At 72.5% G+C, this 54,607-nt stretch carries 55 protein-coding genes and 1 riboswitch (2 of these 56 only partly in view); of the genes, 20 read left to right on the forward strand and 35 right to left on the reverse strand.

The window, feature by feature from the left end; translation table 11 throughout:
* A protein-coding gene (locus tag ACIRU3_RS27920; RefSeq protein WP_404061542.1) for a hypothetical protein crosses the window boundary here: on the reverse strand, positions 1-493 show its 5' portion. The gene continues 185 nt to the left of window position 1, outside the view; only the first 493 of its 678 coding nucleotides appear in the window; the start codon lies at positions 491-493; its stop codon lies beyond the left edge, outside the window.
* 233 nt (positions 494-726) lie between these two features.
* Here ACIRU3_RS27920 and ACIRU3_RS27925 point away from each other — a divergent pair, with 233 nt between their 5' ends.
* A complete protein-coding gene (locus ACIRU3_RS27925; protein WP_404061544.1) occupies positions 727-1,569 on the forward strand; it encodes an SDR family oxidoreductase in 843 nt (280 codons plus the stop codon).
* 13 nt (positions 1,570-1,582) lie between these two features.
* Here ACIRU3_RS27925 and ACIRU3_RS27930 read toward each other — a convergent pair whose 3' ends face one another.
* Both ACIRU3_RS27930 and ACIRU3_RS27935 read right to left on the reverse strand, forming a co-directional pair.
* Positions 1,583-3,274, reverse strand: a complete 1,692-nt coding sequence (locus tag ACIRU3_RS27930; RefSeq protein WP_404061546.1) for a DUF885 domain-containing protein — start codon at positions 3,272-3,274, stop codon at positions 1,583-1,585.
* A gap of 33 nt (positions 3,275-3,307) precedes the next feature.
* Positions 3,308-3,811, reverse strand: coding sequence for an Lrp/AsnC family transcriptional regulator (locus ACIRU3_RS27935; protein WP_404061548.1), 504 nt, complete (start codon positions 3,809-3,811; stop codon positions 3,308-3,310).
* A gap of 60 nt (positions 3,812-3,871) precedes the next feature.
* Between ACIRU3_RS27935 and ACIRU3_RS27940 the strand changes: the two genes are divergently transcribed.
* Positions 3,872-5,089, forward strand: coding sequence for a trans-sulfuration enzyme family protein (locus tag ACIRU3_RS27940; RefSeq protein ID WP_404061551.1), 1,218 nt, complete (start codon positions 3,872-3,874; stop codon positions 5,087-5,089).
* Positions 5,090-5,150: 61 nt separating this feature from the next.
* Here ACIRU3_RS27940 and ACIRU3_RS27945 read toward each other — a convergent pair whose 3' ends face one another.
* From ACIRU3_RS27945 to ACIRU3_RS27965, 5 genes are all read right to left on the reverse strand, one after another.
* The gene (locus ACIRU3_RS27945; RefSeq protein ID WP_404061553.1) at positions 5,151-6,596 is read right to left on the reverse strand and encodes a GNAT family N-acetyltransferase; all 1,446 of its coding nucleotides are present in this window, start codon (positions 6,594-6,596) and stop codon (positions 5,151-5,153) included.
* Between the two features lie 123 nt (positions 6,597-6,719).
* Positions 6,720-9,383 carry a DUF6493 family protein gene (locus ACIRU3_RS27950; RefSeq protein ID WP_404061555.1) on the reverse strand — a complete coding sequence of 888 codons (2,664 nt, stop codon included), beginning with the start codon at positions 9,381-9,383 and terminating at the stop codon, positions 6,720-6,722.
* A complete protein-coding gene (locus tag ACIRU3_RS27955; RefSeq protein ID WP_404061558.1) occupies positions 9,380-10,795 on the reverse strand; it encodes an SWIM zinc finger family protein in 1,416 nt (471 codons plus the stop codon). Before ACIRU3_RS27955 ends, ACIRU3_RS27950 begins: the two co-directional genes overlap by 4 nt.
* Positions 10,796-10,956: 161 nt before the next feature.
* The gene (locus ACIRU3_RS27960) at positions 10,957-12,543 is read right to left on the reverse strand and encodes an alkaline phosphatase D family protein (protein WP_404061561.1); all 1,587 of its coding nucleotides are present in this window, start codon (positions 12,541-12,543) and stop codon (positions 10,957-10,959) included.
* 108 nt (positions 12,544-12,651) lie between these two features.
* The gene (locus ACIRU3_RS27965) at positions 12,652-14,082 is read right to left on the reverse strand and encodes a PLP-dependent aminotransferase family protein (RefSeq protein WP_404061564.1); all 1,431 of its coding nucleotides are present in this window, start codon (positions 14,080-14,082) and stop codon (positions 12,652-12,654) included.
* A gap of 158 nt (positions 14,083-14,240) precedes the next feature.
* Here ACIRU3_RS27965 and ACIRU3_RS27970 point away from each other — a divergent pair, with 158 nt between their 5' ends.
* Positions 14,241-15,281 (forward strand): EamA family transporter, encoded by a 1,041-nt coding sequence (locus ACIRU3_RS27970; RefSeq protein WP_404061791.1) that lies wholly within the window; start codon positions 14,241-14,243, stop codon positions 15,279-15,281.
* Between the two features lie 74 nt (positions 15,282-15,355).
* On the opposite strand, the gene ACIRU3_RS27975 is transcribed toward ACIRU3_RS27970, so the two are convergent.
* Both ACIRU3_RS27975 and ACIRU3_RS27980 read right to left on the reverse strand, forming a co-directional pair.
* A complete protein-coding gene (locus ACIRU3_RS27975) occupies positions 15,356-16,186 on the reverse strand; it encodes an alpha/beta fold hydrolase (protein ID WP_404061567.1) in 831 nt (276 codons plus the stop codon).
* Between the two features lie 106 nt (positions 16,187-16,292).
* A complete protein-coding gene (locus ACIRU3_RS27980; RefSeq protein WP_404061570.1) occupies positions 16,293-16,946 on the reverse strand; it encodes an NADPH-dependent F420 reductase in 654 nt (217 codons plus the stop codon).
* Positions 16,947-17,067: 121 nt separating this feature from the next.
* Between ACIRU3_RS27980 and ACIRU3_RS27985 the strand changes: the two genes are divergently transcribed.
* Together ACIRU3_RS27985 and ACIRU3_RS27990 are read left to right on the forward strand one after the other, a co-directional pair.
* Positions 17,068-17,952 (forward strand): RNA polymerase sigma-70 factor, encoded by an 885-nt coding sequence (locus ACIRU3_RS27985; RefSeq protein WP_404061573.1) that lies wholly within the window; start codon positions 17,068-17,070, stop codon positions 17,950-17,952.
* Positions 17,953-18,188: 236 nt separating this feature from the next.
* Complete coding sequence (locus ACIRU3_RS27990) at positions 18,189-18,950, forward strand: GntR family transcriptional regulator (RefSeq protein WP_404061576.1); 762 nt, start codon at positions 18,189-18,191, stop codon at positions 18,948-18,950.
* 102 nt (positions 18,951-19,052) lie between these two features.
* Here ACIRU3_RS27990 and ACIRU3_RS27995 read toward each other — a convergent pair whose 3' ends face one another.
* The 3 genes from ACIRU3_RS27995 to ACIRU3_RS28005 all read right to left on the reverse strand — a co-directional run bounded on the left by ACIRU3_RS27995 (position 19,053) and on the right by ACIRU3_RS28005 (position 22,341).
* Positions 19,053-20,210, reverse strand: coding sequence for an ROK family transcriptional regulator (locus ACIRU3_RS27995; RefSeq protein WP_404061578.1), 1,158 nt, complete (start codon positions 20,208-20,210; stop codon positions 19,053-19,055).
* Between the two features lie 100 nt (positions 20,211-20,310).
* Complete coding sequence (locus ACIRU3_RS28000) at positions 20,311-20,964, reverse strand: response regulator (protein WP_404061580.1); 654 nt, start codon at positions 20,962-20,964, stop codon at positions 20,311-20,313.
* A 222-nt stretch (positions 20,965-21,186) separates the two neighbouring features.
* A complete protein-coding gene (locus ACIRU3_RS28005; protein WP_404061583.1) occupies positions 21,187-22,341 on the reverse strand; it encodes a sensor histidine kinase in 1,155 nt (384 codons plus the stop codon).
* 107 nt (positions 22,342-22,448) lie between these two features.
* Here ACIRU3_RS28005 and ACIRU3_RS28010 point away from each other — a divergent pair, with 107 nt between their 5' ends.
* Together ACIRU3_RS28010 and ACIRU3_RS28015 are read left to right on the forward strand one after the other, a co-directional pair.
* Complete coding sequence (locus ACIRU3_RS28010) at positions 22,449-23,369, forward strand: ATP-binding cassette domain-containing protein (RefSeq protein WP_404061585.1); 921 nt, start codon at positions 22,449-22,451, stop codon at positions 23,367-23,369.
* Positions 23,370-23,371: 2 nt separating this feature from the next.
* Positions 23,372-24,082, forward strand: a complete 711-nt coding sequence (locus ACIRU3_RS28015) for an ABC transporter permease subunit (protein ID WP_404061587.1) — start codon at positions 23,372-23,374, stop codon at positions 24,080-24,082.
* Positions 24,083-24,275: 193 nt separating this feature from the next.
* Here ACIRU3_RS28015 and mug read toward each other — a convergent pair whose 3' ends face one another.
* The 10 genes from mug to ACIRU3_RS28065 all read right to left on the reverse strand — a co-directional run bounded on the left by mug (position 24,276) and on the right by ACIRU3_RS28065 (position 34,908).
* Entirely contained in the window at positions 24,276-24,821 is a 546-nt protein-coding gene (gene mug / locus ACIRU3_RS28020; RefSeq protein ID WP_404061794.1) for a G/U mismatch-specific DNA glycosylase, read from the reverse strand.
* Positions 24,818-26,260, reverse strand: a complete 1,443-nt coding sequence (gene purB / locus ACIRU3_RS28025; RefSeq protein WP_404061590.1) for an adenylosuccinate lyase — start codon at positions 26,258-26,260, stop codon at positions 24,818-24,820. The genes mug and purB overlap by 4 nt, the downstream gene beginning before the upstream one ends.
* Before the next feature lie 59 nt (positions 26,261-26,319).
* Positions 26,320-26,676, reverse strand: coding sequence for a DUF4326 domain-containing protein (locus ACIRU3_RS28030; protein WP_404061593.1), 357 nt, complete (start codon positions 26,674-26,676; stop codon positions 26,320-26,322).
* A 10-nt stretch (positions 26,677-26,686) separates the two neighbouring features.
* Positions 26,687-27,484, reverse strand: a complete 798-nt coding sequence (locus ACIRU3_RS28035) for an SGNH/GDSL hydrolase family protein (protein WP_404061596.1) — start codon at positions 27,482-27,484, stop codon at positions 26,687-26,689.
* A gap of 66 nt (positions 27,485-27,550) precedes the next feature.
* Complete coding sequence (locus ACIRU3_RS28040; RefSeq protein ID WP_404061597.1) at positions 27,551-28,564, reverse strand: hemolysin family protein; 1,014 nt, start codon at positions 28,562-28,564, stop codon at positions 27,551-27,553.
* Complete coding sequence (locus ACIRU3_RS28045) at positions 28,561-29,916, reverse strand: hemolysin family protein (RefSeq protein WP_404061600.1); 1,356 nt, start codon at positions 29,914-29,916, stop codon at positions 28,561-28,563. Before ACIRU3_RS28045 ends, ACIRU3_RS28040 begins: the two co-directional genes overlap by 4 nt.
* Before the next feature lie 174 nt (positions 29,917-30,090).
* Positions 30,091-30,516 carry a GNAT family N-acetyltransferase gene (locus tag ACIRU3_RS28050; RefSeq protein ID WP_404061603.1) on the reverse strand — a complete coding sequence of 142 codons (426 nt, stop codon included), beginning with the start codon at positions 30,514-30,516 and terminating at the stop codon, positions 30,091-30,093.
* A gap of 44 nt (positions 30,517-30,560) precedes the next feature.
* Positions 30,561-31,457 carry an LLM class F420-dependent oxidoreductase gene (locus tag ACIRU3_RS28055; protein WP_404061605.1) on the reverse strand — a complete coding sequence of 299 codons (897 nt, stop codon included), beginning with the start codon at positions 31,455-31,457 and terminating at the stop codon, positions 30,561-30,563.
* 66 nt (positions 31,458-31,523) lie between these two features.
* Positions 31,524-34,091 (reverse strand): ABC transporter permease, encoded by a 2,568-nt coding sequence (locus ACIRU3_RS28060; protein WP_404061608.1) that lies wholly within the window; start codon positions 34,089-34,091, stop codon positions 31,524-31,526.
* Between the two features lie 4 nt (positions 34,092-34,095).
* The gene (locus tag ACIRU3_RS28065) at positions 34,096-34,908 is read right to left on the reverse strand and encodes an ABC transporter ATP-binding protein (protein ID WP_404061610.1); all 813 of its coding nucleotides are present in this window, start codon (positions 34,906-34,908) and stop codon (positions 34,096-34,098) included.
* A gap of 193 nt (positions 34,909-35,101) precedes the next feature.
* On the opposite strand from ACIRU3_RS28065, the gene ACIRU3_RS28070 reads away from it, so the two are divergent.
* Positions 35,102-35,344, forward strand: coding sequence for a toxin-antitoxin system HicB family antitoxin (locus ACIRU3_RS28070; RefSeq protein WP_404061612.1), 243 nt, complete (start codon positions 35,102-35,104; stop codon positions 35,342-35,344).
* A 4-nt stretch (positions 35,345-35,348) separates the two neighbouring features.
* Positions 35,349-35,723: a fic family toxin-antitoxin system, toxin component gene (locus tag ACIRU3_RS28075; protein ID WP_404061614.1), complete on the forward strand. Its 375-nt coding sequence runs from the start codon at positions 35,349-35,351 to the stop codon at positions 35,721-35,723.
* Here ACIRU3_RS28075 and ACIRU3_RS28080 read toward each other — a convergent pair whose 3' ends face one another.
* The 4 genes from ACIRU3_RS28080 to bioB all read right to left on the reverse strand — a co-directional run bounded on the left by ACIRU3_RS28080 (position 35,724) and on the right by bioB (position 39,956).
* Entirely contained in the window at positions 35,724-36,416 is a 693-nt protein-coding gene (locus tag ACIRU3_RS28080; RefSeq protein WP_404061616.1) for a class I SAM-dependent methyltransferase, read from the reverse strand.
* Positions 36,417-36,711: 295 nt separating this feature from the next.
* Entirely contained in the window at positions 36,712-37,428 is a 717-nt protein-coding gene (bioD, locus tag ACIRU3_RS28085; protein ID WP_404061618.1) for a dethiobiotin synthase, read from the reverse strand.
* Position 37,429: 1 nt separating this feature from the next.
* The gene (locus tag ACIRU3_RS28090) at positions 37,430-38,719 is read right to left on the reverse strand and encodes an adenosylmethionine--8-amino-7-oxononanoate transaminase (RefSeq protein WP_404061621.1); all 1,290 of its coding nucleotides are present in this window, start codon (positions 38,717-38,719) and stop codon (positions 37,430-37,432) included.
* Positions 38,712-39,956, reverse strand: coding sequence for a biotin synthase BioB (bioB, locus tag ACIRU3_RS28095; RefSeq protein ID WP_404061624.1), 1,245 nt, complete (start codon positions 39,954-39,956; stop codon positions 38,712-38,714). The genes ACIRU3_RS28090 and bioB overlap by 8 nt, the downstream gene beginning before the upstream one ends.
* 147 nt (positions 39,957-40,103) lie before the next feature.
* On the opposite strand from bioB, the gene ACIRU3_RS28100 reads away from it, so the two are divergent.
* Complete coding sequence (locus tag ACIRU3_RS28100; protein WP_404061626.1) at positions 40,104-41,231, forward strand: 8-amino-7-oxononanoate synthase; 1,128 nt, start codon at positions 40,104-40,106, stop codon at positions 41,229-41,231.
* Between the two features lie 81 nt (positions 41,232-41,312).
* On the opposite strand, the gene ACIRU3_RS28105 is transcribed toward ACIRU3_RS28100, so the two are convergent.
* Together ACIRU3_RS28105 and ACIRU3_RS28110 are read right to left on the reverse strand one after the other, a co-directional pair.
* Positions 41,313-41,537 carry a DUF397 domain-containing protein gene (locus ACIRU3_RS28105; RefSeq protein WP_404061629.1) on the reverse strand — a complete coding sequence of 75 codons (225 nt, stop codon included), beginning with the start codon at positions 41,535-41,537 and terminating at the stop codon, positions 41,313-41,315.
* A gap of 9 nt (positions 41,538-41,546) precedes the next feature.
* Positions 41,547-42,407: a helix-turn-helix domain-containing protein gene (locus ACIRU3_RS28110; RefSeq protein WP_404061632.1), complete on the reverse strand. Its 861-nt coding sequence runs from the start codon at positions 42,405-42,407 to the stop codon at positions 41,547-41,549.
* 212 nt (positions 42,408-42,619) lie between these two features.
* On the opposite strand from ACIRU3_RS28110, the gene ACIRU3_RS28115 reads away from it, so the two are divergent.
* Positions 42,620-43,075 (forward strand): ATP-binding protein, encoded by a 456-nt coding sequence (locus tag ACIRU3_RS28115; RefSeq protein ID WP_404061635.1) that lies wholly within the window; start codon positions 42,620-42,622, stop codon positions 43,073-43,075.
* On the opposite strand, the gene ACIRU3_RS28120 is transcribed toward ACIRU3_RS28115, so the two are convergent.
* Together ACIRU3_RS28120 and ACIRU3_RS28125 are read right to left on the reverse strand one after the other, a co-directional pair.
* Positions 43,072-43,440: a hypothetical protein gene (locus ACIRU3_RS28120; RefSeq protein ID WP_404061638.1), complete on the reverse strand. Its 369-nt coding sequence runs from the start codon at positions 43,438-43,440 to the stop codon at positions 43,072-43,074. The genes ACIRU3_RS28115 and ACIRU3_RS28120 overlap by 4 nt on opposite strands.
* A gap of 22 nt (positions 43,441-43,462) precedes the next feature.
* On the reverse strand, positions 43,463-44,401 hold the full coding sequence (locus tag ACIRU3_RS28125; RefSeq protein WP_404061640.1) for a LysR family transcriptional regulator: 939 nt from the start codon (positions 44,399-44,401) through the stop codon (positions 43,463-43,465).
* A gap of 83 nt (positions 44,402-44,484) precedes the next feature.
* On the opposite strand from ACIRU3_RS28125, the gene ACIRU3_RS28130 reads away from it, so the two are divergent.
* Entirely contained in the window at positions 44,485-45,102 is a 618-nt protein-coding gene (locus ACIRU3_RS28130; protein WP_404061643.1) for a LysE family translocator, read from the forward strand.
* 7 nt (positions 45,103-45,109) lie between these two features.
* Here ACIRU3_RS28130 and ACIRU3_RS28135 read toward each other — a convergent pair whose 3' ends face one another.
* The 3 genes from ACIRU3_RS28135 to ACIRU3_RS28145 form a co-directional block, all read right to left on the reverse strand.
* A complete protein-coding gene (locus ACIRU3_RS28135) occupies positions 45,110-45,583 on the reverse strand; it encodes a C40 family peptidase (protein WP_404061645.1) in 474 nt (157 codons plus the stop codon).
* 2 nt (positions 45,584-45,585) lie between these two features.
* A riboswitch (cyclic di-AMP (ydaO/yuaA leader) is annotated at positions 45,586-45,716 on the reverse strand.
* A gap of 433 nt (positions 45,717-46,149) precedes the next feature.
* Positions 46,150-46,458: a hypothetical protein gene (locus ACIRU3_RS28140; protein ID WP_404061648.1), complete on the reverse strand. Its 309-nt coding sequence runs from the start codon at positions 46,456-46,458 to the stop codon at positions 46,150-46,152.
* A 7-nt stretch (positions 46,459-46,465) separates the two neighbouring features.
* Positions 46,466-47,101, reverse strand: a complete 636-nt coding sequence (locus ACIRU3_RS28145; protein ID WP_404061650.1) for an ATP-dependent Clp protease proteolytic subunit — start codon at positions 47,099-47,101, stop codon at positions 46,466-46,468.
* An 84-nt stretch (positions 47,102-47,185) separates the two neighbouring features.
* Between ACIRU3_RS28145 and ACIRU3_RS28150 the strand changes: the two genes are divergently transcribed.
* The 8 genes from ACIRU3_RS28150 (at position 47,186) to ACIRU3_RS28185 (ending at position 53,883) form a co-directional block, all read left to right on the forward strand.
* Positions 47,186-47,464 carry a type II toxin-antitoxin system Phd/YefM family antitoxin gene (locus ACIRU3_RS28150; RefSeq protein ID WP_404061653.1) on the forward strand — a complete coding sequence of 93 codons (279 nt, stop codon included), beginning with the start codon at positions 47,186-47,188 and terminating at the stop codon, positions 47,462-47,464.
* 222 nt (positions 47,465-47,686) lie between these two features.
* On the forward strand, positions 47,687-47,989 hold the full coding sequence (locus ACIRU3_RS28155) for an urease subunit gamma (protein ID WP_404061656.1): 303 nt from the start codon (positions 47,687-47,689) through the stop codon (positions 47,987-47,989).
* Between the two features lie 11 nt (positions 47,990-48,000).
* On the forward strand, positions 48,001-48,312 hold the full coding sequence (locus ACIRU3_RS28160; RefSeq protein ID WP_404061659.1) for an urease subunit beta: 312 nt from the start codon (positions 48,001-48,003) through the stop codon (positions 48,310-48,312).
* Complete coding sequence (locus tag ACIRU3_RS28165; RefSeq protein ID WP_404061662.1) at positions 48,305-50,026, forward strand: urease subunit alpha; 1,722 nt, start codon at positions 48,305-48,307, stop codon at positions 50,024-50,026. The genes ACIRU3_RS28160 and ACIRU3_RS28165 overlap by 8 nt, the downstream gene beginning before the upstream one ends.
* Entirely contained in the window at positions 50,026-50,700 is a 675-nt protein-coding gene (locus tag ACIRU3_RS28170; RefSeq protein ID WP_404061664.1) for an urease accessory protein UreF, read from the forward strand. The genes ACIRU3_RS28165 and ACIRU3_RS28170 overlap by 1 nt, the downstream gene beginning before the upstream one ends.
* 15 nt (positions 50,701-50,715) lie before the next feature.
* Positions 50,716-51,393, forward strand: a complete 678-nt coding sequence (ureG, locus tag ACIRU3_RS28175) for an urease accessory protein UreG (protein WP_404061667.1) — start codon at positions 50,716-50,718, stop codon at positions 51,391-51,393.
* A complete protein-coding gene (locus tag ACIRU3_RS28180; RefSeq protein WP_404061670.1) occupies positions 51,390-52,172 on the forward strand; it encodes an urease accessory protein UreD in 783 nt (260 codons plus the stop codon). The genes ureG and ACIRU3_RS28180 overlap by 4 nt, the downstream gene beginning before the upstream one ends.
* 115 nt (positions 52,173-52,287) lie before the next feature.
* Complete coding sequence (locus tag ACIRU3_RS28185) at positions 52,288-53,883, forward strand: alpha/beta hydrolase (protein WP_404061672.1); 1,596 nt, start codon at positions 52,288-52,290, stop codon at positions 53,881-53,883.
* Between the two features lie 51 nt (positions 53,884-53,934).
* Here ACIRU3_RS28185 and ACIRU3_RS28190 read toward each other — a convergent pair whose 3' ends face one another.
* A protein-coding gene (locus ACIRU3_RS28190) for an NAD-dependent epimerase/dehydratase family protein (RefSeq protein ID WP_404061675.1) crosses the window boundary here: on the reverse strand, positions 53,935-54,607 show its 3' portion. The gene runs 353 nt beyond the window's last position; 673 of the gene's 1,026 nt are visible here — the last part of the coding sequence; its start codon lies beyond the right edge, outside the window — the gene reads right to left on this strand; it ends in the stop codon at positions 53,935-53,937.

A 54,607-nucleotide genomic window follows, 5' to 3' on the forward strand; every position in this document is an offset into this window, starting at 1 on the left:
GCCCGATCACCGACATGGAGCAGACGAAGACGGCGGCCATCCGCATCGCGTATCCCGTCATCAGCTGGTACGCGAAATAGCGGCCGAAGTCCCAGGTGGACACCGCGGGGCTGGAAGCGGAGGTGTGCCCGAGCGCCAGCACGGCCGCGGCCGCCGCGGCCGCGCCGAACATGGTGGCGGTGAAGACCAGTCCGCTGCCGAGCAGGACGGTCGCGAGGAACTTGTCCTCGACCGCCCCGACGTGGGCCCGTACGGCACCGATGAACCACAGGAAGAAGATGCCGGCGAACGGCACGAGCGCCAGGGCCGTCCGCACCGCTTTGTCCCGCCAGGAGCCCGTCAGCTCCTGGGTGGTGACCGCGTCGGCCCCTTCCGGGATGCCCAGCCGGATCAGCACGATCGCCGCCGCGAGCAGCAGCGCGAAGACGACCCCGGCCAGCCCGGCGGCCCGTGGGGTCTCCATCGCCTCCTGCCCCGGTCCCTTGCCCTGCATACCCGGCCCGCCTCCTCCGACTCGCCCTTCGGCACCAGCAAGCCGCGTTTCCTGCCGCCGGCGCCACCGGAAGGCGGCCGTACGGCCGAGCTGCCGCATGCGGAAGCGCGCCGCCACTGCGCCTCGCGCGGCGCCCATCGGCCGGCGGTTGTCGGACGGGGCGCGGGGAGAGGCGTCCCCGCGCGGCAAAAGTGCTCGCGCGTCGCCCGGCGCCCTCCGTAGCATCGTCGTCCATGACCGCACCCGCACCCCGCGTCCCCGGCGAACTGCGCCGCGATCCCCTCCCCCTTCGCGGCCGTACCGCGCTCGTCACCGGGGCGAGCAGGCGTGCCGGTATCGGGTGTGCGGTGGCACAGCGGCTGGCCGCGTACGGCGCGAGTGTGTATCTGCATCACCATGTGCCGCACGACGCCGCGATGCCCTGGGGTGCCGACAGCCCCGAGGCCGTCGCCCGCTCCGTGCGCGACGTGCTCGTTGACCCCGGGGCGCGGGTCGCCTCGGGACCCGGTGATCTGGCCGACCCGGCGGGACCGTCCCGGCTGGTCGAGGCCGTCGTGCGGGAGTTCGGCCGGCTCGACATCCTCGTCGCCAACCACGCCCTCAGCGGATCCGACGGCACCCTGGACGAGATCGACGCCACGATGCTGGACGCCCACTGGGCGGTGGACACCCGCTCGGTGCTGCTGCTCGTCCAGGCGTACGCCCGCTCGCGCGCCCGGCTGCCGAAAAACACCACGGGCGGACGCGTGGTGATGATGACCTCCGGACAGGACATCGCCGGCGGGATGTCCGACGAGATCGCCTATGCCCTGCAGAAGGGCGCCCTCGCCTCGATCACCCGCTCCCTGGCCACCGGCCTGGCCGAGCGGGGCATCACCGTGAACACCGTCAACCCCGGTCCGGTGGACACCGGTTACGCCACCGGCGAGGACCACGCCGCCGTGGCCGCCCGGTTCCCCACCGGACGCTGGGGCCGGCCCGACGACCCGGCCCGGCTCATCGCGTGGCTGGCCACGGACGAGGCGGGCTGGGTCACCGGTGAGGTCGTCAACTCCGAGGGCGGCTTCCGGCGTTGAGACGCCGGGACGGTCAGAGCCGGGACAGCTCGTCCACCAGGTCGTCCAGGCCCAGCGAACCCTGCGACAGGGCCGCCATGTGCCAGGCCTTCAGATCGAAGGCGTCGCCGTGCCGCTCGCGGGCGTTCGCACGGCCCAGCAGCCACGCCCGCTCGCCGAGCTTGTAGCCGATCGCCTGGCCCGGAATGGTCAGGTACCGGGTCAGCTCGCTCTCCACGAAGTCGGCCGGGCGGCTGCTGTGCGCGCCGAAGAACTCCTGGGCCAGCTCCGGCGTCCAGCGCTCACCCGGGTGGAAGGGCGAGTCCGCCGGGATGTCCAGCTCCAGGTGCATGCCGATGTCGACGATCACGCGGGCCGCGCGCATCATCTGCGCGTCCAGGTAGCCGAGGCGGTGCTCCGCGTCCGTGAGATAGCCCAGCTCGTCCATCAGGCGCTCCGCGTACAGCGCCCAGCCCTCGGCATTGGCGCTGACCCCGCCGACCGTGGCCTGGTAGCGGGAGAGGTCCTTGGCGACGTGCGCCCACTGCGCGAGCTGGAGGTGATGCCCGGGCACGCCCTCGTGATACCAGGTCGACACCAGGTCGTAGACCGGGAACCGGGTCTGCCCCATGGTCGGCAGCCAGGTCCGGCCGGGACGCGAGAAGTCCTCCGACGGGGGCGTGTAGTACGGGGCCGCGGCACCGCCGGGCGGGGCGATGCGCGACTCCACCTTCCGTACCCGCTCGGCGAGTTCGAAGTGTGTGCCGTCCAGGTTCTCGATGGCCTGGTCCATCAGGCCCTGCAGCCACTCCCGGACCTCGTCGACGCCCTCGATGTGCCGGCCGTGCTCGTCCAGGTGCGCGAGCGCCGCCCAGGGCGTCTGCGCACCGGGCAGGATCTTCTCCGCCTCCTGCTTCATCTCGCCGAGGATGCGGTGGAACTCGGACCAGCCGTACGCGTACGCCTCGTCCAGGTCCAGGTCGGTGCCGTTGAAGTAGCGGGACCAGCGGGCGTAGCGCTCGCGGCCCACCGTGTTCGGGGTGCCCTCGATGGTCGGCGCGTACACGTCCCGCATCCAGTCGCGCAGCTCCACCACGGCGGCCGTCGCCGCGCGGGCCGCCTCGTCCAGCTCCGTGCGCAGCGCGTCCGGCCCGGCCGAGGCGAAGTCCTCGTACCAGCCGCGGCCCTTGCCGTCGGTGTCCGACCACTCGGTGAGCTGCTCGACGAAGGTCGCGGTCGGCCGCGGCGCCGCGTACAGCTTGCGCTCCAGGCCGAGGGCCAGGGACTCCCGGTAGCCCGCGAGTGCGGCCGGTACGGCACGCAGCCGCTCGGCGATCGCCGCCCAGTCCTCCTCCGTCTGCGACGGCGTCACCGTGAAGACGTCGCGCACCGAGTGGCCGGGCGTGCTCATGTTGCCGACCGCGCGCAGTTGCTCGTCGGCCTCGTGCACGGCCAGCTCGGCCGTCAGGCGCTCCCTCAGCAGCCGTCCGCAGCGGCGCTCGACGTCACTGCCCGCACCGGGCTGCCGCTCGGCTTCGTCGAGCTTGGCGAGGGTGGTCCGGGCCAGCTCGGCGAGGGCCTCCTGGCCCTGCGGCGAGTAGTCGGGCAGCCTGCTCGAACTCTCCTTCACACCGAGATAGGTACCGGTGACGGGGTCGAGGGCGATGAGGTCGTCCACGTATGCGTCGGCGACCTGGCGGGGCAGCAGGCTCTGGATCTCAGACATGCCGCCCATCCTCGTACGGGGAGTCTGCCTGCGTCACCCGGGTATCCCCGATTCAGCTCTGGGCGTGGACCGGGGCAGCAGGGGCCCGCAGTCCCACTGCTGGAAGATCAACCGGGTCTCGACCCGGGCCACTTCGCGGTGCGCCGTGAACTCGTCCAGCACCAGCCGCTGAAGATCGGCCATGTCCGCCACGGCCACATGCACCAGGTAGTCGTCGGGCCCGGTCAGATGGAAGACGGTCCGTGACTCCGGCAGCGCGCGGATCCGCTCCACGAACGGCCCGACCAGCTCCCGCCGATGCGGTCTGACCTGCACCGACAGCAAGGCTTCCAGGCCGCGTCCGAGCTTGGCGGGATCCAGCCGCAGCTGATGGCCGAGGATCACGCCCGAGCGGCGCAGCCGGGTCACCCGGTCCAGACAGGTCGATGGCGCCACGCCCACCTGGGCGGCGAGATCGCGATAGGTGGTCCGGGCGTCGTTCTGCAGCAGCCGCAGCAGATGAAGATCCACCGGATCCAGTACGACGGATTCAGCCATTGGCCGAACGTAGCACGGTGTTCGATTCCCATGTCCCGTCCGGTGTTCAACCTTCCCGACATGGACACAGCGAGCACAGGTGCCTACGACGCCGTACGCACCGCTTCGAGAGCACTGGCCACCGAGGCCGTGCACGCCGGCCGCGACGACCTCGCCCGCCAGGGGCTGCACGCCCCGCCCATCGACCTGTCCACCACCTATCCCTCCTACGACAGCCGCGCCGAGGCCGCCCGCATCGACGCCTTCGCCACCGACGGCGCCGACCCGGTCGGCCCCCCGATCTACGGCCGCCTGGGCAATCCGACCGTCGCCCGCTTCGAAACCGCCCTGGCCAGGCTGGAGGGCACCGAGTCGGCCGTCGCGTTCGCGAGCGGCATGGCCGCGCTCAGCGCGGTCCTCCTCGCCCGTTCCGCCATGGGCCTGCGCCACGTGGTCGCGGTACGCCCTCTGTACGGCTGCAGCGACCATCTGCTGACCGCCGGGCTCCTCGGTACGGAGGTGACCTGGACCGAACCGGCCGGCATCACCGACGCACTGCGTCCCGACACCGGGCTGGTGATGGTCGAGTCCCCGGCCAACCCCACGCTGGCCGAACTCGACCTGCGGGCCATCGCCCACGCCTGCGGCTCGGTCCCGCTGCTCGCCGACAACACCTTCGCCACACCCGTCCTGCAGCGCCCCGTCGAACAGGGCGCGCGGCTGGTGCTGCACAGCGCCACCAAGTACCTCGGCGGTCACGGCGATGTGCTGGCCGGCGTGGTGGCCTGCGACGAGGAGTTCGCCGGACAACTTCGGCAGATACGGTTCGCCACGGGCGGTGTCCTGCACCCGCTGGCCGGCTACCTGCTGCTCAGGGGCCTGTCCACACTGCCGGTGCGGGTCCGTGCGGCCTCCGCGAACGCCGCCGAGCTGGCCCGCCGGCTCGCCGCCGACCCGCGGGTGGTCCGCGTCCGCTATCCGCGCCTCGGCGGCGCGATGGTCGCCTTCGAGGTGCACGGCGACCCGCACGAGGTGATCTCCCGGGTCCGGCTGATCACCCCGGCGGTGAGCCTGGGCAGCGTGGACACCCTCATCCAGCACCCCGCCTCCATCAGCCACCGCATCGTCGACGCCGACGACCGGCGCGGCGCCGGGGTGAGCGACCGGCTGCTGCGGATGTCGGTGGGGCTGGAGGACGTCGACGACCTGTGGGCGGACCTGGACGAGGCCCTGGGGGAGCGGACCCCGAAGCCGGTACGGCTGCACGATGCCGTGGCGCTTCGGCAGACCGCAGGCTGACCCGTACCCGCACGACGGCGGTCCGGCGGTGGGGGCCGGGCCGCCGTCGTGCGGCGACCTTTCAGTCGCGGCGGGCCGCCCCGCCGAGCCGCTCCTCGCTGCCGTCGTGCGGCGTCCGGGCGGCGACGGTGGCGGCATCCAGGCGGGCCGTGATGACCAGGGTGCCCTCCTCGATCTGGTAGTCCAGGGGCAGTCCCAGACCGCGCATCGCCGTGACCATGCCGGTGTTGGAGGCCTGCGTCACGGCGTACACGCTCTCGCACCCCGCCTCCACCGCCATCGTCACCAGGCGGCCGAGCAGTTCGGCGCCGATGCCGCGCCGCTGCCAGTCGTCCTCGATCAGGAGCGCCACCTCGGTCTCGTCGCCGTCCCACAGCAGATGCCCGAGGCCGACGATGCGGCCGGAGCCGGTCTGCGCGGCCAGCGTCCGGCCGAAGCGGGGACTGAGCAGGTGGTTCAGATAGCGGTCCGCATCGCCGACGGGCCCGTGGTACCGCAGGCTGAGGGTGCGCTGGGAGCACCGCTCGTGCATCGCCCTGGCCGCCGCGAGATCGCCGGTGTCCACCCGGCGCACGGTGATGTCGTTGCCCTCGGGCAGGGTCAGTACGTCCTGGCCGCGCGGGATCCGCGGACCGAGCCGGCTGTCCAGCTCCACCAGCGCCCTGGCCCGCGCGAACTCGGTCGGCGTGAACGGCAGATACGGCCGCTCCACGGTGAGCACACCTCCCTCCGGCGCCCGCAGCCGCATGACGGTGTCCTCAAGGACCCCCTCGACCGGCACCGGCTCCGGGCCACGGCCTCCGCCGACCGGCCTGGCCGGCAGCGAGCGGATCGTGCACCGGCCCAGCAACTGGCGCAGCGCCAGCGGCAGTTCTGCCGTGTCCAGCGCGGTGCGCGCCGCGAGACCGAGGACCCGGGTGGGGGCGTCCACCAGATCGTGGGCATCGGCCCGCTCGATCCAGGTGGACGCGCCGCCGGCCAGCGAGACGGCCCGGATGATCTCGTTCGCCGTCAGCGCCTCGGGCGCCCGCAGCAGGAACTCGTCGACCGTGCCGTCCGCCAGCGGGTGCGCCTGCAGGCTCAGGATGTCGACGCGCCGCCCGGCCAGCGCCGTGCACAGTGCGGCCAGCGAACCGGGCTCGTCCCGCACGGTCGTCCGCATACGCCACAGGGCACGCGCCTCGGCCACGTCCCGCGACGCGCCCGATTCCGCCGAGGGCCCGGCCGACCGCAGCTCCGCGGCCGGCCGGGCACCGGTATCCTCGAGCGGCGGTGCGTGTCCGTGGCGCCGAGCCCACCAGGTGTGGAAGCCTGCCGTCGCGGCCAGCACGATCGCCGAGATCACCAGCAGCGCCGGACCGTCCGGCCCGTGACCGATCAGGTTCGCCACTCCGTCCGCCACCGCAACGGCGGTGAACAGGGCGGCGAGCTCGACGAGATCCCGCCGCCAGTGGTGCACGGGCCGTCCGTGCTTCGTCCGGGTCACCTGAGACATGTCTGGAGTCATGCAGCCACTGTGAAGGAACGGTGTTGCGTGATCACGAACGGTTTGTGACCGATGGGTAAAGCATGCTTCAGCCCCTTTTGTTTGATTTTCTACCGTTGAGGTGTGTGATTCGTCCGGTCGGACTCAGGCGGCCGCCGGCTCGGCCAGGGCGTCCCGCAGCCGCCGCGCCTGGGTGACCATGCGGGAGGAGCCGCCGCGGGCGGCGGTCTCCGCCAGATACGGCACTTCCCCGTGCGCCCCGGACCGCTCGGCGCACTCCGCCGCCACTGCCAGCAGGTCACCGAGGCCCCGGGCCGCCACGGCCGCCGCCTCCGGGCGAGCGGTGGCGAGGCCGGCCAGGGGAACGGGCAGGGCGTGCCGGAGCATCTCGCCTGTCGTCGCACTGGCTCCCGTGGCCGCCGCCGTTCGCGCGGACTCGGCCAGCCGCTGCGGCTTCACCGCACCGCGCCCCACCAGCTCGCCCAGATCGGCGCCCAGCCGGGCCGTATCGAGCTGTCCCCGGGCGGCGAGCACCAGCAGGGCGTCCACGGCGGCGAGCCGGTCCTCCTGGTGCCGCGCACCGAGCCCGTACGCCAGACACAGATGCACCGCCTCACCCGCCGTACCGTCCGCCTCGGCGAGCAGCGGCAGCACGGCGGCACCCCGCTCGTCCTCCACGGCCGTGTCCGCCAGGTCGTGCAGCATCCGCGCCGCGACCAGCTCCCGCCGCTCCGGGAGCACGGCGAGCCAGTGCCGGTGTATCGCCTGGTTCCAGTGGCTGCAGTGCCGGCGGTCGGTGAACACGGACAGCGGCCGGCCGAGCCGGTGGAAGTCCTGCGGGAAACCGTCCTGCAACTCGGGGAGTTCGGCCAGCTCCAGGAGGATCCGTACGCCCTTGGTGCGCCGCCTGGCCGTGGGGAGGGTGTTCTCGGCGCCCAGCCAGCGCGCCAGCCGTGCCCCCTCAGGAGTGCCGAGCGCTCTGGCCCGCCGTGCCGCCTCCTCGGCCGCCGCACGCTCGTCCCTGCGCACCCGCAGCAGGGCCTGGGCGAAGTCGGACGCGCAGACCCGGGCGTCCAGCCGCCGGTACTCGGTGAGGCGGGCCACCAGCTCCTCGGGTTCCAGCAGGCCCGTGCTCCAGCTGGGCGTGGCGAGCAGCAGCGGCAGCGGTTCCGTGCGCAGACGGTAGGCGATTTCGCGGAGCCGGGCGTCGAAGATCCGGGCGAGGCCGCTGTGCGCGCACTCGTGTTCCTGCGGCCCGCGCCGTACCGCCGCGAGGAGCGTCTCCGTGCGCACTTTGCCGTGCAGGGTCGCGATGAGCAGATCCAGGCCTTCCTGGGGCTGGAGGAGGCCGTGGCGGGTGTTGCCGAACAGGGCGTCCGGGCCCGGCCACTGCGAGTTCTCCACCGATGCCCACCAGCGGCTCGCGGTCACCGGTACCAGCGCCTCACGCAGTGCGTCCGCATCCTGGTAGGTGTGCCGCACCAGTCCGTCCAAGGCGCGCTCGAACGCGGCCACATCACCGTCGGAGGCCAGTAGTGCGCCCACCTCTTCGGCCAGCTCCTCCGCCGTCCGCGGCGCGGGCGCCTGCCGGACCGGCTCCGGGGCGGGCGGCAGCACCTCCTCGTACACCTCGTCGGAGCCGGCCGCCGCGGCTCCCAGTGCGGCGGCTGCCTGCGTGCGCAACGCCGGGATCAACTGGTGTGCCGCATACGCTAGTTCGTCCCGGAGGTCGGCGGAGTCGAGCTTGTGCGCATGTCGTTCGACCAGCCTGAGCGCCCGCTCCTGCACCTGGGTGTCCTCGTGCCCGAACGCTTGGGACACGACCGGCAGCAGCTCCGCCGCCGTGCCGGCGTCGCGGGACAGCACCTTGCCGAGCAGCACGAGCTGGGCCCGCACCAGCTTCTTCTCGCCGCGGAACAGCAGCACTTCTGAAGCCTCGGCCAGCTGCCGGGAGGTGAGGTCACCCTCCAGTGCCAGGCCGGTGAGCACCGCCTGTGCCCGGGAGGCGACGGGAGAGACCGCGTCCCGCGCGAGCGCCGTCCAGTCCGGGATCCGCGCGCGCTCCTCCCCGCGCGTCGGCGCCAGTTCCGTCAGCAGTGGCAGGAAGACCCGGTGGTCGGTGGGTCCGCCGCCGCGCAGCAGCCGGGCGACACAGGCGTCCACCAGGAACGTACGGTCCAGGAAGCCTTCTCGGGCCAGTGCCGCCAGGGCGCTCGTCCACGAGCCCGGCCCCTCGCCGAGCAGCCATCGCACCTCGGCGAGATCCGTCAGGGCGAAGAGCCCGCCGACCAGCCGGGCGAGGTGGGGCTCGCGGCGCAGCAGGTCGCACACAGTGTCCCGGCGCCGGCCGCCGGTGCTGATGTGCCGGACCCAGCCGATCACATAGGCGTCCGTCACCGGGACCTCGCACCCCGAGCGGCTCACCAGCCCCGCCATCAGGTCGTACGGCACGCGCGCGGACACCGGTCGCTGTGCCAGCCGGTGCGCCACATCGGCCAGCCAGCCCGTGTCCCGGGCCTCCAGCGCGCGCAGCAGGGAGTCGGCGGGGGCCCGGCTCCAGCGCAGGTCGCTCGCCGCCAGCCAGGCGCTGGCCGCGGCCGCTCCCGTGTGGCACGCGGCGCCCGCCAGGTGCAGCGCCGGGAGGATCCGCTCCGACCGGCTCTGCCACGGCGGGACGGCCCGCAGCTCCGTGCGCAGCTCCTTCAACTCGCCCAGGGACGCACGCCGTTCCGCCGTCGTCATCCCCGTCACCAGCCGCAGCGTCTCCGCCGTGCTTCCGGCCCGTACCGCCTTCATCAGCGCACTCATCGCGCACCCCCGTCGATTTCCGCCATGTCCTGCCCCACCGCGGCTCCCCGCCGCACCATCCGCACCGCCAGCGCGTGCTTGCACGGCCCCCGTCCGCCCCGGTACTTCGCCCACCACAGACAGCTGCAGGTGAGCACCCCTGCCTCGTCCCGCACCCGATGCAGGTGTCCGTCCTCGGCGGTCACCGTGGCCAGGGCTCCGTCCAGGGACACCGCGCCCGCCGCCAGCAGCGCTCCGGCCGCCCGCAGCCGGGGGTTGTGCTTCTCCACACGCCCGGCGTCGTAGGGCAGCTCCCGGTGGAAGTAGGCCGCCTCCGCCGTGTCGTAGCCGACGCGGCCCGAGGTGCCGAGGCGGACCAGAGCGGCACGCACCCGCTCGGGAGCGAGACCGGAGGCGGCCGCGAGGTCGGCCACGTCGATGCGGGGTTCCCACGCCAGCAGCACGGCGATCAGCTCGGCGTCCCCGGCGGCCTCCTCGGTGGCCAGCGCGTCCAGCACGCCGCCCTCGCCGGAGAAGCCGCGCGAGGCGTCCGGCGACAGGGTGAGTGTGAGCCGCATACCGGGCAGGACGACCTCCCAGGCAGCGGCTGTGGCGGCCGTCGTGGCCGCGCCGCCGACTGCGGGGCCGTACACCCGCAGGGCCTTCGCATGCCGCAGCACCCGCTGCAGTGCGGCCAGCCGCTCCGGACCGGGCAGGCAGACCGAGCCCGGCACCGCTCGGGTCGTCGGCCGCAGCCCCCGGCCCACCGGTACCACCCAGCGCGGTCCGTCCAAGGCCCGTCGTGCCCCGCCCGCCCTCGGCAGCCCGCGCAGGAACCGCAGTGCCTCGTCCGCCGGCAGCTCCGCCCGCAGGTCGAACCCGGCGGCGATCACCTGGGCCTCGGCGAAGCCGCGCAGCCACCGGTCGGGCAGCGGGACCTTCTTCTCCACCACCGGACCGTCCAGCGTCGTGACCGCCAGCTCGTCCGGGCCGACCCGCAGATGGAGCGGATCGTCCGTGCCGATCCGGGACAGGGCCTCGCGCAGCGGGTTGTTGATGTCGACGTTCGTCGTTCCGTGCCCCACCTCGCCGCCGTCGAGACCCGGGGTGAGGACGTCCAGCCGTGCGTACACCCCGCCGCAACCGGAGAAGGATTCAAGGCGCAGCCGGTCGCCGTTGCCCGTCACCACCGGGTCCAGCGAGGCCCGCAGCTGCGGCTGGTAGTAGCGCGCGGCCGCCACGTCGGCCACCGCCAGCAGTGCCGCGGCGGCGACCTGGGGCGAGGTCAGAAAGCCCGCGAAGAACCGCGGATGGTCCTCGACACCCGTGGGTGTCGCCCCCCGGGACGTTTCCAGCCCGAGGCGCCGCCCGTCCGCCGCGGACTCGAGCGCGGAGGGTCGCCGATAGGCCACGGCCTGCAGTGATCGCGTCATGGGAAAAACCGTAGAGGCGCCCACTGACAATCGGTCTGACCTGCGAAAACACCCGCCCGACAGGGAAGTTGGCGGGTGCGGTGTGCCGTGCCGCGCTCCGGGGGATGACGCCGGTGCGCGGCACGGCTTCGAGGGTAGGGGACCCGGCGGCCCGCGGTGTCCTACTGGCCGACGCGGCCCGGCTGCAGCGTCTGCGTGAACAGCACGCTGCCGTCCTGCTCACGCAGCCGTACCGTCAGTTCGCCGCTGTCGCCGTCGATGTCGACCTCGCCGAAGAACTGGTAGCCGCCGGCGGGGGAGACGTTCGAGGCGGTCGGCGCCTTCACGAACACCCGCTCCGGACCGAACGTGTTGTCCAGCGCGCTGGCCGGGAACGCACCGGCGTTGAGCGGTCCGGAGACGAACTCCCAGAACGGCTCGAAGTCGGTGAAGGCGGCCCGCGACGGCTGGTAGTGCTGGGCCGAGGTGTGGTGCACGTCCGCCGTCAGCCACAGCGTGCCGGTGATCCGCCGGTGTTTGATGAAGCGCAGCAGCTCGGCGATCTGCAGCTCCCGGCCCAGCGGGGCGCCCGGGTCGCCCTGTGCCACCGCCTCGATGTTCGGCTTGTTCTCCATCGGGTCGGGCACCACCAGGCCGAGCGGCATGTCGGCGGCGATCACCTTCCACACCGCATGCGACCGGGACAGCTCCCGCTTGAGCCACTCCAGCTGCTCACGCCCGAGGATGCCCTGGGGGTCCACGGTCTGGTCGTCGGCCGAGTTGGCGTTGCGGTAGGTCCGCATGTCCAGCACGAACACGTCCAGCAGCGGGCCCTGGCGCAGGACGCGGTGGACGCGGCCCTCCTTCGGGCCCGGCCGCAGGGTGGAGATCGGGAAGTACTCGCTGAACGCACGGCGGGCGCGCGCCGCCAGCACGTCGATGCTCTTCTCCGTGTACCGGGTGTCGGTGGCGGCGATCACCTCGCCCGGGTACCAGTTGTTGCGGACCTCGTGGTCGTCCCACTGGATGACGGACGGCACCTGGGCGTTGAACCGCCTGAGGTTCTCGTCGAGCAGGTTGTAGCGGAAGTTGCCCCGGTACTCGGCGAGGGTCTCGGCGACCTTCGCCTTCTCCTCGGTGGTGATGTTCCGCCAGGTGCTGCCGTCGGGCAGGGCCTGGGTGGCGGTGATCGGGCCGTCGGCGTAGATGTTGTCGCCGCTGCACAGGAAGAAGTCCGGGTCCAGCTTCCCCATCGCGTCGTAGATCCGGTAGCCGCCGAGGTCGGGGTTGATGCCCCAGCCCTGGCCCGCCAGGTCGCCCGACCACAGGAAGCGCACGCCGTCGCGGCGGTGCCGGGAGACGGTACGGAAGGTGCCGGTCACGGGCTCGCCGGTGCGGCGCGGGTCGTCCGGGTCCGCGAGCCGCACGCGGTAGTGGATCTGCTCGCCGGAGGGCAGGCCGTGCAGCCGGGTGGTGCCCGTGAAGTCCGTGTCGGCACCCAGCAGCGGGCCGCGCCATCTGCGCGGGTTGCGGAACGACTCGGTGGCCGAGGTCTCCACGATCATCCGGGCCGGCCGGTCCGAACGCACCCACACCAGGCCCGAATCGGTGGTCACATCGCCCGTCTGCACACCCCAGCCTGCCTGGGGGCGCCCGGAGCGGGCGAACGCGGGCGCCGCGCCGAGGCCCACGGGCAGGGTCAGGGCCGCCGACGCGGCGAGGGAACCGCGCAGCACGCTGCGGCGGCCGGGGAGCGGACGGTGGGACATGGCTGCGCCTCCAGTGACGGGTTCGGGCCGGTGTGCAGAGCCACACCTACTGGTGTGCTGCGGCGCGCACGCAAACCACAAGTGAACAGCCGGCCGTCGGGCCGCCGGTCAGCCGGCGAGCGCTTCGGCCATCAGGCCCACGCCCGCCCGGATCCGGGACGGCGGCAGATGCGCGTACCCGAGCACCAGCCGCACGCCGCCCGCACCGGTACGCGCGTGCGTGCAGGCACTGAGCGGGCGTACGGCGATCCCGGCGTCGGTGACCCGTTTCAGGAAGTCGTCCTCCGGGCCGTACCGTTCGGGGAGTTCCGCGATGGCGTGCAGGCCCGCCGCGATCCCGGACACCCGCGCTTCGGGAAAGTGTTCGGCCAGCGCGGCAATCAGGGCGTCCCGGCGCTCCCGGTAGGCGCGCTGGCAGCGGCGCAGCTGCCGGTCGTAGTCACCGCGCTCCAGAAAGCGTGCGAACAGCGCCTGGTCGAGCGAGGGATGGCCGAGGTCCATGGTCCGCTTACGTTCCACGACCTCGTTGGCCAGAGCGGCGGGTACCAGCAGCCAGCCCAGCCGGAGCCCGGGGGCCAGGGACTTGCTCACCGAGCCCATGTAGGCGACGTGTTCGGGATCGAGGCCCTGGAGGGCTCCCACGGGTGCCCGGTCGTAACGGAAGTCCCCGTCGTAGTCGTCCTCCAGCACCAGGCCGTCCACCGACCGTGCCCAGTCCAGCAGTTCGGCGCGGCGCCCTGCCGAGTACGCGATTCCGGTGGGGTACTGGTGGGCGGGCGTCGTCACCACGGCCCGCACCCCGGATGCGCGCAGCGGTTCGAGGGCCAGGCCGTCCTCGTCCAGCGGCAGCGGTACGGTGCCCAGCCCTGCCGCTGTGTACAGGCCGTCGTGCTGCGGGCTGCCCGGGTCCTCGACCCCGATCGTGCGCATCCCGCGCGCGTGGAGCACGGATCCGACCAGGGTGCTCGCCTGGGCGACACCGGAGACGACCACGATCCGCTCCGGGTCGGCCACCACACCCCGGCGGCGGGCGAGCAGGCCGGCGAGCGCGGTGCGCAGCCGGGGCAGCCCGCGCGGGTCCGGGTAGCCGAGGTCGTGGTGCGGCAGTTCGGCCAACTCGGCGCGGTGTGCGGCGGACCAGGCGGCCCGTGGGAACAGGGACAGGTCCGGTGTTCCCGGGACGAAATCGGCCCGGGTGCCGGGGGAACGAGGAGCCAGGTCGCGCGCGCGGGGCCGGGCCGCTCGTACCGCCTCGCTCACCCAGGTCCCCGCGCCCCGGCCGCTGCGCAGATATCCCTCGGCCGTCAGCTGCTCGTACGCCTCCGTGACCAGGCCCCGCGACACGCCGAGGTCGGTGGCGAGGTCCCGGCTGGACGGCAGGCGCGTGCCGGGCGCGAGCCGGCCCGAGCGGATCGCTTCGCGCAGCGCCGCCTGCAGAGCACGGCCACGCGCGCGTGCCGGTGCCGAGGCCGCGGGCAACAGCAACTCCCATGCGGCGGAGCCCGTGAGACTGCCGTCATTGGTCCCCGAAGAGGTCATGGAAGTGGACCTTAAACCGGACCGCTCCGCTTCCTAGCGTCACCGTCATGAAAGCCACCACCGTCCGCAACATGAAAGCCACCGCCGTCCGCAACATGGGAGCCGCCACCGTCCGCAAGAAGACCACCGCCGACCGCACGCACACCGCCTCCACCCGCATGACGGCCACCACGACCCGCGGCGCCCTCCTCGCCGCCCTCGCCTGTGTGCTCGTCGGCGGGTCCTTCACCGCGAACAGCGTCCTCGGCCACTATCCGTACGCGGGCGGCCAGTTCCTGCGCTACGCCCTCGCGTGTCTGCTGCTCGCCCCGCTCGCGGGACGGGACGGAGCGGTGCGGCTGCGCGCGCTCGGGGCCCGCCAGTGGACGCGTCTGGCCCTGCTGGCGGCCGTCGGCATGGTCGGCTTCAATCTGGCCGTCATCGCCGCCGAACGCAGCGCCGAACCCGCGGTTCCCGGCGTCTTCGTCGGCTGTGCACCGGTCGTGGTGGCCGTCCTCGTCCCGCTCCTCGACGGGCGCCGCCCGCAGCGTGCGGTGCTCCACGGCGCGCTGCTCGTCGCCGCCGGGGCGTTCACCGTGCAGGGCTGGGGCCGCACGGACGGGCCAGGGATCGCCTTCTCGGCGTGTGCGCTGGGTGGCGAGGTGGGGTTCGCGGTCCTCGCCGTGCCGGTGCTGCGGCCGCTCGGGCCACGGCTGCTGTCCGCGACGGTGTGCGCCGTGGCCGCCGTCGAGGCCGCGATCACCGGTGCGCTCCTGGACGGCGGAGCGTGGCTGCGCCGTCCCGACGCCACGGAGGCCGCCGCGCTGCTGTGGCAGGCGGCGGTGGTCACCGTCGTCGGCTTCGTGTGCTGGTACATGGGGATGCAGCGCCTCGGTGCGGAGCGGGCCACGCTCTTCTCCGGGCTCATTCCGGTGGCCGCCGTCTGCACCGCCCCGCTGGCCGGCACCGGCTCCTACGGGCTCGCGCAGGCCGTGGGCAGCGCCCTGGTGGGCGTCGGGGTCGCCCTCGGCTCCGGTGCGCTGGGGCCTGTGGTCGCGCTCCCGTCGGCGGCGCGACGCCGGCCAGGCGCCTCCTCGGCCTCACAGACGCCCCCACTGCCCAAGGTGCTGTGCGAGGGCTCCCCAGGCTCCGCACCGGGCCCCGATTCAGGTGCCTTCGCACGAGGGTCAGGGCCCGGCACGCCGAGAGCACGCACCTGAGGCCGCACGGCCCCGTCCAGGCGCACGGCAGGAGCGCGACGACAGGAGCCCCCGGGAGTCCCGGCGCGTGCCGTTCAGCGGCTGCCGTCGAGGATCACCCGCGAGACCAGGGCCGGGTCGTCGTTCATCGGGCAGTGCCCGCAGCCGGGCAGCCGCACCAGCCGGGCGTGGGGGATGATCGTCTTGGCGCGGACGCCCTGGCGGCGCACGAGGAGCCGGTCCCGGGTGCCCCAGGCCACGGTGACCGGCAGGCCCGGCAGGTCGTCGGTGAACTGGACGGTGGTCCCGGCCCGCAAGGTCGCGTCGAAGCCGGCGGCCCCGGCCAGCGCGAGCGTCTCCGCGACCACGGCCTCGGGTGGCCGGCGGGCGGGACGGCCGTAGATGGTGCTGGTCAGTGCGGTGCGCCCGGCCGCGGTCCGCGACAGCCGTTCCACCAGGGGCAGCGGGAGCCGCTGGGCGATGCCCCGCATCGTGAGCAGCAGCGTGAACGCGTAGCGCCGCTCGGCCTCCGTCCAGAAGCCCGCCGGCGAGAGGGCCGTGACGGACCGGGCGAGCTTCTCGCGCCCCAGCTCCAGGGCCAGCAGGCCGCCCAGCGAGTTGCCTGCCACGTGCGGGCGGTCCAGATCCAGCGCCTCGAACAGGGCGCCGAGCACGGAGTTGGTCGAGGGCAGGTCGTAGGCCAGACCGCCCGGCAGGCCCGGGGACGCGCCGAAGCCCGGCAGGTCCACGGCGATCACGTCACGCTCGGTCGCGAGGATGTCCACCACCGGGTCCCAGGCCTGCCGGTGGTGGCCGATGCCGTGCAGCAGGACCAGCGGTTCTCCGCGTCCCACACGCGCGTAGGAGACGGTCACGTCCTTCGGGCCGTGCGGACTCGGGACCGTGAAGGAGACGGTGGCGGACATGGGGTGCTCCTCGTCTGGGCTGCTGACGGACGCCGTAGACAGCTTGTCAGCAATTGCTACCAGCGGGTAGCCCCCAGTTGCGGGGCATGCCGCGCCCCTACGGCCGTCAATGCGCCCGGCGCACCTCGAAGTTGAAATCCGCGTGCCCGAACTTCTGGAACAGACCGAACCACAGCGGCAGCAGCATCTCCATGGCCCGCGCCGACCGGATCCCGCCCAGGTCCAGGACCCGCCCGGCCGGCCAGCCGATCTCCCCGAGCAGCTCCGTCACCTGCTGCTTGGCGCCGGCGTCGTCACCGCACACGAACAGGTTGTGTTCGCCCGGTACCCGCCCCGGATCCACCATCACCTGGCAGTTGACGGTGTTCATCGCCTTCACCACGCGCGCGTCCGGGAAGGCCCGCTGGATCTGTTCGGCCACGCTGTCCGACTCCACCGGGTCCAGCCGCAGCTGCCCGTCCTCGAACGACAGGGGGTTGCAGACGTCCACCACGACCTTGCCCGCCAGATGCTCCGCTCCTGCCGCCCGGAGGGCGTCGAGCGCCACCCGGCCGCCCACCGCGGTCAGCACCATGTCGGCCGCAGCGGCCGCGTCCGAGAACGCACCCGCGTGCGCGCGGCCGCCCGCGGCCGTGGCCCATTCCGCCGCGATCGGGTTGTCCCTCGTGCGTGACCCGAGGGTCACGTCGTAGCCCAGCTCCACCAGCCTGCCGCCCAGAGTGCGGCCCACCTCGCCCGTGCCCAGCACCGCGTAGCGCATCGGTCACCTCCCGGACCCCGGCCGCCGGCCACCGGCGGTCCGCGGACATTGTGATCCGGACCGGTCCGGGAGAGGCCGATTCCGCCTGGACACCGGCAGGCGTGTCGGATGGGATGGGACGGTGAGCGCCGACACCACGACCGACGTCTTCGAAGAACACCGGCCCCTCCTCACGGGAGTCGCCTACCGCATGCTCGGCCGTGTCGCCGACGCCGAGGACGTGGTGCAGGACGCCTGGCTGCGCTGGTCCCGCGCCGACCGGGAACAGGTCCGCGAACCGCGCGCCTACCTCGTGCGCATCACCACCCGGCTGGCCATCGACCGGCTGCGCCAGGCGCAGGCGCGCAGCGAGTCCTACGTCGGCCCGTGGCTGCCCGAGCCGTATGTCACCGAGTTCGCCGACAGCGTCCCCGACACCGCGGACCGCGCCCTGCTCGCCGACTCCGTCTCCTTCGCCGTGCTGGTCGTCCTGGAGTCGCTGTCCCCGCTGGAGCGCGCGGTCTTCGTCCTCCGGGAGGCCTTCGGCTACCCGTACGGCGAGATCGCCGCCCTGCTCGACCGAGGCGAGGCGGCGGTACGGCAGCTCGCCGGGCGGGCCCGCCGGCACGTCGAGGAGCGGCGGCCGCGCTACGAGGTCGACCCCGCCCAGCGCCGGGACCTGACCGAACGATTCCTCGCGGCCGCGGTCGAGGGGGACCTCGAGGGGCTGGTGTCCCTGCTCGCCCCCGACGCCCGGCTGGTCGCCGACAGCGGCGGCAAGGCGAAGGCGCCGGTGCGGATCCTGCACTCCGCCGACAAGGTGGGCCGCTTCCTCGTCGGCGTCGGCGCCAAGAACGTGCCCGACCTGTCCTTCCGCCTCATCGAGGTCAACGGAGGTCGCGCGGTGCTGGTCCTGTCGGGGGACAAGCCGGACAGCGTGTTCCAGGTGGACGTCGCCGACGGGCTTGTCACCACGGTGTACATCGTCCGCAACCCCGACAAGCTGCGGTCCCTGGCCGGCCACTGACCCGTACCCCGAAGGCACCCGTCGTACGGCGGGGGTTTTGCCGCGATGTCACACATGCGGACCCTCACGAACGCCTCGTGAACGCTCCACGGCGCGACCCCTGTGTATTGCCCCAGGGAACGAGGATTGGTCTTGACCAAGGGTGACGGCCGCCCTATGGTCGCAGATAAGTGCAACAACCTTTAATAAACAAGGGCGCTAAAAACCGCCGGACCACGGCTCTTGCGGAGGACAGGGTGGGGACCACGCAGCTGGAATCGGTGCCGGAACCGAAGTACTGGCATCTCAAGACCGTGCTCAGTGAGGCACTGGACTCCGAGTTCTCGGTCGGTGAGATCCTGCCCAACGAGCGCGATCTCGCCGCCCGCTTCGGCGTGGCCCGTGCCACGCTCCGCCAGGCCCTCGAACAGCTGGAGCTGGAAGGCCGGCTGCAGCGCCGACGCGGAGTCGGCACGACGGTCGCGCCCCCGCGCGTCGGTGTGGCCGTCGGCACCGAGCAGCACGCCTGGCCGGGGGCCGCCGACGACGCCTGGCAGCCCGTCGACTGCGTCCAGTCCGTGCCGCCCGCGGCCGTCGCCTCCGCACTGGAGATCGAGTCCGGCGAGTCCGTGCACATCGTGCGCCGCTCCCGGATGTCGCACGGCCAGCGCGTCGCCACCGAGCTGCTCCACATCCCGGCGGCCTCGGTTCCCGACCTGACCGCGATCGACGCCCCGTCCGGATCGGCCCGCGCGCGTGCGGTGCTGCGCGAGCTGCAGCGCCTGGAGCTCGAGGGCCAGGACCGTGCCGTCGAGCTGGGCTCGGCCCGCGCGGACGACGCCAAGGACCTCGACCGGCTGCCCGGCGCACCCGTCCTGGTCGTCACCACCCGCTTCTTCGTCGAGGGCCGCACCGCGGCGGTCTCCGTGGCGACCTACCGCGCCGACACCTGCCGGCTGACCTTCGGCGACTCGCCCGATGTGGAGATACACCACGATCCCGAGCAGCGGGCTTCCTGAGCCTCCACGATCTCCAAGGCGCGCCCCGGAACCCCACCGGGGCGCACGGCGTTCCGACGCTGGGAGCCGGCCGTCGGCCGCCGGCCCCCGATCCGTACCGCCTCAGCGGCGCGCAGTCACCGTGCCCTCCACCGCGAACAGCTGCTCCTCCACGTGGTCGAGAGCCAGCCGCAGCGCACCTGTGGCCACGGCCGCCTCGCCGAGCAGCGACAGCGTCACCCGGGGCGGGCGCAGGCAGTAGCGCGCGAGTTCGCGGCGCAGGGGATCGAGCACGCCGTCCAGGCCGGCCGCCCAGCCGCCGATCACGACCAGTTCCGGGTCGAGGGCCAGCGCCAGCGCGGCCACGTCGTGGACGAGCCGCTGGATGAACCGCTCCACGGCCGCCCGCGCCCGCTGGTCGCCCTCCCGGGCCAGCGCGAACACCTCGGCGACCGCCTGTTCGTCCAGCGGGTGCAACGGCTCGTCGGTGGTGGACAGCAGCGTCTCGGGGGTCACCTCCCGGCCCAGCAGGTGCAGCGCGCCGATCTCCCCGGCCGCCCCGCCGTACCCCCGGTGCAGCCGTCCGCCGATCAGCGAACCCGCACCCGGGCTGAGCCCGGCGAGCACGAACACCACGTCGTCCGTCTCCGTGGCCGCGCCCTTCCAATGCTCGGCCACGGCCGCCGCGTTGGCGTCGTTCTCCACCAGCACCGGGCACTTGAAGGAGCGGCTGAGCCGCTCGCCGAGTCTGAGGCCCGTCCACTGCGGCAGGGCCGTGCCCAGCCGTACCCTTCCGTCGGCCTCCACGATGCCCGGTGTGCCCACGCCGACCGCCCGCAGCGAACCGCGCGCGACCCCGGCCCGGCGCAGCAGCTCGGCGACCGCGCCGCGCAGCCGCTCCAGCCGCTCGTCGGCGGGAGCCGTCTCGTCCACCTCTTTGGCCTGGGTGCCGAGCACCCGTCCGTCCAGGTCGGACAGGAGCGCGGTGACCCGGTGGGCGCCGATCTCCAGGCCCAGCAGATGCCCGGCCTCGGCCCGGAACCGGAACCGGCGGGCGGGCCGTCCCTGACGTCGTGCGGTGCCCTCCTCGGCCGCCTGCTCGACCACCAGCCCCGCCTCGATGAGCCCTTCCACGACCCCCTCGACGGTGGGCCGGGACAGTCCGGTGACCCGGGTGATCTCGGTGAGCGTCGCGCAGTCCGTTGCACGCAGCGCGTGCAGCACCACCGCGGAATTGATCCTTCGCAGCAGCGACGGATCGCCGCCGGTCAGCTGCCCCACCGTCCGTCCTCCCAGCTCGCGGGCGTGTTGGGCGGATCGTACTCGGCCCGGTCCACCCCGGCGAGTGCCGGGCCGCCTCCCGGTCGGCGGCAGCCATGGATCAGCCCGGCGCGACGAACCCCGACTCGTAGGCGGCGATCACGGCCTGGGTGCGGTCGCGCGCACCGAGCTTCGCCAGTACGGCGCTCACATGCGACTTCACCGTCTCGGCCCCGACGACCAGATGGGCGGCGATCTCCGCGTTCGACAGGCCCCGCGCCATGAGCCGCAGCACCTCTCCCTCACGCTCCGTCAGCCCGGCCCCCGAAAGCGGCGCACCGGTCGCGTGGTTGCCGCCGTACCGGGCGGCGAGCTGCCGTACGGACGCGGGGAACAGCAGCGACTCGCCCTCCGCCACCAGCCGCACCGCGTGGACGATCTCGGCCGGCCTGGCCCGCTTGAGCAGGAACCCGTCGGCACCCGCGCGCAGCGCCTCGTACACGTACTCGTCGTCCTCGAAGGTGGTCACCACAAGGATCTTGGGTGGCGCGTCGACGGTACGCAGCACCGCGCGCGTGGCCTCGATCCCGTCCATCAGCGGCATGCGCACGTCCATCGCGACCACGTCCGGCCGCAGTTGACGCACGAGCGGGATCACCGCCGCACCGTCGGCCGCCTCGCCCACCACCTCGATGTCGGGCTGTGCCCCCAGAACGGCCCGCAGACCCGCGCGCACCAGGGGTTCGTCGTCGACGAGAAGGACGGTGACCGGCATCCGGCAAGCCTAGTGCCGCGTCAGGCGACGTTCGCCCCGTCGCGACGCCCGGCACGCTCCCCCGGAGGGCGTACCCCCACTCGCCGTACCGGCCGAAAGCCCGTGTACGTCCCGTACGACGGCTTCCGGCCGGCACTCCACCAGCCTCCGGCCGGGGGACCCCCGGAGCACGCACCGGACGCCCCTCCTCGACGGGCGAACGCTGCCTGCCGCGGCACTGGATCAGCCGAGCGGCAGCTCCGCGTGCACCTGCCAGTCGCCCTCGGCCGGCCCGGTACGGGCGCTGCCCCCGAGCAGAGCGGCACGCTCCCGTATGCCGCGCAGCCCGCTGCCCCGCCCCGGCCCCGGTATCGCGGCCGGGAGCGCATTGCGCACCTCCAGCGCGAGTGTGTCCTCGGCGACGGACACCCGGACCCGCACGGGGACGGCCCCCGCGTGCCGCAGCACATTGGTGAGCGCCTCCTGGAGGATGCGGTAGCCCTCGCGCGAGACCGGCCCCGGCACCGCCGCCACGGGTCCGGTCACCTCCGCGTCGACCTCGGCGCCGGAGGCGCGCGCCGAGTCCAGGAGGCGGCCGGCGTCGGCCAGCGTGGGCCGGGCAGTCGCGGGCCGTTCCGACTCGCGCAGCACCCCGAGGACCCGCTCCAGGTCGGCGAGGGCGGCCCGGCCGGTCTCCTCGATGGCTCCGAGCGCCCGGTCGGTGAACTCCGGATCACCCGCCGCCCGCGCCGCACCCGCCTGGACCACCGCCACCGTCAGGGAGTGCCCGATGGAGTCGTGCAACTCCCGTGCGATCCGCGTGCGTTCGAGCAGCTGCTCGGTGCGCTCCTCGAGGGCGGCCAGCCGTTCCGCGGCGGACGGCCCGAGGAGCCGGAGTGCGCAGAACGTGATCAGCTCGCCGAGCCCGACCACCGCCCCGTACAGGGCGAGCAGCGGGAGCGGAACCAGCAGGGCGTACGCCCGGTCCGGGGACACCTGGTCGAGCAGCGGAACGGCCGAGGGTGCCTGTCCCCAGGCGAAACCGGCCAGTTCGCAGGCGAGGATCATCAGCCACACCGTGGCGAACACGGCCGCCGCACCCAGGAGCATGCGCACCTGGAGCCACAGCACCGTGCGCAGCCGGTCCCGCCAGTTCGCCGACGGCGTCACCGAGATGCCGGGCTCCTCGTCACCCGGCGTCAGCAGCAGCCGGGCCTGCACGCCCTCGCCCATGCGCACGGCGGGCACCAGACCGAGCGGGACGAGGACGAGCGCGGGCACCCAAGGAGTCGACATATTGATGAAGAGCCACACACTGACGATGAGCATGGGCACCCACAGATGCAGCAGGCGCGTGTACGTCGTCCCGCGCAGCAGCGGGCGCAGGAAGCGGGCCATGCGGACATCGTCGCAGGCGGCACCGACAACGAGCCTCCCCCGCACGGGGGAGACGATCTCCACCGGCGGGGGAGGAACCGCCGCGCTCGCCCGGCCAGGCTGGAGCCATGACCAGCATCGACGTACGACACCTCACCAAGGAGTACGGCGGACGGCGGGCCGTGGACCACCTCACCTTCAGCGTCCGCCCCGGCCGCGTCACCGGCTTCCTCGGCCCCAACGGCGCCGGAAAGTCCACCACCATGCGCCTCGTCCTCGGCCTCGACCGGCCGACCTCCGGCACCGCCACGATCGGCGGCCGCGCCTACGGCGAACTCCGCGAACCCCTGCGCCGGGTCGGCGCCCTGCTGGACGCGCGGGCGGCGCACGGCTCCCGGACCGCGCACGACCATCTGCGCGCCCTGGCGGCGAGCAACCGTATCCCGCACCACCGGGTCGACGCCGTCCTGGAGAAGACCGGACTGGCCGCGGTGGCCCGGCGCCGGGTGAAGACGTACTCCCTGGGCATGCGTCAACGGCTCGGCATCGCCACCGCCCTGCTCGGTGACCCCGAGGTGATCCTGCTGGACGAGCCCGCCAACGGTCTGGACCCCGAGGGCATCGTCTGGATCCGCACCCTGCTGCGCGGACTGGCCACGGACGGCCGTACCGTCCTGGTCTCCAGCCATCTGATGAACGAGACCGCCGCCTTCGCCGACCACCTGGTGATCCTCGGCCGCGGCCGGCTCCTCGCCGACACCCCCGTCCAGGAGTTCATCCACGCGCGCGTGCAGCCCCGGGTCAGGATCCGCACCACCGACGGTGCCGCCCTCGACGATCTCCTCGCCCGCCACGGCCACGACGCTTCCCGGGGCGAGGACGGGACGTGGACCGTGCGGCACGCGCGCGTGGACGACCTCGGCCGTCTCATGTCCGAGGCGGGCCTACCCGTACTGGAACTGGCCGCCCAGGAGGCCACCCTGGAGCAGGCCTATCTCGATCTGACCGCGGCGGAGGCCGAGTTCACCACCCAGCCCCAGGAGGCCTGACCATGCCGTTCGCCCCCGTCCTGCACGCCGAGTTGATCAAGATCCGGACGCTGCGCTCGCTCCTCGGCAGCCTGGCCGCGATCTTCGTCGCCACCGCCGCGTTCTCCGCGCTCGCCGCCGCCGACGCCGGCGACGCGGACCCGTTGTTCTCGGCGTTCTTCGGCGTCGGCTTCGGACAGATCGCCGCCGTCGCCTTCGGCACGACCGCGCTGTCCTCGGAGTTCCGGGGCGGCGCGCTGCGGCTGACGCTGGCGGCCGTGCCCGACAGGCGGTGCTGGTTCGCCGCGAAGGCCGTGGCGACCGCGCTGCCCGTGCTCGCCGTCGGCCTGTTCACGGGGCTGGTGACCCTGCTGGTGGCCAAGAGCGTGCTCGGTGCCTCCGGACCGGCCTGGGCCGAGGGGCTGCGCGCCGCCGTCGGCTGCGGCCTCCACCTCACGCTGATGGCGCTGTTCGCCACCGGACTCGCGGCCGTGCTGCGCAGCGGCGTCGCGACTCTCTCCGTCCTGATCCCGTTCCTGCTGGTCGTGTCCTTCGTCATCGGTGGTCTGTCCGCGGGCCTCGCCGACTTCCTGCCCGACCGGGCCGGCCAAATCGCCCTGCACAGCACCTGGGACGGCCCCCTCGGCCCCTGGACGGGGCTCGCGGTGACCGCGCTGTGGACGGCGGCGGCGCTGGGCGCGGGGGCCTGGAGCCTGCACCGCCGGGACGCCTGACGGCGCGCCGGTTGTCAGTGGGGACCGGTTTACTGGATCACATGGACATCGTGAACCACCGTGCCGTGATCGACCTGCTGTGCGCCCGGGAGTTCCCCGCGGGAGCACGGCGGGACGGACGTCCGCACGGGCGGGCCCGGGTACCTGATGGCCGAGGCGCAGAGACAGACCCGCCCTGACCCGACCCGAGCCGTCAGGCCTGCGCGGCGTCTCGCAGCCGTGCGAACTCCTCCGCCATCGTCGCCGCCGTCCAGTGCGCGTTCAGCCCGCTGGGATTGGGCAGCACCCACACCCGCGTGTCCCCGACGGTCGCTTCCTGCGGCCCCACTCGAGCCCCGCGGTCCCCGAAGGCGGCCCGGTACGCGGTCACTCCGACCACGGCCAGCCACCTCGGCCGCAGCCGCGTCACCTTGGCCGTCAGCAGCCGCCCGCCCTCGACGTACTCCCCGGCGGTCAACTCGTCGGCCCGAGCGGTCGCCCGCGCCACCACGTTGGTGATGCCGAGCCCGTACGACAGCAGTTCGCGCTGCTCGGCGGGCTTCAGCAGCCTCGGCGTGAAGCCGGACAGGTGCAGCACCGGCCAGAAGCGGTTGCCGGGGCGGGCGAAGTGATGGCCCGTGGCGGCCGTCATCAGGCCCGGGTTGATCCCGCAGAACAGCACATGGAGACCGTCCGCGATCACGTCAGGGACGAGTCGGTCGCGGGCGGCCTCCAGTTCGGCCTGGGTGAAGCGGGTCAGAGGATCGCTCCGGGGGTGTAGCCGGCGGCCTCCGGGTGCTGCTTGACGATCTCCTCGATCCGGCCGACGACCATGCCGACCTGGTCGGCCGCCGCGCCGGTGAAGGACAGCTTGTCGGCCATCAGCGCCGCCAGCTGCTCGCGGTCGAGCGGCAGCCGCTCGTCGGCGGCGAGCTTGTCGAGCAGGTCGTTGCGCTCGGCGCCCTGCTCGCGCATCGCGAGCGCGGTGGCGACGGCGTTCTCCTTGATCGCCTCGTGCGCGACCTCGCGACCGACCCCGGAGCGCACGGCGCCCATGAGCACCTTGGTGGTGGCGAGGAACGGCAGGTAGCGGTCCAGTTCGCGGGCGACCACCGCCGGGAAGGCGCCGAACTCGTCGAGGACGGTCAGGAAGGTCTCCAGCAGGCCGTCCAGCGCGAAGAACGCGTCCGGCAGCGCGACCCGGCGCACCACCGAGCACGAGACGTCACCCTCGTTCCACTGGTCACCCGCCAGCTCACCCGTCATCGAGGCGTAGCCACGCAGAATCACCATCAGACCGTTGACGCGCTCGCAGGAGCGGGTGTTCATCTTGTGCGGCATCGCGGACGAGCCGACCTGGCCCGGCTTGAAGCCCTCGGTCACCAGCTCGTGCCCGGCCATCAGCCGGATCGTCTTCGCCAGGGAGGACGGCGCCGCCGCCACCTGCACCAGCGCGGTCACGACCTCGTAGTCCAGGGAGCGCGGGTAGACCTGGCCGACCGAGGTGAACGCCTGCGAGAAGCCGAGGTGCCGCGCGATCCGGTCCTCCAGCTCGGCGAGCTTGCCGGCGTCCCCGCCCAGCAGGTCCAGCATGTCCTGCGCGGTGCCGACCGGGCCCTTGATGCCACGCAGCGGGTAGCGGGCAAGCAGCTCCTCGGCCCTTCCGTACGCCACGAGCAGCTCGTCGGCGGCGGTCGCGAAACGCTTGCCGAGGGTCGTGGCCTGCGCGGCCACGTTGTGCGAGCGGCCGGCCATGACCAGCTCGGCGTACTCGCCCGCCAGCTTGCCCAGACGGGCCAGCACGGCCACCGTGCGGTCGCGCATCAGCTCCAGCGACAGCCGGATCTGCAGCTGCTCCACGTTCTCGGTGAGGTCGCGGGAGGTCATGCCCTTGTGCACGTGCTCGTGCCCGGCGAGGTCGTTGAACTCCTCGATGCGGGCCTTCACGTCGTGCCGGGTGACCTTCTCGCGCTCGGCGATCGAGGCCAGGTCGACGGTGTCGAGGACGCGCTCGTAGTCGGCGATCGCCTCGTCCGGCACCTCGATGCCGAGGTCCTTCTGGGCCCGCAGCACGGCGAGCCAGAGCTGCCGCTCCAGCTTCACCTTCTGCTCGGGCGACCAGAGCGTGGCGAGCTCGGCGGAGGCGTAGCGTCCGGCGAGGACGTTCGGGATGCGGGGCTTGGCGGGCGCTGAAGTCACGTAGACGGATTCTACTGGCGATTTGTGCAGGCCAGCGCCATGGGTCTGTTCGGCGGATGCTACGAGAGCTGTGTCACGTCGTCCGTGTCGGCCAGTTCCGCGAGTACGTCGGCATGGCACAGGTCGGGCGCGCACCAGCAGGCCAGTGTCCTTCCGCGCAGGTCGGGGACCAGGTCGAGCAGCTGAGGGCGCTCCAGGAGGTAGGCCCGGTACATCGCCATGACCTCGGCCCGGGTGCCGTGCCGCTTCCGCTTCGGGGTGTCGTAGGCGAACGGGTTGTACAGGAGGTGCCGGGGGAGGTCCCAGCCGCCCATGGTCCAGCGGCGGCCCACGTAGACCACGTCCGCGGGGGCGTGTTCCAGCCGGGGGCCGAACTCGTGGATCCGGCCCCTGACGTTGATCACCCGGGTGGTCATGGCAGGGACGCTATGCCTGGCCCTCGAAGGGGAGCAGCTCCGGCCGCTTCGGCGGGCGGCCGTCGCCGGAGGAGCGGCCGGTCAGCCGCCGCCCTATCCACGGCAGCAGGTACTGCCGGGCGAACCGTGCGTCCGCGGCCCGCCGTGTCGCCCACCCGGGCGGCGGCGTGGCCTGCATCGGCGTACGCCACTCGGTGTCCTCGGGTGCGTAGCCGAGCGTCTGCCACACCGCCTCCGCGACCCGGCGGTGTCCCTCGGCCGACAGGTGCAGCCGGTCCACGTCCCACAGCCGCGGGTCGGCCAGCGACGATGCCCCGTACAGGTCGACCACCACGGCGCCGTGCCTCTCGGCCAGGTCGTCCACGCAGGCGAACAGCTCTTCCATGCGCGGCCGGAACCGCTCCAGCACCGGGCCCTGCCGGCCGGGGCTGCGCATCAGCACCAGCTGCTTGCAGCTGGGGGCCAGCCGTTCGACCGCCTCGGTCAGCAGCCCCTTCACCTGGCCCATGTCGCACTTGGGCCGCAGTGTGTCGTTGAGCCCGCCGACGAGCGTGATGACATCGGCGTTCATCGAGGCCGCCACGTCCACCTGCTCGTCGACGATCTGCCCGATCAGCTTCCCGCGCACGGCGAGGTTGGCGTACCGGAACCCGGGGGTGCGGGCGGCCATCCGGGTGGCGAGGAGGTCGGCCCAGCCGCGGTAGGAGCCGTCGGGCAGCAGGTCCGACATGCCCTCGGTGAAGGAGTCGCCGACCGTGACCAGGCTGGAGTGCGTGGGAGGTGTGGGAGATGCGGGAATCTTCTGCATGGCGACAGCGATGGTATCCCGGCTCCATACCCGCCGGTCGGTCACCCCCGGGTGGTCCGGGACGGCTCAGGCGGGCTGCCCGAACAGCTCGCGCAGCACGTCCTCCATGGTCACCAGGCCGGCCAGCCGCCCGTCGTCGCCGAGCACGCCCGCGAGGTGCGTACGGCTGCCGCGCATCGCGGTGAGCACGTCGTCCAGCGGGGTGTTCTCGCGCACGCGTGCGATGGGCCGCATGTCGCGCAGCCGGAACGGCATGTCCCGGGGCGAGGCGTCCAGCGCGTCCTTGACGTGCAGATAGCCCACGATCCGCCGGCCCTCGTCGACCACCGGGAACCGGGAGAAGCCCGACTCGGCCGACAGTCCCTCCAGCTGCTCCGGTGTGACGCCCACCCGCGCGTACACGACACGCTCCAGGGGCACGACCACGTCCCGCACCGGCCGGCGGCCCAGCTCCAGGGCGTCGTGCAGCCGCTCCTGCGCCCGGTTGTCGATCAGACCCGCCTCGCTGGCGTTCTTGACGATCTCGGCGAGTTGGGTGTCCGTGAAGGTCGCCGCGACCTCGTCCTTCGTCTCCACCCTGAGCAGTTTCAGCAGTCCGTTCGCGAAGGCGTTGATCGCGAAGATCACCGGGCGCAGGGCCCGGGACAGCGTGACCAGGGGAGGGCCGAGCAGCAGCGCGCTGCGCACGGGCTCGGCGAGTGCGATGTTCTTGGGCACCATCTCGCCCAGCAGCATGTGCAGGTAGGTCGCCAGGGCCAGCGCGATCACGAAGGACACGGCGTGACCCGCGCTCTTGGACACGCCGACCGCGTGGAACACCGGCTCCAGCAGATGCGCGATCGCCGGCTCGGCGACCACACCCAGGACCAGCGTGCACAGCGTGATGCCCAGCTGGGCGGCGGCCAGCAGCGCCGACACGTGCTCCAGGCCCCACAGCACGCTCTTCGCGCGCCGGTCGCCCTCCTGTGCGAGCGGCTCGATCTGGGAACGGCGCACGGAGATCAGCGCGAACTCGGCGCCCACGAAGAAGGCGTTGACGACCAGGGTCGCCAGACCGATCAGCAGCTGTACGGCGGTCATCGCGCCCCCTCCGTCTTCCCGCGGCTCCGTTCGGTGTCCTTCTCCTCGTCCGGCGGTGCGTGCAGCAGGACCCGGGCCGCCCGGCGCCCCGAGGCGTCCACGACGTCCAGCCGCCAGCCGGCCACCTCGACGGTGTCCCCCACGGCGGGTATGCGGCCCAGCTCGGTGGCGACGAGGCCGGCCAGCGTCTCGTACGGCCCCTCGGGCGCGCGCAGGCCCACGCGCGCGAGCTGGTCGGTGCGGGCGGCGCCGTCCGCCGAGTACAGGGCCCGGCCCTCGGTGTCGGAGCCGGCGGGTGCGAGGTCGGGCGTCTCGTGCGGATCATGTTCGTCCCGCACCTCGCCGACGACCTCCTCGACGATGTCCTCCAGCGTCGCCACGCCCGCCGTACCGCCGTACTCGTCGATGACGACGGCCATGGTGCGCTTGCCGGACAGACGGTCCATCAGCCGGTCGACGGTGAGGGACTCGGGCACCAGCAGGGGCTCGCGCATCACCTGGGTGACGGAGCGCCGCATCCGCTCCTCGGCCGGCAGGGCCAGGACGTCCTTGATGTGGGCGACGCCGACGACCGAGTCGAGGCTGCCGCGGTGGACCGGGAACCGGGACAGGCCCGTCGCCCGGGTCGCGTTCGCCACGTCCTCGCAGGTCGCCTGCGCATCGAGGGCGATGACCTGGACGCGCGGGGTCATCACGTTCTCCGCGGTGAGGTCGGCCAGGTTCAGCGTCCGGACGAACAGCTCGGCGGTGTCCGCCTCCAGGGCGCCCTGGAGGGCGGAGTGCCGGGCGAGGGCCGCCAGCTCCTGGGGGCCGCGCGCGGAGGCCAGCTCCTCGGCGGGCTCCAGGCCGAACCGGCGCACCACACGGTTGGCGGCGTTGTTGAGGTGGGTGATGAAGGGGCGGAAGGCGGCGCTGAACCAGCGCTGCGGGTTGCCCACCCGCTTGGCCACGGCGAGCGGCGAGGAGATCGCCCAGTTCTTGGGCACCAGCTCGCCGACGACCATCAGGAACACCGTCGAGAGCGCCGTGCCCAGCACCAGCCCCACCGAGGTCGCTGTGGTGGGCGTGAGGCCCATCGCCCGGAAGGGCCCGGAGAGCAGCTGGGCGATCGACGGCTCGGCGAGCATGCCGACCACCAGGTTGGTGACGGTGATGCCGAGCTGTGCGCCGGAGAGCTGGAAGGTCAGGTTCCGTACGGCCTTCAGGGCGCCCGAGGCGCCGTGCTCGCCGCGTGCGGCGGCTCGCTCCAGCTCGCCGCGTTCGACCGTGGTCAGCGAGAACTCCGCCGCCACGAAGGCACCGCAGGCGAGCGAGAGCAGGATCGCCACCAGAAGCAGCAGCACTTCGGTCATCGGGTCACCCCTGTCCCAGGATCGGACAGGGCAGGGCGGAACGCGCGGTGTCGCGGACCGGGAGGGTCGTCCATGGGCGGACGCTCACAACCTTTCGAGGAGGGCCGAGTGCTCCCTCAATGGTAAAGGATGAGTAAAGAGTCCTCGGGATCGAGTCCGCCGGGTACCCGGAGTTCAGTCCGCGAGCGGCTTCACCCAGCGCCGCCACCGCTCCTCAGGCGCGTACCCGGCCGCCCGCCACGCGTGCTGTGCGGTCTCGTTGCGGACCAGCACCATCGCGTCCCCGCGCCGCCCCCCGAGCCGTACGAACCGTTCCTCGGCGGCGGCCAGCAGCGCCGAGCCGATGCCCTGCCGCCGACGCTGCGGGTGCACCGCGAGCCGGTACAGATGGCAGCGCCAGCCGTCGAAGCCCGCGATCACCGTGCCGACGAGCTCGCCTTCCTGCTCGGCGAGGATCAGTGCCTCGGGATCGCGGGCGACCAGCCGCTCCACTCCGGCGCGGTCGTCGCTGATGCTGGTGCCCTCGGCGGCCGTCTTCCAGAAGGCCAGGACGGCGTCCAGGTCGGCGGGCAGGGCGGGACGTATGCGCGGTTCGATCATGTGATCACTCCATCACGGGGGAGTGCTCCCGCCCGGAAATTCCATCATGCGGACTCCTCCCGCAGCCGGGCCATCACCGGCGCGAACGCCTCCATGTACGGCTCCAGGACGGTCAGATAGGAGAACCCGAACCGCTCCCGCTGTGCCCGCACCCGCCGCACGACGTCCTCCAGGGGGCCGGCCAGCACGATGGGCAGGGCCAGTGCCTGGTCCAGGGTCAGCCCGGGCTGGCGTTCCAGGAGCGGTTCGAGCGCGGGCTCCGGGTCGTCGGTGACGGCCACGAGCTGGATGAGCAGGTTCAGCTCGGCGGGTTCCGCCCGGCCCGCCGCCAGCTCCCGGTAGCGGGCCACCCGCTCGTCCACCGCGTCGGCGCCGACGGGCTCCAGCTTCCCCGTGGTGCTGCCCGGCACCAGCCGTGTCCCGGTGAAGCCGACGATGTCCGCGTGCTCGGCGGTCAGCCGCAGCATCCGGTCGCCGCTGCCGCCGAGCAGCAGCGGTACGCGGCTCCGGGCGGCGGTGCGGGGCCGGTGCTCGTCGGCGCCCAGGAGGCGCTCCAACTCCTCGACCGTGCGCCGCAGGTGGTCCACCCGTTCGCGCGGGGACCCGTACGGCAGCCCCGCCGCCTCGTGCTCGGACCGGACGTAGCCGGTCCCCAGGCCCAGTTCGAGACGGCCGCCGGTCAGCGCGTGAGTGGTCGCGACCTCCCGGGCCAGCAGGGTCGGATTCCAGAAGCCTGCGTTGAGCACGAAGGTGCCGAGCCGCGGCCGCTCGGTCGCCCCGGCGGCCGCCACCAGTGCCGGGAACGGCGCGACCATGCCGAGATGGTCGGGGACCAGGATCACGTCGTACCCCAGCTCCTCGGCACGGCGGCACCTGGCCCGCCACTCGGCGGTGGGCGAGGGCGTGAGCAGGTTGACCCCGAAGCGGAACCGGCGTGCCATGAACTCTCCTCAGCAGTGCGTGACTTGAGTCGGTGCCCGCGATTCCATCACGCCCGCGCCGGTCCGTCACTCGTGCGCGATCGCCGCCAGCACGTTCATCCGGGACGCCCGCAGAGCGGGCAGCAGCGCCGCCACGACGCCGACCACCGCCGAGCCGATCACGACAGCGACGATCGTGCCCCATGGGATCGCGAGCGCGGTCATGCCCTGCAGGGCCAGCACCTGCTGTGTGCACAGCCCCCACACGAGCCCGAGACCCAGCCCCAGGACCGCGCCGAACACCGCGATCACCACCGACTCCAGCCGGATCATCCGCCGCAACTGACGCCGGCCCAGTCCGATCGCGCGCAGCAGACCGATCTCCCGGGTGCGCTCCACCACCGACAGGGCGAGGGTGTTGACCACACCCAGCACGGCGATGACGATCGCGAGCCCGAGCAGCGCGTACACCAGGTAGAGCAGCACGGCGATCTGGTCGTGGACCAGTTTCTTGTAGTCGGCCTGGTCGCGCACCTGGACCTGCGGGAACGGCTCCAGCGCCCGCTCCAGACGGGAACGCAGTTCCTTGGCCCCGGCGCCGGGGGCCGCATTGACGTAGACGGCGGAGTCCTGGCCGCCGGGCACGTACGTCTTCAGGGTCGCGAGGCCCAGGAAGATGCCGCCCTGGGTGCCGAATGCCTGGGACCCCTCCTGGTCGGTGAGGGCTCCCACCGTCAGCTCCGCCCGGCGACCGCCCTGGAACTCGACCGGGAGCACGGTGCCGACCCGCACGTGGTGGTCCTCGGCGAAGCCGGCGTCCATGGCGAGGTGCCCGTCCGCCAGTGCCGCGGCCGAGCCGCCCTTGGCGTAGGCGAGGTGGGCGACGGCGTCGAGCCGGGGGTCGTATCCGGCGGCCGCGGTCTTCACGCGTCTGCCGTCCGGGAGCCGCACGGCGATCGGGGCGATCCGCTGCCGTACGACGAGCCCGACGCCGGGCGTGGCGGCCACGGTGTCCGTGACCTCCTTCGTGAACGGCGTGAAGTTGGCGTTCTGGACCGTGAAGTCGGCCCCGAGCGTCTTGTCGATCTGCCGGTCGAACGACGCGGACATGGAGGCGCTCGCCACCGACATCCCGCCGACCAGCGCGAGGCCCACCATCAGCGCGGCCGCGGTGGCGCCGGTGCGGCGCGGATTGCGCAGGGCGTTGCGCTGGCTCATCCGGCCGACCGATCCGAACAGCGCGGGGAAGGCACCGCCCAGGACACGGATCACCGGCCGTACCAGCAGCGGCCCCGCGATCACGGTCGCGATCAGTGTCAGGGGCACGCCGAGGCCCAGCAGGGAGGCCGACGAGGAGGTCTGCGTGGCCGTCGCGCACCCGGCCAGCGCGGCCGCACCGGCCGCCCCGACCAGGGATCCGACGATCGCCCGTGTCTTCAACGGCTTGCCCACGCCGGCGACTTCGGCGTCCGCGAGCGCAGCCATCGGCGAGACGGCCGCCGCGCGCCGCGCGGGCAGGTACGCGGCGACGAAGGTGACGCCGACGCCGACGGCATAGGCCGCGACCGGTGTCCCCCAGCCGATCACCATCTCCGTGGCCTTGAGGTTCATCCCGAACGCGCTCATCAGCCGGATCAGGCCGAACGCGAGTCCGATCCCGGCCGCGAGACCCAGCGTGGAGCCGACGACACCGAGCAGTACCGCCTCGGTGAGCACCGACCTCCGCACCTGCCTCCGATCGGCGCCCAGCGCCCGCAGCAGACCCAGTTCGCGGGTGCGCTGGGCGATCAGCATGGAGAAGGTGTTGACGATCAGGAAGACGCCCACGAGCACGGCGATGCCGGCGAATCCCAGCATCACGTATTTGATGACGTCCAGGAACCCGCCGAGGTCGGCCGCGGCCGACTTGGCCTGCTCGTCGGCCGTCTTCAGGTCGTAGGTGCCGGTGCCGACGGCCTCGCCGACACGGCGCTTGAGTTCCGGGTCGGTCACACCCTTGGCGGCGTCCACCGAGATGCTGGTGGCCCGGTCGGCGGAGCCGAGCAGTCGGCGGCCGGCCACCGCCGGGTCCAGGAAGACCAGGGCCGCACCCGGGTTGGTGGTGGTGAAGGTGGCGATGCCGACGACCCGCACCCGGAACGTGCCCGGCTGCGCCTGCACCGTGAGGGTGTCGCCCATCCCTACGTGCTTCTTGTCGGCGGTGTCCGCGTCGAGCAGCGCCTCGCCCGCCCCGTGCGGCGCATGACCGGAGGTCAGCTTCACCGGGCTGCGGTGGGTGACGTACCAGGACGTGGCGATGGTCGGGGCGCCGGTGGTCGGGCCGACGGACTTGTTGTGGCTGTCGACCACCACCACGTTCTGCACCGACACGTCCGCGTGGGCCGCCGCGACTCCGTCGACCTTCGTCACCCGCTCCTTCAGGGCCGCGGGCACGGTCTCGACCGCACCGCTCGGCACGGGGGACTTCAGGTCCTGCTTCGCCTCGATCGTCACATCGGCGGAGGTCGAGGCGAACAGCCGGTCGAAGGTGCGGGTGACGGTGTCGGAGAAGATCAGGCTGCCCGCGACGAACGCCACGGACAGGACGACGGCCAGCGCGGACAGTGCCAGCCGGCCCTTGTGCGCGAGGAAGCTCCTCAAAGTCGCCTTGAGCACCGGTTCAGTCCTCCTGAGCGGTGCTGTCGTCGCCGAGCCGGCCGCGCACCACGTCGAACGCCTTCATGCGCTCCAGCACGGCGTCCGCCGTCGGCCGCTCCATCTGGTCGACTATTCGCCCGTCGGCGAGGAAGAGCACCAGGTCGGAGTGGGCGGCTGCGCCCGGGTCGTGGGTGACCATGACGACGGTCTGCCCCAGGTCGTCCACGGCGCTGCGCAGGAAGCCCAGCACCTCGAGACCCGCCCGCGAGTCCAGGTTGCCGGTCGGCTCGTCGGCGAAGATCAGCTCGGGCCGGGAGGCCAGCGCCCGCGCGCAGGCGACCCGCTGCTGCTGACCGCCCGAGAGCTGCGCCGGGCGGTGGTTCAGGCGCCCCCGCAGCCCGAGCGTGTCGATGACCTGGTCCAGCCACTTCTCGTCGGGCTTGCGGCCCGCGATGTTCATCGGCAGGGTGATGTTCTCGGCCGCGTTCAGCGTCGGGATGAGGTTGAACGACTGGAACATGAACCCGATCCGGTCCCGTCGCAGCCGGGTCAGCTCCCGGTCCCGCAAGCCGGTGATCTCGGTGTCGCCGAGCCAGACCTGACCGGCCGACACACTGTCCAGGCCGGCCAGGCAGTGCATCAGCGTGGACTTCCCCGAGCCCGAGGGACCCATCACGGCGGTGAACCGGCCGCGCGCGATGTCCACGTCCACCGAGTCCAGTGCGAGCACGGCCGTCTCGCCCGAGCCGTACGCCTTGGTCAGCCCGCGGGCGCGGGCCGCGACCCCGCCGTCCGGCGCCCGGCCCGGCGCGTACTCCGCAGCAGGTGTGGACAAAACCGCCTCCGGTCGCCTCGACGTCCCGACTCCTGATCGAGGCCGAGCCTAGTGTGACCGGCCCCACAGCCGGAATCCCTCTTGCGGCCGAGGACACGGACACCGTGTAAGGGGCACCTTCCGTGCGCGGCGCGCGGTCGGCAAGGACCCGGCACCCTTGCCGTTGCTAGCGCCTTGGCGCTAGCGTCGAGGTATGGCGAAGACCCAGCTGAACGTGCGCGTGGACGAGGACACCGCCCGCGCGGCCCGCGAGCGCGCCCTGGCCCGCGGCATGAGCGTCAACCGCTACATCGAAGAGCTGGTCAGACAGGACGCGGGCGAGGCCGGCCGCACGTTCGTCGACGCCGCCGCCGACTTCATGAAGCAGTACGAGTCCGTGTTCGCCGAGGAGTTCACCGAGGTGCGCGGCACCGAATCCGGTGAGGGTCGCAGCTGATCCCTTGAGCGATCTCAGTATCGACCTCGCCTGGCTGCTCATGCTCGCCGAACAGAAGACGCCCGGGGACCCGCAGGTCACCGACTGGGGCGCGCTGGTCGCCGCCGTCGCCCGGCACCGCGCCGAGATATTCGGCGTGCCCGTCTACGACACCCCGCAAGCCCGTGCCGCCGCACTGCTCCAGCTGCTCATCCACGTGCCCGCGCTGGAGCGCTCCAACGCGCTCTTCGCCTCGGCCGTCGCCTACGCCTATCTGGTCGCCAGCGGCCAGAAGGTCGTCACCACGCCCGAGCAGGTCCGCGATCTCGCGCGGCTGGTGAAGGACGGCGAGGCGAGCGTCGACGACCTCGCCAGGGAGCTGCGCCGCTGGAGCCTGTGATCAGCGCCGGGCCGGCTCGTCGGGCCGCCACGCGGTCCCCAGCACACAGAACGAGGTGGGCAGTTTTGGACCCTTTTCCGGCAGCAGCACCTGCCGGTACGGGCCGAGTTCGAAGCCTGCCGCGCGCAGTGCGGCGACCGGGTCCCGGGCGAGGTGACAGCCGCCGTTCAGCGCGGGCCAGAGCGGCCGGTCCAGAGTGCGCTGGGTCAGCGTCATCACCCGGCCGCCGCCCCGGCCGTGCTCGAAGAAGCGCACCTCGCCGCCCGGTTTGAGCACCCGCCGTACTTCGCCCAGCGCCCGTGCCACCTCCCGCACGCTGCACAGCACCAGTGACAGCACGGCCGCGTCGAAGGCCTCGCTCTTGACCGGCAGCGCCTCAGCGGCCCCCGGCACCACGTCGACCGGCACCTGGACTCGCCGGGCCGCCTGCAGGGCCAAGCCCCTGAGCAGCGGCTCAGGTTCGATCGCGACGACCTCGGCGACGGTCTGCGGATAGTGTCCGAAGTTCAGCCCGTTGCCGGCGCCGATCTCGATCACTCGCCCGGACAGCCCCGCGAGCAGCCGCTCGCGCATCCCGGCCATCCCGAGCCGGTTCTCGGCGCCCACGCTGATCCTCGCGTAGTAACGGGCGAAGAGCGGGTGGTGGACGGGGCTCCGCGCCATCGTGGCGGAACCGGCCGACGACAACCGCATGGCAACCTCCCGGACAGGTCGGGCCTACGGTGATTGTCCCCCGGGAAGGCCCGTCGCACCCCCGGCCGGACGCGTGACTACTCATCTGCCACCCGACGGAGTCGTGCATCTGTTCGTCGATGCCGTGGCCGTTGTCCATGGCGGGGTGCGAGAGGCAGCCGGCGTCGACATCGGCCGCCCCGCTCGGCTCCGCCGAGGTGCCGTGGGCAGAGGTTCAGGGAGAGCGCGGAGGCTGCCTTCCTCCTGGGGCGGCAGAGGCCTTGGGCAGGCCCTGCCGTCCCAGGTCGGAAGGGTGTCAGGGCGTGTGCCGGATCCGGAACGCCTCCGCGTCCCACGACCCGTCCAGGCGGGGCGCCAGCCAGCCCGGTGCCGCCGTGCGGAAGTCGGCGGGTGGGAGCGCGGCCGCCCCGGCGGGAAGTGCGCCGAGCAGCGGGGCCGCGGCGACCTCCGGCAGGTCCATGACGTTGCAGCGGGAGGCGAGATCGGGGGCGTCGGGCCAGCTGCCGATCACCACACCCGCCAACTCCAGGTTCCGCCAGTCCAGTTCACGGGCCGTCAGCTCCGTGGTGTTCAGCGTGCCGAGGCCGGCGGACGCGACGACCAGCACCGGCGCGTTCAGCAGCCGGGCCGCGTCCGCCAGCGTCCCGCCCGCCGCGTCGAACCGGACGAGCAGCCCGCCCGCTCCCTCGACCAGCACCAGATCGTGGTCCGTGGCCAGCTTGGCGGCGGCCTCGGCCACCTCGTGCGGATGCACCGGTGCCATGCCGGCCCGCCGGGCCGCCGTCCCCGGTGCCAACGGCTCCGGGAAGCGGGCCAGTTCGGTGGCCGTCACCGGACCGGCGAGCCGGGCCACCTCGTCGGCGTCCCCGCGCTCGTCCGGCCGTACCCCCGTCTGGGCGGCCTTCAGCACGGCCACCGAACGCCCTGCCGCGAGGGCCGTGGCGGCGACGGCCGCGGTCGTGACGGTCTTGCCGACCTCCGTGCCCGTCCCCGTGATGATCAGTACCGCCATCTCAACCCTCCCGCGCCGCGGCGCACACCGCGCGCGCGATCCGTGCCACGTCCGCGTCCGAGGTGACGTACGGCGGCATCGTGTAGACCAGGTCGCGGAACGGGCGCAGCCACACACCCTCCCGCACGGCGGCCCGGGTGGCCGCGGCCATGTCCACCTCGTGGTCGAGCTGCACCACTCCGATGGCCCCCAGGACGCGGACGTCCTTGACACCCGGCAGGTCCGCCGCCGGAGCGAGCCCCTCGCGCAGGCCCGCCTCGATCCGCCGGACCTCCGACAACCAGTCCTGCCCGAGGAGCAGTTCGATGGAGGAACAGGCCACGGCCGCAGCGAGCGGATTGCCCATGAACGTCGGTCCGTGGGCGAGTACCGGTACCTCGCCCCGCGAGATGCCGTCGGCCACCCGCGCGGTGCAGAGCGTGGCCGCCATCGTCACATAGCCGCCGGTCAGCGCCTTGCCCACGCACATCACATCCGGAGTGACGCCCGCGTGATCCGCCGCGAACAGCGCACCGGTGCGTCCGAAGCCGGTGGCGATCTCGTCGAACACCAGTAGTACGTCGTGCGCGTCGCAGGCCTCGCGCAGCACCCGCAGATACGCGGGGGAGTGGAATCGCATCCCGCCCGCGCCCTGCACCACCGGCTCCACGATCACCGCGGCCAGCTCGTCGGCATGCCGCGCGACCAGCTCGCGCAGGTGGTCGGCGTACGACTCCTCGTACTCCGCCGGCGGCGCCTCGGCGAACACCTGGCGCTGGAGCACGCCGGTCCACAGCTCGTGCATCCCGCCCTCGGGGTCGCACACCGACATCGGCTGCCAGGTGTCGCCGTGGTAGCCGCCCCGCCAGGTCAGCAGCCGCTGCTTGCCTGGCCGGCCGAGCGAGCGCCAGTGCTGGAGGCACATCTTCACCGCGACCTCGACCGACACCGACCCCGAGTCGGCCAGGAACACATGCTCCAGACCATCGGGTGACATGTCGACAAGGAGCTTCGCCAGCCGTACGGCGGGCTCGTGCGTGAGCCCGCCGAACATCACATGGCTCATCCGCCCCAGCTGGTCGCGCACCGCCTCGTTGAGGACCGGGTGGTGGTAGCCGTGGATCGCCGACCACCACGAGGACATGCCGTCGACGAGTTCGCCCGAGCCGTCCGCGAGCCGCAGCCGGACTCCGCTCGCCGACTCCACGACGAGCGGTTCGACCTGCCCGGGCATCGGACCGTACGGATGCCACACGTGCCGCCGGTCCAGGTCCAGCAACTCGGGCACGCTGAGGCCGGACGGATCAGGCATTGGGTGCGAGATCCGTTCCGGCGCCCCGGCGGCGGACGGCCACGAGGTCGGTGCGCGGCTCGTTCGTGGCCGGCGCGGACTCCGTACCGCACACATCACCGCCCGCGTGGGAACCGCAGCCGGCCTCGGCGTGCGAACCGCAGCCCGCCTCCGCGTGCGACCCGCATCCGGCAGTCGCGTTCGACCCGCATCCGGCGCTCTCGTGCGATCCGCACCCGCCCTCGACGCCCGCCGCCCGGTGCTCCGGCAGTGTCACCTGGTCGGAGCCCTCCACCTCGAACCCGGCGTCCGCGATCATCTCCAGGTCGGCCGTGCCCGCCTGGCCCTCGCTGGTCAGGTAGTCGCCGAGGAAGATCGAGTTGGCCAGGTTCAGGGCGAGGGGCTGCAGCGTGCGCAGGTGGACCTCGCGGCCGCCCGCGATGCGGACCTCCACGTCCGGGCAGACGAAACGGACCATCGCGAGGATGCGCAGGCAGCGCTGCGGGGTGAGGTGCCACTCCTTGGCGAGCGGAGTGCCCTCCATCGGGATCAGGAAGTTCACCGGAACGGAGTCAGGGTCGAGCTCGCGCAGCGAGAACACGACGTCCACCAGGTCCTCGTCGGTCTCGCCCATGCCGGCGATCAGACCCGAGCAGGCGGACAGTCCGGCCGCGTGCGCCTTGTGCACCGTGTCCACCCGGTCGGCGTACGTGTGGGTGGTGGTGATGTCCCCGTAGGTGGCCTCGGAGGTGTTCAGGTTGTGGTTGTAGGCGTCGGCGCCCGCCTCGCGCAGCCGCTCGGCCTGGCCGTCGGAGAGCAGACCGAGGCAGGCACAGACCTCGACGCCCTCGTTCTGGTCCTTGATCGCCTTGATGGTCTCGGAGACCCGGTCCACGTCCCGGTCCGTCGGGCCGCGCCCGCTGGCCACCAGACAGACCCGCTTGGCCCCTCCGGCCAGGCCGGCCGCGGCCGCCTGGGAGGCCTGGTCGGGCTTGAGCCAGGTGTACTTCAGGATCTCGGCCTTGGAGCCGAGCCGCTGGGAGCAGTAGGAGCAGTCCTCCGGGCACAGGCCGGACTTCAGGTTGACCAGGTAGTTGAGTTTCACGCGCCGGCCGAACCAGCGCCGGCGCACCTTGCCGGCCGCGGCCACCACATCGAGCAGGTCGTCGTCGGAGGTGGCCAGCACGGCGAGTGCTTCCTCGCGGGTCGGCAGCTCGCGCCGCAGCCCCTTGTCCACCAGCGTGTTCAGCAGGTCCATGAGGTCCGATCCTGTCTTACGGGACCGCTCCGGGCCAAGGAGAGTTTGGACAACGAAGGCGGATCACCGTGTGGGTATTGCCACACCCTGGGTGGCTGGTCGTGCCGCTAGTGTCTGTCCGCTACCTACAAAAGCCTCGGAGGACCCATGGCGTTCGGCTGGATCGACGAGCAGGCCGAGGCACGCCGCGGCGCAGGACTCGTACGGATCCTGCGCCCGCGCCCCGCCGACTCGCCGCTGCTGGACCTGGCGAGCAACGACTACCTGGGCCTGGCCCACCACCCCGAGGTCACCGAGGGGGCGGCCGGGGCGGCCCGGACCTGGGGCGGTGGCTCCACCGGCTCCCGGCTGGTCACCGGTACCACCGAGCTGCACACCGAACTGGAGCGGGAGCTGGCGGACTTCTGCGGCTTCGAGGCGGCCCTGGTCTTCTCCTCCGGTTACGCCGCCAACCTGGCCGCGGTCACCGCGCTGGGCCCGCACGGTTCCCTGATCGTGTCCGACGCGGGCAACCACGCCTCGCTCATCGACGGCTGCCGGCTCGCCCGGGGCGCCACGCAGGTGGTCGGGCACGCCGACCCGGAGTCCGTGGACAAGGCGCTCGGCACGCACGCGGGAGAGGCGATCGTCGTCTCGGACACCGTGTTCTCCGTCGACGGTGACGCGGCGCCGCTGGCCGCACTGGCCGAGGCGTGCCGGGCGCACGGCGCCGGGCTGGTCGTGGACGACGCCCATGGCCTCGGCGTGCTGGGCGACGGCGGCCGCGGCGCTCCGCACGCGGCCGGGCTGGCGGGCGCCGAGGACGTGGTCGTCACGGCCACCCTGTCCAAGTCGCTGGGCAGCCAGGGCGGGGTGGTGCTGGGCTCGGCGCGGGTGATCGACCACCTGGTCAACGCGGCCCGGACGTTCATCTTCGACACGGGTCTGGCACCCGCGGCCGCGGGCGCGGCGCTGGCGGCGCTGCGGCTGTTGCGCCGCGAGCCGGAGCGGGCGGCACGGGCCCGAGCGGTCGCCGCCGAACTGCACGCACGCCTGACCGCCGCGGGTCTGGAAGCGGTACGTCCGGACGCCGCGGTGGTCTCGGTACGGGCCCCGTCCCCGGAGCAGGCCGTGCGCTGGGCGGCCGACTGCCGTACGGCAGGCCTGGCCGTGGGCTGTTTCCGTCCTCCTTCCGTGCCCGACGGCATCTCACGGCTGAGGCTGACCGCCCGCGCGGACCTCTCCGGGGCCGAGATCGAACGCGCTGTACGTGTGATCGGCGAGGCGCGACCATGAGTCGGCGTGACACGGCCGGACTTCGCTCGAAAGTGATCGGATCTGATCAGTAGGAGTCGGTGGGTTGAGGTTGCGCGGGGATCATCGGAGCGCGGTCACGAAACCCGCCCAGCTCCCGGGGGAGAAGAGCAGCGCGGGTCCGGCCGGCTTCTTGGAGTCGCGCACGGCGAGCAGCCCGGCCCAGGGGCCGCAGCGCGGCCGGGCCGTCTCCACGCAGTTGTTCGCTCCCGTGCTGTAGCTGCTGCGCAGCCATCGCGCATCGTGCAGATCGGTACTGGCAGGGACGTTCCGAGGCAGTGCTGACATGGTGCCTCCTTACGCGCCGTCACCTATTCCGGCGATGTAATCCAACGAGTCCTCGGGTGAAAGGGCGTGGATCCGAAGGGTGTTGAAGGCCTCCAGGTAGGCCTTGAGGTCTTCTTTCCGTTCCAGATAGAGGCTACTCGTCAACTGGTCGAGAACAACCACATCCAGATCAGAAGTGCTCGGAAATGAGAAGATAACGAAAGGCCCCGTGAGGCCGACATGCGCTCCCGCGGCGAACGGCAGTACCTGGAGCCGCACTTGGGGCAGGCGGCCGGCCTCGACCAGCCGTTCCAGCTGCCGCGTCATCACCTCCGGCCCGCCGATCTCGCGCCTGAGCACCGCCTCGTCCAGTACGGCGCTCAGCTCCAGCGGCGGATCGGAGCGCAGTACGTCCTGCCTGGCCAGCCGCACCTCCACCAGCGCGTCCAGCCGCTCCTCGTCCACTCCCTCCAGGGCCGCCCGGGTCACCGCGCGGGCGTACTCGGGCGTCTGCAGAAGGCCGGGCACGACCGTGGTCTCCAGGGTGCGCATCCCGCTCGCCTGCGACTCCAGGCTGATGAAATCGCGGTAGGTGGACGGCAGGATCCCGCGGTAGGCGTGCCACCACCGGCTGCGGCCGCCCGCCTCCTCGGACCCCGCCAACATCAGCAGCAACTCACGCAGTTGGCCGTTCCGCACCCCGTAGGCGTCGAGGAGTAACCGCACATCGGCCGGTTTCACCCCGCTGGCGCCGGTCTCGATGCGGCTCACCTTCGACTGGTGCCAGCCCACGAGACGGGCCGCCTCACCGCTGGTGAGCCCCGCCCCGGTACGCAGCGCGCGCAGTTCGGCGCCCAGTTTGCGGCGCCGCACCGCGGGACCGTTCTGCATGGGGAACTCCTTACTCCTTCCGGGCCGCCCAAATACGGTCTCTCGTCGCAGAGTTCACCGCTTTGAGCGACAGATATATGCATATCCTGGTGGATCGCTCCCCTGACCGGCCCGGTGATGGCAGTCTGGCGAAGAAGCACCAGTCCGGGACCGTACTCGAACCATCCGCTCCTCGTCGGACTGCGGTCCCGTGGGAAAGGGACGACGTCGCCATGGCAGACCATCTGGAAGCATCCGTCACTCTGCCGAGCGATCCCGCCTCGGTCTCCGCGGCCCGGTCCTACGTGGTGGGCACCCTCGTGGAATGGGGCCTGCCGTCGGACACCGAGGTGGCCGACACCGTCCGGCTCATCGTCTCCGAACTCGCCACCAACGCCGTGCAGCACACCTTCGGTCAGTCACCCACCTTCACGGTCGACATCGCGCTGCACCGTGACGAACATCTGCGCATCGGTGTCACGGACAGTCATCCGCGCTTTCCGAAGAGACTGCCCGCCGCCGTCCAGCAGGACAACGGGCGCGGCATGGTCATCATCCGCTGGCTCACCGCCGAGTGCGGTGGCAAACTCCGTGTCCGCCCCACGCGCGAGGGCGGCAAGACGGTCTCCATCGAACTGCCCTGGAGCATCCCGGCCGAGCCGGTCGTAGCGGGACAGCCGGAACTCTAGGCTCTGTCGTCGGACTCCCGCCTGCCGTGCGACGACGCCGGGTCGCCGTCCCGCACATGCACGACCAGGCGTGACTGCGGGCCCGCGAACGCGCTTCTCAGCGCCCGCGCCTCGCGGTTCCGCGCGGCGAAGACTGCCGGCTTGTCCACATGGACGCCGAGCATGTCGTAGCTGTCGACGACCTCGGAGATGCCCCGGGTCCTGATGGTGTCCCGCCAGGCCTCCGTATTCCTGCCGAACCACTTCGCGGCCCGCAGGGCTCCATGACGGCGTCCCAGAAGTCGTCCGGCGTCGCCATCGACCGGCCCGCAGGCCGACCACCAGCTCGGTGTCCGTCGTCGTCGCCATGGTGACAGCGTAGTCAACCCCCGCCCGGCCGACGCCGGTTCACAAGGAGGGGTGCTGCTGCACCTGAGCCTGCCGCGCCCGGCCGAACGCCCCGTGCAGCAGGGCCCGGAACGCCTCCGCCGCAGGAGCGACCTCGTCGGCCCGGAACGCGACCGAGATCGTGCGGCTCAGCCGTCCCGCCTCCATCGGCCGTACCCCGACCGGAGTGACCGCGGTCCGCGCCACCATCTCCGGTACGACGGCCACCCCCAGCCCGGCACTGACCAGTGCGCACACGACGGCGTACCCCGGGGTCGGCACCAGCAGCGCCGCGGTGGCACCCGCCGCGGCGAGCAGCGCCTCCACCTCCCGCCGGGCCGGATGATGCGGGGCCATGCTGATCAGCGGCTGCCCGGCCAGCTGCTCCAACGACAGCCGGGACGGGACGCTGCTCAGCGCATGGCCCGGGGCCGTCACCAGCACCAGCTCCTCCACGAGGACCGGCTCCAGACCCACCGAGGCCGGCACGGGAGCGGCCTCACCCGGGTGGTAGGCGTGGGTCAGCGCCAGGTCCACCTCACCGGCCGCCACCGCCGCGACCCCGGCAGGCGGGTCGTAGTCGGCGACCGACAGCCGGACATCGGGATGCGCCCGGCGGAACGCGCTCAGCGCCGGCGGCAGCAGATGGACGCCCGCGGTCGGGAACGTGCCGAGCCGCAGCACCCCGCCCGACAGGCCCGTCAGCCGAGCCAGTTCGTGCCGGGCCTGCTCCAGCTCGTCCAGCACCCGGCGGGCCCGCGCCACCAGCAGTTCGCCCGCCTCGGTCAGCCGGGCCCCGCGGTGATGCCGTACCAGCAGCGCCGTGCCCGCCTCCCGCTCCAGCTTGGCCAGTTGCTGGGAGAGGGCGGGCGGTGTGTAGCCGAGCCGGTCGGCGGCCCGGGTGATGGAGCCCGCCTCCGCCACGGCGACGAGTGCGGCCAGCCTGGTGGGGTCGTACATGGTGGCAGCCTAAAGCACTGCTTAAGGCAGACCATGCCCATTCGAAATACCTGTTGAAGGCAGTCTCCGTGCACGCTGGCCGTATGGACGGACAGCTCATCGCCTTCACCGCGATCGCCGCCGGTCTGGTCGCCATGCCGGGCGCCGACTTCACGGTGGTCGTACGCAACGCCCTGGTCTCCCGCCGGGCCGGCGCGGTCTGCGGGCTCGGGATCGCGGGCGGCCTCCTGGTGCACACCACACTGGCGGTGGCCGGAGTCGCGGCCGTGCTGGTCGCCGTCCCGGCGCTCTTCCGCGCGCTGCAGTTGCTGGGCGGTGCCTATGTGTTGCAGCTCGGTGTGCGGACCCTCTGGTCGCTGCGGCAGCCCGCAACCGGCTCCGCCGAGACGGTGCGGTCGGCCGCGCACCCGCTCCGGCAGGGCTTCGTCACCAACGTCCTCAACCCGAAGGCCTCGCTGACGTTCCTGAGCCTGCTGCCCCAGTTCGTGCCGGCGGGCGGCTCCGCCCTGCCCAGGACGCTGCTGCTCGCGCTGATCGTCTGTGTGCTGGCGCTGGTGTGGTTCCAGGCGGTGGCCCTGTTGGTGGACCGGCTCGGCAGGTGGCTGCGCCGTCCCCGGGCCGCCCGCATGCTGCAGGCCGGCACCGGGGTGGCGCTGACGGCTCTCGGAGCGGCTCTGCTGCTGGAGCCGCTCCTGAGCTGACTCCGGATCAGCTGACCCGGCCGTACCAGACGGTCCTGGTCCAGATCTTCTCCAGCCGCACCACGGCTCCGGTCCGCGGGGCGTGCCAGATCTTTCCCTTACCGGCGTAGATGCCGACGTGGTAGACGCTGGAACCCGAGTGGAAGAACACCAGGTCGCCGGCCTTGCGGCTCCTGGCCGAGATGTGGTGCGTCTTGTTGTACTGCTGGGCTGCCGTACGCGGCAGCTTCTTGCCCGCCTTCTTGAACGAGTAGAGCGTCAGCCCCGAGCAGTCGAACCTGCGCGGCCCGGTGGCTCCCCACGCGTACGGGGCGCCCTTCTTGGAGGCCGCGATCTGGAGTGCCTTGGTCCCTATGGTGGCGGCCGAGGCCTCGGTGGCAAGGCCCGGGACCGCGATCGAGCCGCCCACGGCGGCGAGGGTGAGTGCCGAGGCCGTACCGGCCCGGGCCATCATCGACGGGACACGATTGAGCGCAGTCATGCGCAACCCTTCGTCAGCCGCCTGTGAAGGATGACCTGTCGGATTCGGGCTGGCGAAGTTGCCCGGCCGCGTTGCCGCGGCTTCACCCCAAGGGCTGCTCGGCACGACCGTCCGTCTGCGACGAACGTTCGTCCCGGCGACCCGTCTTGCTCGGGTCCTCCACTCCTGCCGATCCACTCCTGTCGACCGGTCATCCGGGCGGCGGCAGGACTCGGCGTCCGCCCGGATCGCCCCGCCGCTGTGGCGGGGGCTTGTCGTCAGTCAGGGATCTTCACTCACAGCAGTCGGAAAATCCCAACGGAATCGGGAGTTTGTGGTGTTACTCACCACTCACCCGTTCGGGTGGACACTGCTCTGTTCGAGTTGCCGTCAGATCCCGTACGTAGCCCCGGACCTGGGGCGGAGCACTTCCGCGCGGGCCCGGAACCCGCACGCTGCGCAAGTCGGGAAGCCCGGAAAAAAATCCGAAGATACGCCGGCCGGGGGTACACCGTTCGGGCCGTTTCAACTCCGGCCCGGACGGGGTGTCGACACCTGGCTCCCGCCGGGCCGGACGCGCGTCCGGGTCAGCCGACGCAGTCCGGCGGGAGCGCGACGCGAGCGGTACGGCGCTCGCCGTCCAGCACCCGCAGAGCCTGTGCGAGCGTGTCCCCGTGCAGCTCCGTCTCGCCCCGCTGGTGCATCAGAGCGAGCGCGTCGCGCAGTTCGGCCGCCTTGCGCACCAGGGCCTGCGCCGCGCGCAGCCCGCGATAGGTGTCCCCGTACTGCGCCGGGTTGATCCGGCCCAGCAGGTCGACCGTCTCCAGATAGCGATCGATCAACTCGCCCTCGGCGCGCGTCAGTGCGGGCAGCGGCGGCAGCTCCGGTGGCAGCATCTGCGGCTCAGCCCGCGTGCCCGGTGCCGTGGGCGGTCCTGCGGCTCGGGACGACGGCATCCACCAGGCCGTAGGCCAGTGCGCCCGGCGCGTCCAGCACCAGGTCCCGCTCCAGGTCCTGGTGGACCTGCTCCGCGGTGCGCCCGGTGTGCCGGGCGAGCATGTCCTCCATCAGGGTGCTCGTCCGGGCCAACTCCTCCGCCTGGATGGCGAGATCGCTCGGCTGTCCCTGGACCGGCTCGGGCAGTGCGGGCTGCGTCAGCACCATACGCGCGCCGGGCAGGGTGAACCGCTTGCCCGGTGTACCGGCCGTGAGCAGCACCGCGGCGGTCGAGGCGGCCTGGCCCAGGCAGTAGGTCTCCACGTCGCAGCTGACGTAGCGCATCGTGTCGTAGACCGCCGTCATCGCGCCGAACGAGCCGCCCGGGCAGTTGAGGTACAGCGTGATGTCCCGGTCCGGGGCTGCGTGTTCGAGGTGCATGAACTGAGTGATCACGTCGGTCGCCGCCGTGTCGTCGAGCGGTGTCCCCAGGAAGACGATCCGGTTCTCGAACAGCTTCGAGTAGGGGTCGAGCGTGCGATGGCCCGTGCCGGTGCGCTCGGTGAACTCGGGCAGGACGTGGCGGGCGGACGATCGGGTCATGGGCATACCCCTCCTCGCGACAGGGCCTACGGCGGCCTCTTCTGTAAAAAATGTACAGGACGTACGTCACGTTATGATGGGTGCATGGCCTATGAGATTCCGGTGACCCAAGCCAGGGCTGAGCTCGCGGACCTGATCAACCGGGTGGTGTACGGCGGTGAGCGCGTCGTTGTGACGCGGCACGGCAAGCCGCTGGTCGCGCTGGTCTCGGCCGCCGACCTGGAGCGGCTCGACGCTCTGGACGAGCCGGCCGAGGAGCAGGTGGTCAGCTCGGTGTCCGGGGTTCGTGAGGTCACGCCCGCGGCCCGGGACCGGCAGCGCTTCGGCATCGCGGCGGAGCATCGGGCGCCCGGCGCCTCGTAGTCGGGTATGAGCGGGCCCACCGCGCAGTCATACGTTGATCAAGGGCTGGTTAACGTCGCTGAAACTCCGGCGAACTAGCCTGCCGATCCACGCCATCAGGGGTTCTTCTGCTCGGATTGATCACCATCGGGGCAATTTTGTCTGTGTGTTACACCTATCCCGTCGTGGTGGCTGCGGCAACCGGACCCCGCACGGTCCGGAGCAAGGACTGTGAGGTGGGACGTGCAACTGACCCCGCACGAGCAAGAGAGGCTGCTGATCCATGTGGCGGCCGACGTGGCCGAGAAGCGCAGGGCCCGTGGGCTCAGGCTCAACCACCCGGAAGCGGTCGCCCTCATCACGTCGCACATCCTGGAGGGCGCGCGTGACGGCCGTACCGTCGCCGAACTGATGTCCTCCGGCCGCAAGCTCCTCACCAGGGACGATGTCATGGACGGGATCTCCGAGATGATCCACGACGTCCAGGTCGAGGCCACCTTCCCGGACGGCACCAAGCTCGTCACCGTCCACGAGCCGATCGTCTGAGGGCGCCCGCGATGATTCCCGGAGAGGTTCTTCTCGCGGAGGGCCCGATCGTCTGCAACGAGGGCCGTGAGGTCACTCGGCTGACCGTGCTCAACGCCGCCGACCGGCCTGTCCAGGTCGGCTCCCACTACCACTTCGCCGAGGCCAACCCCGGCCTGGAGTTCGACCGGGCAGCGGCACACGGCAAGCGGCTGAACGTCGCCGCCGGTACCGCCGTACGCTTCGAGCCCGGAATCCCCGTCGCCGTCGAACTCGTGCCCCTCACCGGCGCCCGGATCGTGCCCGGACTGCGCGGGGAGACCGGCGGTGCCCTCGATGCCTGAGATCTCCCGCGCCGCCTACGCCGACCTGTTCGGCCCCACCACCGGCGACCGCATCCGGCTCGCCGACACCGACCTGCTGATCGAGATCGAGGAGGACCGGTCCGGCGGCCCCGGACTCGCCGGCGACGAGGCGGTTTTCGGCGGTGGCAAGGTCATCCGTGAGTCCATGGGCCAGTCGCGTGCCACGCGTGCCCAAGGAACCCCCGACACCGTCGTCACCGGTGCGGTCATCGTCGACCACTGGGGCATCGTCAAGGCCGACGTCGGCATCCGCGACGGACGGATCACCGGCATCGGCAAGGCGGGCAACCCCGACACCATGGACGGCGTCCACCCCGACCTGGTGATCGGCCCCGAGACCGAGGTCATCGCCGGCAACGGACGGATCCTCACGGCCGGCGCCGTCGACGCGCACGTCCACTTCATCTGCCCGCAGATCGCCGACGAGGCGCTCTCCGCCGGCATCACCACGCTGGTCGGCGGCGGCACCGGACCCGCCGAGGGCTCCAAGGCGACCACCGTGACGCCCGGCCCCTGGCACCTGGCCCGGATGCTGGAGGCGATGGAGCAGTACCCCCTCAACATCGGCTTCCTCGGCAAGGGCAACACCGTGTCGCACGAGGCGATGCTCTCCCAGATCCGCGGCGGCGCCCTGGGTCTGAAGCTGCACGAGGACTGGGGTTCCACCCCTGCCGTCATCGACGCGTCCCTGACCGTCGCCGAACGCACCGGCATCCAGGTCGCCATCCATACGGACACCCTCAACGAGGCCGGTTTCGTCGGCGACACCCTCGCCGCGATCGGCGGCCGCGGCATTCACGCGTACCACACCGAGGGTGCCGGCGGCGGGCATGCGCCGGACATCATGACCGTGGTCTCCGAGCCGCACGTGCTGCCCAGCTCGACCAATCCGACCCGGCCGTACACCGTCAACACCGCCGAGGAACACCTCGACATGCTGATGGTGTGCCACCACCTGAACCCGGCGGTCCCGGAGGATCTGGCCTTCGCCGAGTCCCGGATCCGGCCGTCCACCATCGGCGCGGAGGACGTCCTCCACGACCTCGGCGCGATCTCGATCATCTCCTCCGACTCCCAGGCCATGGGCCGCGTGGGCGAGGTCGTCCTGCGTACCTGGCAGACCGCGCACGTGATGAAGCGGCGCCGGGGTGCGCTGCCCGGCGACGGGCGGGCCGACAACCGGCGGGTACGTCGCTACGTCGCCAAGTACACGATCAACCCGGCGCTCGCCCAGGGCCTCGCCCGCGAGATCGGCTCCGTCGAGACCGGCAAGCTCGCCGACCTGGTGCTGTGGGAGCCCGCGTTCTTCGGGGTGAAACCGCACCTCGTCATCAAGGGCGGCCAGATCGCGTACGCACAGATGGGTGACGCCAACGCCTCCATCCCGACTCCGCAGCCGATCCTGCCCCGGCCGATGTACGGGGCGATCGGTCGGGCGCCGGCGGCCAACTCGGTCAACTTCGTGGCACCGCTGGCCATCGAGGACGGGCTGCCCGAGCGGCTGCAGCTGGGCAAGCGTTTCGTCGCCATCGAGTCGACGCGCGGGGTGACCAAGGCGGACATGCGGGAGAACGACGCCCGTCCCCGGGTACGGGTCGACCCGGACAGCTTCGCCGTGCACATCGACGGCGAGCTGGTCGAGGCGGCCCCGGCCGCCGAACTGCCCATGGCCCAGCGCTACTTCCTCTTCTGATGGCCAGGGGAGCACTGCTCGTCCTGGCCGACGGCCGATTCCCCGCCGGAGGGCACGCGCACTCCGGCGGGGCGGAGGCCGCCGTCAAGGCCGGACGGATCACCTGCGCCGCGGGCCTGGAGGACTTCTGCCGGGGGCGGCTGCACACCGCCGGGCTGGTCGCGGGGGCGCTGGCGGCCGCCGCCGCACTGGGCGCCGAACCCCGCGAACTGGACGCGGCGGCAGACGCCCGTACCCCTTCGCCCGCCCTGCGGGCCGCCGCGCGCAGGCTCGGCAGGCAGCTGATGCGGGCCGCGCGGGCGAGCTGGCCATCGGCCGAACTGGACGCCCTGGCACGAGAGTTCCCCAAGGGAGCGCACCAGCCGGTGGTGCTCGGCCTCGCCGCCCGTGCGGCCGGGCTGGGCCCCGTGGACGCGGCGTACTGCTCGGTGTACGAGAACGTGAGCGGGCCGGCGACCGCCACGGTGCGTCTGCTGAGCCTTGACCCGTTCGACGCGACGGGGGTGCTGGCACGGCTGGCACCCGAGCTGGACCGTGTCGCGGACGCGGCCGTGGAGGCCGCGCGGAGGGTGCTCGACGAGGGTGTCGATGCCTTGCCCGCCGCGTCAGGGCCGCTGTTGGAGGTCGGCGCGGAGTGGCACGCGGCCTGGCCCGTGCGCCTGTTCGCATCATAGGAACTGGAGTCGTACATGCACCTCGACCACACCCACCACGGCCCCTCCGCCGTCAGTGCCGACGCCCACCGCCCCGACGGAACCCGGCGTGCGCTGCGCATCGGGCTCGGCGGGCCCGTCGGGTCCGGGAAGACCGCTACCGTCGCCGCGCTCTGCCGGGCGCTGCGCGACGAGCTGTCCCTGGCCGTCGTCACCAACGACATCTACACCCGTGAGGACGCCGAGTTCCTGCTCCGGGAGGCCGTGCTGCCGCCCGAGCGGATCACGGCCGTGGAGACCGGCGCCTGCCCGCACACCGCGATCCGCGACGACATCTCCGCCAACCTCGAAGCCGTGGAGGACCTGGAGGACGGGGTCGGTCCGCTGGACCTGATCCTCGTCGAGTCCGGCGGGGACAACCTCACCGCCACCTTCTCCAGGGGGCTCGTGGACGCGCAGATCTTCGTGATCGACGTCGCCGGCGGCGACGACATCCCGCGCAAGGGCGGGCCCGGCGTCACCACCGCCGACCTGCTCGTCGTCAACAAGACCGACCTCGCGCCGTACGTCGGCTCCGACCTCGCCCGGATGGCCGCCGACGCCAAGGAGCAGCGGGCCGAACTCCCCGTCGTCCTCCAGTCGTTGCGCGCCGAGAGCGGCGTCGCGGACGTGGCCGCCTGGGTGCGGGGGCGGCTCGCCGCGTGGGCGGCATGACGGCGACCGGAGTCCGGGCGAACGCGCGCATCGTCGCCCGCGCCGACGGACGCGGCGGGACGGCCCTGCCCGTGCTGGACGGCGACGGCCCGCTGGCGCTGCGCCGCACCCGGGCGAGCGGCGGCGAGGCGCGTGTGATGCTCGTCGGCGCGATGAGCGGCCCGCTCGGCGGTGACCGCTTCGCGGTGGACGCGCGGGTGGAGGAGGGTGCCCGGCTGCACGTCGGGTCGGCCGCCGCCACCATCGCGCTGCCGGGGCAGGCCAAGGGCGAGGCCCGTTACGACGTACGGCTCGACGTGGCCGACGGCGGCGAACTACGCTGGCTGCCCGAGCAGTTGATCTCGGCCCGCGGCAGCGACCTGCATGTCACCACCCGGGCGGAACTCGGCGCCGCAGCACGGCTCGTGCTGCGCGAGGAGCAGGTGCTCGGCCGGGCCGGCGAGGAACCCGGGCGGCTCACCAGCCGGCTCACGGTGCGGGTCGCGGGCCGGACCGTGCTGGACCAGGAGCTGTCCTGCGGGACCGGCGCGCCGGGCGGCTGGGACGGGCCCGCCGTGCTCGCCGGGCACCGGTCGGTGGGCCAACTGGTCGTCATACGGCCCGAATTCGTCCAGCAGCCGCCCGCCGCCCGGATGCTGGGGGAGTGCGCCGCACTGGTGCCGCTCGTCGGTCCCGCGGCACTCGTCAGTGCCGTGGCCCCCGATGCGCTGGCGCTGCGACGGCTGTTGGACGACGCGCTGGCCCTCCTCGATCGGGCTGCTCCGCTCAGCGGGACGTAATCATCCGTTTATCGGATTGGTAAAGAAAGGTCTGTGCCCCCTGTTCTCAGACGGCTCACAGCCGAGAGGATCCCCGCCTGACCACTTGTAGAGATGTGTAGGGGGAGGGGCCCACTTGAGGGACATCAGACCGAAGAGCCGCCTGCTGGCGTTCGGTTCCGCCGGCGCGCTCGTCACCGCGACCCTGATCGCCGGCGCGGTGTCGGCTCCCGCGGCCAGCGCCGACAGCCGCCACGGACGGGACCGCGAGGCCCGGGGCGCCGAGATCGCCGCCGCGCGCGCCGCCAAGGCCGGCATCGACTGGCAGGACTGCCCGGCCGACTGGGGACTGGCGAAGCCCATCCAGTGCGGCTGGGTCTCCGTGCCGCGCGACTACGCCAAGCCGTACGGCAAGCAGATCAAGCTCGCCGTCGACCGCATCGGCAACACCGGGACGAAGAAGGAGCGTCAGGGCGCCCTCGTCTACAACCCGGGCGGCCCCGGCGGCTCCGGCCTGCGCTTCCCGACCCGGATCACCAACAAGAACGCCATCTGGGCCAACGTCGCCAAGTCCTACGACTTCGTGGGCTTCGACCCGCGCGGCGTCGGCCACTCGGCGCCGATCTCCTGCATCGACCCGCAGGAGTTCGTCAAGGCGCCCAAGGCCGACCCGGTGCCGGGCAGCGAGGCCGACAAGACCGCGCAGCGCAAGCTCGCCCGCGAGTACGCGGAGGGCTGCGCCGAACGCAGCGGCGCCATGCTGCCCCACATGACCACGCCGAACACCGCGCGCGACCTGGACGTCATCCGTGCCGCGCTGGGCGAGAAGAAGCTCAACTACCTGGGCGTCTCCTACGGCACCTACCTCGGCGCCGTCTACGGCACCCTCTTCCCGGGCCACCTGCGCCGCATGATCGTGGACAGCGTGGTCGACCCGGCGCGCGAGAACATCTGGTACCAGGCCAACCTGAACCAGGACATCGCCTTCGAGGGCCGCTGGAAGGACTGGGAGGACTGGGTCGCCGCGAACGACGCCGCCTTCCACCTCGGCACCACCCGCGCCGCCGTCCAGGCCAAGTGGCTCGAGCTGCGCGCCACCGCCAAGAAGAACCCCATCGGCGGAATCGTCGGCCCGGCCGAGCTGATCTCCTTCTTCCAGAGCGCCCCGTACTACGACTCCTCGTGGGTGCCGGTCGCCTCGGTGTTCAGCAAGTACGTCGCCGGTGACACCAAGGCGCTCGTCGACGCGGCCGCCCCCGACCTGTCGGACACGGCCGGCAACATCAGCGCGGAGAACGGCAACGCCGTCTACACCGCCGTCGAGTGCGCCGACGCCAAGTGGCCCACCAGCTGGCGGAAGTGGGACCGGGACAACACCCGGCTCAACAAGGACTACCCGTTCATGACCTGGGCCAACGCCTGGATGAACCTGCCTTGCGCCACCTGGCCGACGAAGCAGGTGACCCCGCTGGACGTCAAGACGCACCGCGGCCTGCCGCCGGTGCTGATCGTGCAGTCCACGCGTGACGCGGCGACCCCGTACCCGGGCGCCGTCGAACTGCACAAGCGTTTCAAGGGCTCCCGCCTGATCACCGAGAAGGGCGCGGGCTCGCACGGTGTGACCGGCCTGGTCAACCCGTGCATCAACGAGCGGGTCGACTCCTACCTGCTCACGGGCAAGCTGGACGGGTCCGACGTGACCTGCGCGCCGCACGCGACGCCCAAGCCGTAAGCACTGCGGTAGGGCGACGAGGGGCGGCCGGAGTCTCCGGCCGCCCCTTCGTCATGCGCCCGTTCGCCAGGCGTCCTCGGCCGCGTAGTCGAAGAGGTCGGGATAGGCCCGCGCCAGCAGCGGAAAGCACTCCCGCCAGTCCCGGCCGTGGAGCCTGTCCGTCAGCCACTCCACCGTGCGAGGCAGGCTGTCCGCGTACGAGACCACCGGCCGGTAGCCCAGCTCCCGCCCGGCGGCCGACATGTCGAAGACGGATGGCAGCGGCACCGACCAGGGGGTCAGGCCCACGGAACCGGCGGGCGGCCCGTCCAGGAGCGTCGTCTCCGTCTCCATGCCCATGACCGTGTCGATCGCCGCCCCGATCCCGGCCACCGTCGGCGCCTGTGGATCACAGGCGTTGAGCACCCGGCATCCGGGCCGGGCGGCCGCCAGCCGGATCAGTTCGGCGATGTTCAGGGCGCTCGCCGGATGGAACCGGCTCTCCCCGCGGTACGCGAGCACCCGCCCGCCTCGCCCGTCCAGATGCCGCTTCACGAAGTACAGCTCGCGCGGGAGCGGACTGTGCGGGCCGTGCACCGCGCCCGCCCGCAACACGGTCGTCGGCAACGTCCCTCCCGCCGCGATCAGTTCACGCTCCAGGGCTGCCTTGCGGGTGCTGTAGGTGGCCTCGCCCGGCGCGACCGTCGGCTGGGCCTCCGCGACCGGCACCGGGTACGCGGGGAAG

Origin of the sequence: Streptomyces sp. NPDC101151 (assembly GCF_044768335.1) — a bacterium.
GTDB lineage: Bacteria > Actinomycetota > Actinomycetes > Streptomycetales > Streptomycetaceae > Streptomyces.

Excerpts from the sequence above, each read along its gene's own strand:
- ACIRU3_RS27925 (WP_404061544.1), top strand. The coding sequence starts at position 727 with ATGACCGCACCCGCACCCCGCGTCCCCGGCGAACTGCGCCGCGATCCC.
- ACIRU3_RS27930 (WP_404061546.1), bottom strand. The coding sequence starts at position 3,274 with ATGTCTGAGATCCAGAGCCTGCTGCCCCGCCAGGTCGCCGACGCATAC.
- ACIRU3_RS27935 (WP_404061548.1), bottom strand. The coding sequence starts at position 3,811 with ATGGCTGAATCCGTCGTACTGGATCCGGTGGATCTTCATCTGCTGCGG.
- ACIRU3_RS27940 (WP_404061551.1), top strand. The coding sequence starts at position 3,872 with ATGGACACAGCGAGCACAGGTGCCTACGACGCCGTACGCACCGCTTCG.
- ACIRU3_RS27945 (WP_404061553.1), bottom strand. The coding sequence starts at position 6,596 with ATGACTCCAGACATGTCTCAGGTGACCCGGACGAAGCACGGACGGCCC.
- ACIRU3_RS27950 (WP_404061555.1), bottom strand. The coding sequence starts at position 9,383 with ATGAGTGCGCTGATGAAGGCGGTACGGGCCGGAAGCACGGCGGAGACG.
- ACIRU3_RS27955 (WP_404061558.1), bottom strand. The coding sequence starts at position 10,795 with ATGACGCGATCACTGCAGGCCGTGGCCTATCGGCGACCCTCCGCGCTC.
- ACIRU3_RS27960 (WP_404061561.1), bottom strand. The coding sequence starts at position 12,543 with ATGTCCCACCGTCCGCTCCCCGGCCGCCGCAGCGTGCTGCGCGGTTCC.
- ACIRU3_RS27965 (WP_404061564.1), bottom strand. The coding sequence starts at position 14,082 with ATGACCTCTTCGGGGACCAATGACGGCAGTCTCACGGGCTCCGCCGCA.
- ACIRU3_RS27970 (WP_404061791.1), top strand. The coding sequence starts at position 14,241 with ATGACGGCCACCACGACCCGCGGCGCCCTCCTCGCCGCCCTCGCCTGT.
- ACIRU3_RS27975 (WP_404061567.1), bottom strand. The coding sequence starts at position 16,186 with ATGTCCGCCACCGTCTCCTTCACGGTCCCGAGTCCGCACGGCCCGAAG.
- ACIRU3_RS27980 (WP_404061570.1), bottom strand. The coding sequence starts at position 16,946 with ATGCGCTACGCGGTGCTGGGCACGGGCGAGGTGGGCCGCACTCTGGGC.
- ACIRU3_RS28000 (WP_404061580.1), bottom strand. The coding sequence starts at position 20,964 with ATGCCGGTCACCGTCCTTCTCGTCGACGACGAACCCCTGGTGCGCGCG.
- ACIRU3_RS28005 (WP_404061583.1), bottom strand. The coding sequence starts at position 22,341 with ATGGCCCGCTTCCTGCGCCCGCTGCTGCGCGGGACGACGTACACGCGC.
- ACIRU3_RS28010 (WP_404061585.1), top strand. The coding sequence starts at position 22,449 with ATGACCAGCATCGACGTACGACACCTCACCAAGGAGTACGGCGGACGG.
- ACIRU3_RS28015 (WP_404061587.1), top strand. The coding sequence starts at position 23,372 with ATGCCGTTCGCCCCCGTCCTGCACGCCGAGTTGATCAAGATCCGGACG.
- ACIRU3_RS28030 (WP_404061593.1), bottom strand. The coding sequence starts at position 26,676 with ATGACCACCCGGGTGATCAACGTCAGGGGCCGGATCCACGAGTTCGGC.
- ACIRU3_RS28035 (WP_404061596.1), bottom strand. The coding sequence starts at position 27,484 with ATGCAGAAGATTCCCGCATCTCCCACACCTCCCACGCACTCCAGCCTG.
- ACIRU3_RS28040 (WP_404061597.1), bottom strand. The coding sequence starts at position 28,564 with ATGACCGCCGTACAGCTGCTGATCGGTCTGGCGACCCTGGTCGTCAAC.
- ACIRU3_RS28045 (WP_404061600.1), bottom strand. The coding sequence starts at position 29,916 with ATGACCGAAGTGCTGCTGCTTCTGGTGGCGATCCTGCTCTCGCTCGCC.
- ACIRU3_RS28050 (WP_404061603.1), bottom strand. The coding sequence starts at position 30,516 with ATGATCGAACCGCGCATACGTCCCGCCCTGCCCGCCGACCTGGACGCC.
- ACIRU3_RS28055 (WP_404061605.1), bottom strand. The coding sequence starts at position 31,457 with ATGGCACGCCGGTTCCGCTTCGGGGTCAACCTGCTCACGCCCTCGCCC.
- ACIRU3_RS28070 (WP_404061612.1), top strand. The coding sequence starts at position 35,102 with ATGGCGAAGACCCAGCTGAACGTGCGCGTGGACGAGGACACCGCCCGC.
- ACIRU3_RS28080 (WP_404061616.1), bottom strand. The coding sequence starts at position 36,416 with ATGCGGTTGTCGTCGGCCGGTTCCGCCACGATGGCGCGGAGCCCCGTC.
- bioD (WP_404061618.1), bottom strand. The coding sequence starts at position 37,428 with ATGGCGGTACTGATCATCACGGGGACGGGCACGGAGGTCGGCAAGACC.
- ACIRU3_RS28090 (WP_404061621.1), bottom strand. The coding sequence starts at position 38,719 with ATGCCTGATCCGTCCGGCCTCAGCGTGCCCGAGTTGCTGGACCTGGAC.
- bioB (WP_404061624.1), bottom strand. The coding sequence starts at position 39,956 with ATGGACCTGCTGAACACGCTGGTGGACAAGGGGCTGCGGCGCGAGCTG.
- ACIRU3_RS28100 (WP_404061626.1), top strand. The coding sequence starts at position 40,104 with ATGGCGTTCGGCTGGATCGACGAGCAGGCCGAGGCACGCCGCGGCGCA.
- ACIRU3_RS28105 (WP_404061629.1), bottom strand. The coding sequence starts at position 41,537 with ATGTCAGCACTGCCTCGGAACGTCCCTGCCAGTACCGATCTGCACGAT.
- ACIRU3_RS28110 (WP_404061632.1), bottom strand. The coding sequence starts at position 42,407 with ATGCAGAACGGTCCCGCGGTGCGGCGCCGCAAACTGGGCGCCGAACTG.
- ACIRU3_RS28115 (WP_404061635.1), top strand. The coding sequence starts at position 42,620 with ATGGCAGACCATCTGGAAGCATCCGTCACTCTGCCGAGCGATCCCGCC.
- ACIRU3_RS28125 (WP_404061640.1), bottom strand. The coding sequence starts at position 44,401 with ATGTACGACCCCACCAGGCTGGCCGCACTCGTCGCCGTGGCGGAGGCG.
- ACIRU3_RS28130 (WP_404061643.1), top strand. The coding sequence starts at position 44,485 with ATGGACGGACAGCTCATCGCCTTCACCGCGATCGCCGCCGGTCTGGTC.
- ACIRU3_RS28135 (WP_404061645.1), bottom strand. The coding sequence starts at position 45,583 with ATGACTGCGCTCAATCGTGTCCCGTCGATGATGGCCCGGGCCGGTACG.
- ACIRU3_RS28140 (WP_404061648.1), bottom strand. The coding sequence starts at position 46,458 with ATGCTGCCACCGGAGCTGCCGCCGCTGCCCGCACTGACGCGCGCCGAG.
- ACIRU3_RS28145 (WP_404061650.1), bottom strand. The coding sequence starts at position 47,101 with ATGACCCGATCGTCCGCCCGCCACGTCCTGCCCGAGTTCACCGAGCGC.
- ACIRU3_RS28150 (WP_404061653.1), top strand. The coding sequence starts at position 47,186 with ATGGCCTATGAGATTCCGGTGACCCAAGCCAGGGCTGAGCTCGCGGAC.
- ACIRU3_RS28160 (WP_404061659.1), top strand. The coding sequence starts at position 48,001 with ATGATTCCCGGAGAGGTTCTTCTCGCGGAGGGCCCGATCGTCTGCAAC.
- ACIRU3_RS28165 (WP_404061662.1), top strand. The coding sequence starts at position 48,305 with ATGCCTGAGATCTCCCGCGCCGCCTACGCCGACCTGTTCGGCCCCACC.
- ACIRU3_RS28170 (WP_404061664.1), top strand. The coding sequence starts at position 50,026 with ATGGCCAGGGGAGCACTGCTCGTCCTGGCCGACGGCCGATTCCCCGCC.
- ureG (WP_404061667.1), top strand. The coding sequence starts at position 50,716 with ATGCACCTCGACCACACCCACCACGGCCCCTCCGCCGTCAGTGCCGAC.
- ACIRU3_RS28180 (WP_404061670.1), top strand. The coding sequence starts at position 51,390 with ATGACGGCGACCGGAGTCCGGGCGAACGCGCGCATCGTCGCCCGCGCC.